We start from the raw sequence: 47,034 nt of genomic DNA, 5'->3' as shown, positions 1-47,034 counted from the left end.
GGAGTAGTTCCCCTAAATAGTGCTCTCATTATTTCATAATTAGTTAACAACCTAAAATCTCCGATGTTTTGTTTATAGTCTTGATTAAGGAGTATTATATACATGTTTTCAAAATGTCTATACTTGTAAATATAATCTATAACCTTTGATTTGAATTTTTTGTCTTTTATTCTCATTTTATATGTTCTTATATTTTTATTTCCGGCTATAGATTTACTCATTTCCTTTTAACTCCCTCTATAATCTTCCTTAACTACTTTTTTGAATTTATAATTGTTTTAAGGTTTTTATAAGTTTTTATAAATATTTTGTAACTGTTAATTAGCCCCTCTTTTGAAACTAGTACTTGGTGCTAGTTTCAAAAATTTAAAATTTAGAATGAAAAATGTAACAAAATCTTCGATTTAAATAAATCAAATCAAGGAAGATTTTGTTGAAATCCACTACGGAAATTATATACAAAATTATCCACAAATCAAAGCTGTTTATAACGACTCTGGCATGCAAACATGCCAGACAAAGTTTCAATAAAATCAACATTAAATTTTAAAAATATAAGATTTTATTATAATTTCCTTTGGATTATAAAATATATTAATTTTTCAATTTTACATTATCATCTAACCACCACTATATATCCGACATTATTGTTTCTCAAGATATATAAACTATCACCTATTTGTATATCATTAATAGTTACGTTGCGTCCTTCTTTTATAATCAATGCTTTACTTACATCTAAATTAAATGTCGCAGGATTAATATTCCAAATATCTTTAAGCTGATTCCAGTCTTTAATATTCTTTAGAGAAATTAGTTTTGAAAGTTTATCCACATTATCCACATCCGCTACTGTGATTATTTTTGGTCTAGTTTTCTTATCCACAATATTCATTGCTATTGCCATAGAATCATATTTAACAACATAAGCATATTTCCCATAATAACTTTTTACTGAATGTTTACCTTTCAAAAATCTACTTTTAATAAAATCAGATACTGGAACCTCTACAGGACTGCTTCCCCTTGTATCTAAAATCCTCGTATCTTCACTAATATCAAAACTTATTTGTCTTGTAGAAAAATCCCAATCATTATCTTCTAAAATATCATAATCATCAAGTTCAAATTTATACTGGTCTATTTCATCAATTCTTCCTCTATATATAACAAGCCCTGAATGCGGTATATTTTCAACTGAAATTAATGCAGCTGTATATTTATCTTTTCCTTGAGATATTACATAAATATTATCTCCTTCATTTAGATTATATGGATGAACTACTCTTCCATCTTTTATGATTATAGTCTCTTTATCGTCATAATAAATCTCATTATAATCCACTTTTATTTTATTTTGTCCATAGGCAATATTCTGGATTGAATTATAATAATCTCTTTCATATCCATTTTTCAATATAATCTTAAACGCTGCTTCTCTGCCGTATTTTTCATCAGTAACTAAATATACTTCTTTCCCTAAATACTGCTTAAGATTTTCCTTGGAAACATTCAATCCATCAGAATAAATTTCTACATCAGAATTTAAAGGTATTTTAATATTTTCATCTTTATAAAGCCACTTTGCATGTTTATAGTAATATACATCATTTAGAATAATCTCATTTCTGCCTAAGTTTACAAAATTTAATTTCCCTTTAAAAATATTTTTAAACTGCCTTCCATCTGTATAGACACTAACTTTTATAGGTACATTCCCTTCATATTGGTCAAACTCAAGTTTTACTATATCACCTTCCTTTATACTATTTAAATTAATACTAACATCTCCTTTTATTACTGGAACATACGGTTTAATAGTAAACTCATATTTACTGTTATCTTTCAATAAAGTCAATTTATTATCTCGACTATCGATATAAAGAACTTTCCCAACAAATATTCTATCTCCTGGATGGATATATCCTTCCTTTTCAATATCTATATATCCATTTATCTTTGTTACCTTTCCGCCACTAATTGTCAATGTTACATCCTGTCCATAGAGTAAGTCATTTAACTCGGCCTTATTATCATTTACTCTTATATCAACTCCAGGAATTATATTAAAACTATGAATACCTTCTGAATAGTCTTTAATCGTAATTTGATTATCTCCAACCTTTTCTACCGTTCCCTCTAGTAGTATAGGTATATCATTTAAAACCTCGACAAAAACGACATTATTTTGAGGATTAATATAATACTTTATATAGTCATATTCACTTAATTCATTATGTTTAGCTATCTTCCCATTTTTATAGACTAAAAATCCTCTGTCATAGATATCTGTTTCAGATTCTTGAGTTATAAAATTTAAAATATTATTTTTATCATCTCTTATCCTAAATATCTTTTTTTCGATAGTAGTATTCTCATCTATTTGATAATTTTTATCTATTCTCTCCACTAACCCAGTTCCTATTTTATATCCCTGTTTAAGTAAAAAATCTTCAAATATATTATCTAATAATTTAGCCATTTCTGCCCTTTTAAGATGACCTTTAGGATTAAAATATCCCCTGTCATCACCTTTCATTATCCCTCTTTGTAATAAAGCCTCTATGATAGGTATATTTTTAGTTTTTATTTTCTTCCAATCTTTTAAATTGTATATTTTCTGCTGCGATTGACCATAAATTGGTTTTAAATTTAAAACTCTAGATACCCATATAGCCACCTGCTCTCTATCTACGGGTTTCTTCCATGTATACTTCTTTTCTATCTTTTCTCGTAATTGGTTTTCTATATTCTTTATCTGATTATCAGTTAGATTTGGATTTGTTTCATATGAAACTATATTTTTTTCAACTTCTAATTCCAAATTATTTTTTTCTTCTTCCGTTAAAGTTAGAATATTATCCACTTCTTCTTGAGTAATTATATTGTTTTGAAGTGCCGCATCGATATATCCTCTCGACCAATAGTCATTTGGAGTAAGAATTTTGTAACCTGCTGTGTCTACATTTTTAATAGAATCTTCACCTAATATTTGAGCTTGAGAACTAAGTCCTAATAGCCTTACTAATAAGGCTATAGCCTGTTCTCTTGTCAATGTACTGTCAGGGTAAAATTTGTTATATCCATCTCCTTTTATTACTGAAAGACTACTCATTCTGTATATAGAGTCCTTTGCCCAATGATTTTTTATATCTGTAAAGTTAATATTGTTATATAGCTCATTATAAGTGGGCAAACCTTCATAAGTATTCGTTTCCTGCCCTGATAGTGCATAAGATATCGAAGCTATTGAAATAGTCATCATTACTATCATTAGCAGAGCTATTGTTTTCTTCATTTATAACACCTCGCTTTGAACTAGGCACTAGACTATAGTTTAAAATTTAAAATGTAAAATTATTTTATAGTCGATAGTCGAAAGTTAATAACTATTAACCATCGACCATCGACTATTATCTATCAACTCCTAATTTTTAATTTTAAATTTTCAATTTTACATTATTATTTATACCTTACTACAAATTTACCTCCTTTATTTATTCTACCCTGAACACAATAAACCCATTTCATACGATCATAGTCAAATACTTGATAGGTTGAAGATTCATACTCATCAATTTTATTTTTTTCAACATTAACTACTCCTAAATGCATTCTTTCTTTTTCTAGATTTTCTTTATCTACAATGAGTGATATGTTCACATAGCTATACATCTCAAATGGTATAACGTCTTTTCCCTCTTGAAGCATAAATTGTATCTTAAATACATCTGTTAAAAGTTTCTCATTTCTTTCAAGCTTTTTAGATAGCATATGCTTTTCCGATTCAGGTATTCTAGTTACTACAACTTTAACATTAGAATCGTTATCTAGACTCCTTATACCTTTATTTATCAAACCAGTTCTAAAACTATAAAACGGCAAATTCAAATATATTTCACTAGACATTAGAGCTACTCTTCCAGAATCACTCATTATTGTTTTCAATGGTATAATTAATTCTATCTGCTTAAAATCTTTATAATTTTTATCGGTTAGGCTTATTGTATACTGACCTATCGTATATTTTTCTGGTAATAATACTGAAATATTACCTGCCGAATTCTTTATTACACTTTTAGTAGTTATCGATTCATCATCGTATTTGCTATCTCCTTTGTCTTCTTTTGAATCTAAAGTGGTAGCATGTGCATACGCATAATCCTCTGATTCTCCATACTTATTTACAGCCCATAACTTAAAATAATATCTAGTATCTTCTTTTAAATCTTTAATATAATATTCAAGTTCAGAAGTTTCTGCTAAAAATTTGTACTCATCTTCCCCTTTTTTCTTACCAAATATTTTATATCTCTCTGCTCCTTCCACTGAATCCCATTTTAAAACTATAGAACGCTCATGTCCAGGATATGCAGAGAAACCTGTAGGCTCTGAAGGTATAGGTAAAATATATTTTAAACCTCCAACTGCTACAAAAGAACCACCATCCGTATTTTCTACCTTAATATCCTTGTATCCTAATTCCCCTTCTGGAGTTACTATTTCTACCGTATTTTCATCTATATACTTTACATCTTTAACTTCTTCTCCATCGATATATACTTTTATACCCTCCATAAACATGCTACCTTTAATTGTAACCTTTTGTCCTCCTGTAAAGTGTACTTCATCAGGTTTTATATATTCTATAGTTGGATTTGAATAATAAGTAAATCCATTATTTAAGACTACTTCACCTAAAGCCGACTCGTTTCTAATGAATATGTCTACAGGCCCTAGAATATCGCTTGGCGGTGTTATTACAACCAATTTTTTGTATGAAGATTCTTCTAAAACCACCGTTGCTTCCCTTGTCCCAATCCTTACTGTAATATTCTCTATTCTAAAGTCATTACCCATAATAGTAATTCTGTCGCCACCGGCTGCACTTCCTCTATTTGGAGTAACTTCCTCTATTACCGGATTACTTTCTTTCGTTCTGTATACATAATATATTGGCAGTCCTTCTTTAAGAGATGAATCAGCAGTTCCACCATCTTCATTGATAACTATAATACGTAGTGGCTTATTTATGTCTATTTCTCTTCCTTTAGGAGACTTTACTACTATTTTATCGTCATCATTACTTCTCGATATTATTTCTGCCTCCTCACTGCCGACCATTACTCTTACACCTTTTCTAAAATCACTACCCTCAATAGTAAATGTTAGCCCTCCATCTATTGTAGATTCTACAACATAATAATCTACTTCTTCAGAATCTGCCTTATAAACAGGTCTTTTTGGCTCTATATTAGTAATTACCGGACGACTGTTAGGACTTCTTACCTCTATTGTGCCTTCTCCTGTACCTCCGTCTATATTTACAACTTTTACTTTCTTTTCTCCTATTGTATCCTGTGGAGGAGTTACAACGATTAATGTATTCTCATCTACATATTTTACTTTTGGAGATAATCTCCTCGTAACTATAAGTTTGTCGTCCTTGAGTTCTATCTTTATACCTTCTAATTTCGTTTCATCTAGTCCAGTTGGTAAGGTTACTATTCTAGTCTGTCCTTCTTTAAGATTAAAAGACATTTTCTCTTCATTATCCAATCTTATAAATACATTATTTTCAGCTTCTACATCTCTATTATCATACTCAACCTGTAAGTTCCCAACCTCTACAATCCCATGACCACCTACAATAGGTGTATAATCATATTCGTCTCCGAATACAACCTCTAAATCTATGTTTTCTGCGCAAAAATAATTACTAGGATTTATTTTACTTCTGTCGATAAAGTTTTTACCCAAAATAGTTAATTCTGTACCGCCTAATTTTGTAACAGTATCGGGTGTTATACTAGTTATTTCTGGTTTAGACCTTTCATAAGTAAATCCGTCTTTAAATACGAATGTACCTGCATCTGGATTAACTAATATAACATCTACTGTACCGGGCTTAAAATATGGCGGAGTTTTAACTATTAATACTTTATAGCTAGAATATTGAACATCTAAAGCCTCTATCCCATTAAAATATACTCTTGGTAGAGGTTCTCCCTCGTCCCATTTACCATTACTGTTTAAATCTGAATATCTAAAGTCATTACCTATAATGGTTATAGTATCATAACCAGCAGTTGAACCTACTTGTGGGTCTATCTTTTCTATATTTGGAAAACTTCCCGGTACTCTAAATGTAAATCCATTGCGTTCTGTAGCAGAACCTCCATCAGAGTTCACAATTGTAACCGGCACAGAAACTCTGTCGGTAATCTTTTCATCTATTTCATAGCTCGGTGTAGTAACAAATATCTTAGTTCCATCTCCATTTACTATTGGATTAATACCTTTCTTTTCTCCAAAATATACTTCAATTCCTTCCATAAAGTCTGTACCTTCTATAGTAACTATAGTTCCGCCATCTTTAGAACCTTCTTTTGGAGATATTGAAGTAATAGTAGGATTACTTTGAGGTTTCAAATAGTTAAAACCATCTTTCACAGTAAACTTGGCTGTATCCGGATTTACTACCGTTACATCTTTAAGTCCCAAAGGCAAATTATCAGGAACTACTACCCTGATTGTTTCTTTATCTATAACGTAAACATCCTCTATTACCACATTATTTTCATCTATTACATTAGTTTGAATTTCATAATCATTAAATAATACTCTAGTGCCACGTTTTTCGTCTTCATCTTGTGAATCTGGACTAGGCAGTACAAAATCGTCCCCTTTAATAATTACTTCTGTCAATGGTCCTCCATGAGATGGTGCTATCGTTTTTATGATAGGATTAGTACAAACTCTAGTATATGTGTAGTATCCTTCAGCAGTACCGCCATCCTGATTTATTACTTGCAAAATCTTTTTACCTTCTGTCCCTCTCGGAGTGATTATAGTTACCTCTATAATATTATTCTCTCCTGATGTACTCCTCTCTACCTTCTCAACCTGTGCTTGTTCGCCATCTATAGTGACTATGACAAGTATTTCTTGAGGATCATAGTCAAAATCTTTACCTGTTATTACTACTCTCTCTCCTCCTGATATATTACCTTTATCTGGCTTAATAGATATTATTTCTGGTCTACTTTCAGGCTTTCTATATTCAAAAGCATCCTCCACTCTATTAATACCACCATCTGGATTTATAATTATGATATCTCTATAACCTCCATTATCTTCATTCACAGAAGGCATCCTAACTACCATTCTGTTTCCTAATCTATCTTTAACCCCATCTAATTTGATGAGCTTATTATCCTTTTCTGTCGTTATTTCTAATACTTCTCCCTTATACTTAAGAATTGTATCTGGACTGCTGTAATGAGCATTTTTTATTTCTTGTGTTGTTATACTTTTAGGAACAACATATACATAAGGTTTTTTAATAGTTGTCTCTCCATTTTGATCAGTTTCCGCTATAGATAAAAACATATCTCCTTTTATAACAACTATAGGATTTTTAAAAATAACTTGCCCATCCTTTGTATAGTTAGTAGAACCATAGCTAGGCACTACTTCATCTATTATAGGTGTAGAAATATATTCAAACTGTCTAACTTCTAATTCTCTATCAGTATAACTTCCCTCTTCTATAAATTCAGCTATTGTCTTTGTTCTTCCGCCATCTGCATTTTTTACTAAAACTGTAACAGCACCTAATTCTTTTATGTCTGGTACAACTACTTCTATTCTATTTATTGTTTTTCCATTTAGAGCCCCTTGTAAAGTATCAACTGCAACTACTTGTCCCTCATTTCTTGGTACTAAATATTCGTCCAGAAGTTTCCCATCTTCTTTAAAGAAATATACCTTTGCATCCGGTCTAAAATCTAGACCATATATATATATCGTACTTCCAGCAGGTCCTTTAGCCATTTGTGAATTATCGTCTATCAAAGGTAATCCATTTACTTTATACAAGTACACACTCTTAAGTTCTGGTGCACTTGGAACAGGTTTATATATAAACTGTCTTGAAGCTATTTCCTTTTCTGTGAACTGGTCTATAATTGTACCATCATTTTTATTCTCATCATACGTAGATGCATCTATAAATCTAGTTGTTATTTCAACAGAAATATCAACAGGAGTATCTACCCTAGGTTTTAATGCAACCTGTGGCGATTTAACTCTTAAAACCTGCTGCCCTGTATCTTTATTTATTATAGTAGGAACAGATTGTCCATTTTCCTGAATTGTTTGTATTTCGGCTAATTCTCCACCAAAATATACTTTAACAGTTCTAACTCTAATTACATCTACTAAATCGCTAGTTCCTGGTTTGGGATAATCCTTAATTACATCACTCACTAATGTCAGTACTTTACTATCTTCAGATAATGTGAATTTCTTTTCATCAGAAACTATATCCCCATTGTCATCTTCTCTTGTTCTTTGAAAATTAATACCTGTTATAGATACTAAATCCCCACCTGTTTCGTATCCTTCAGTTGGATTTATATCTATAACTACTAATGAATTCCCTACTTCTGTATATCTGTATCCCTTTTCCAAAACAAATTCTCCATTGTCGACAGGATTAATTACCTTTACATCAACAGCTCCAATTGTATCAGATGGTGGGGTTACTGCTTTTAAAACTGTTTTACCATCTACACTCATTTCCTTATCGAGTTCAACATTAGTTGCATAATTTTCACCAAACATTATCTTCATATCAGGAGTTAAATTTGTACCAACTATTCTTACTTCTGTTCCCCCCTGTTTTGTACCTGCATTCGGTGTAATAGCATATACGGTAAAAGGGGTCGGAGATGGTAAAACTTCTAATTCATCTACTAGAGTTACCGCTGTTTTTTGAACTTTGTTCACAACTTTTACATTTTGAAATTGATTAGTAGCTACTTGAGGAACTTTAATATTAATCTGATTAATAGTCGCCGCATCTACAACTGCTTCTTTCTCTCCATTTTCATCTCCAATATATACACTTAAATCAGTAGTAGGAAAATTCGTACCATATATAGTTAATGTGCTGCCTATATTAACTTTTAAATTTGAAAGCTGTGTAATATCATGTTCTGCTAATGCAATAATTTGCTTACTAGTAGATGAACCCCCGAATTTATTTTTTATAGTTATACTGTAATTGTCCCCATAAACAAAATTTTCTGGTAGCTTTGCCTTTATATAACCCTCGCTTTGATAAATAACTCTAGCTGCCATCGTACTTTCTTTATTTTCTAATTCAACATAATCTTCAATATTGTCATTATTTCCGGGTAAATTGAAATTGAAACCATAAATCTCTAAATATGTTTCTTTACTTCTTTTTACTGAACCATCAGGATTTTTTATTATATTCCCATCTGTATCTCTTTCAATTTTTATCTCTGTATTTGTAATAACTTTCCCTATACTAGGATCTTTTACATATTCGAAAGGTATGGAAGCTGCTCCCCAACCTGTTCTACTTATAGATAAATAAGCTCCACCTATGTATCCATTTGAATCAGGTATTCTTATCCTAATCTCACTATCATTAATGGATAATATACTGCTACTATCAAGATTAGTAATCTCACTTTTCTTATCATACATTATCTTTATACTTATTTGTTCAGCATCATTACCAAATCCTGTACCAGTAACGGTTACAATTTTACCATTTCCAGCAGAAACTTTATTTGGAGTTATAGAATCTATACTTAAAGTATTCTCTGAATAACCTATCATATCTAAATATGGGACATATGTAATTGTAAGTATCACAACTAAAATTATAGAAAAAATCCTTTTTAATCCGTTCATTACCATACCCATACCTCCGAATCTTTAATGTCATCTTTATATTATATCGGCAAAATACTATAATTTCTTAAATGGTATTATATTACAAGCATTGGGCTGAATTGATAATAGGGCAACGAACTATACCCGTTGCCCTATTTATATCTTAACACAATAACTTTCTTTTCTGCATTAGAAATAACATCTTTATTAATTTCTATTTCTTGAGAATTTACTTTTTCCACATTACTAAAGTACTTTGTAAATTTATCTAAACTTCCCAATTCAAATTTTAAATGTTCTGTTTTATAATGCATAGGAATGACTATTTTAGGATTTATAAGGTCTACAACTTCTTTTGCTTCATCTGCATCTATTGTGTATACTCCTCCAACTGGAATCATTAATACATCTACTTTACCAATAGCTTCTATCTGTTTACTATCTGGTATATGTCCTAAATCTCCTAGATGACATACTCTTAAATCTCCAATTGTAAATATGTATACAACATTACTTCCTCTTTCGCTTCCCTGATGTTTATCGTGATAAGTAGCTATTCCTGTAATTGGCACATCTTTTACGTAAAAATTTCCTACCTTATTTACTACTTCAAAATCCCCAGTAGGTCCTTTAATATAATTATGGTCAAAATGGTCATGGCTTGTAGTTACTATGTCAACTTCATCTCTTGGTATTTCATAGCCTACAGTTTCATCAAATGGATCTGTCATTATCCTTATCCCTTTGTTTGTAGTGATTTTAAAACATGCATGCCCTAAATATTTGACTTTCACACAAACACCTCCTTATCTCAAAAAGTTAACTTACTTTTATTCTATTTCTTTTAAGTAAAATATTACCACTATTTATATTTTATCATATTATTTTTGCAAATCAATGCTATATATCTGCCCCTCATAATGTCTATAATATTGTAACCGTTTTGTTACTATTTTAAATGCAAAATGATTTATAATTGCACGAGACAAAAGTTTACAAATAGGGAGGTTAACAAATGAATTTAAAAAAAGCAGTAATATCTACAGTATTAATTACTAGTATAGCCCTTAGCGGTTGTACAGTAGGTTCTCCAAATAATAAACAACACGAAAATGAAATCAAATCACAAGTTGAAGAAACAGAAAAATTAAACTACAGTATAGATAAAGAATTATTCAAAGATAAATCAAGAAATATAGCAATTTATTACCCTCAAATAAAAAATTATTCTGAAAAGCTCATGAACAACATGAATAAAAGTTTACAAGAAATTGTGAATATATATGGAAATGATAAAACTTATACAGATATATCAATTGATTATAAAATCACAAAGAGCAGTAATGATATTTTGAGTGTGTTATTTAAAGGAAAAGGTAAATTATCAGATATAGGAGAAATAAATATCATGCAAAGTATAAATCTTGATATGGCTTCTTCAAATGAAATGAATTATGAAAATCTTATTAAAGATAAAGAAGCTGTAATGAAAATTTTAAATGAAAAGGCTAAAAAGCAAGGCCTTAAAGATGGAATCGAAGCCGAGGGAATAAGAATATACTTTAAAGATAGTAATGTTGTATTTTATTATATGCCTTTAGATGATAGTGCAAAAGAATTTATAGAAATAACTGTACCTTATGAAGAGATAAAAGAATATATAAATGAAAGCTTTGGAGAAGAATCTGCGAATTAAGAATTAACTGTTTTTTTGGACCTTGATTTAACCGACACTGGTTATTCAAGGTCTATCTTAAAATCTTTAAGTTGGAGCTATTGTATTTAAGATTATTTTTAATATATTTTTAATTTAATTTTACGAGTTTGTCTTTGACTAGACCTAAACCATTCTTCTAAAGTATTAAAATCCCAACTTTCAATATCTGGTATAATCACTTCTAAATCTTTATTATCTATCCATCTATATTCTAATATTGCATATTTAAATGGTTTAATCAATTTATCTATTTTTATTTCTTCTAAAGTTGTAGAATCTACAATTACTAAATTATTCCTTAATACCACAATTCCTTCATTTCGACCAAAAAGAAAAGCTATATATTGCTTATTAGGAGATATTTTAAAATTCTGGTAGAAACTAGCTTCTGAAATCAATTTAGAAGTAACTTTATCAGAACAATCTTTTTTTACTAATAGATTGTTCTGTAATTTTACGCCTCCTCCGTAATGAATTAAGTAGTATTGAGTATCATTAATTTTTTTTAAATAAGTAAATCTCATTCTATTAATCTCAGTTGCTGGATCGAAACTACCTTTTAGATATTTATCTAATTCATTAATATCTTTTCTGTTAAATAAGAGGGTTTCCCCATTAGATTTGATAATAATATAATCTTTCCCATTATTATTTTGAACATAATCAAATATATTATTTTTTACTAAAAGCAACATTATTATAAAAATAATAGCTATTAAACTAACGCTAATAGTTGAAATTATATTTTTTGATGTCTTCATTATTTTAATATCCCCCAATTTTATATTTTAAGATAGAATTCTTCCTATTTTTAAAAACCAATATAAATCTTTTAGTCTTTTCATATCAAATGAATATTTTTCTAATTACTTTTTCAATTTCTTAAAACAATTTAAATCTTTAGTGGCTGAATAATGCCTAAACATGTATAATTACCCTAATATTTTATTAATAATATATCTTCCACCTTTTCAAAAAATAAATCAGACATTTAAATCCTAAAAGTATTAATCATAAACAAACTATAAAATAGGAGATGTCTGGAAATTCGAAATACAACCTCTATATATCCAATATTATTCCAATTAATAACCAGTTTGTCTTCGGTTGAAGTTATAGTACAGTCTTTTTTGGGAACATAAATTGTAAAAGGAAAAATTGATATGTTAACTAATTGAAAAATTTCTGTATTTTGCTCTCCTTCTGTAGTCCAAGTAATTTCTTTTGTCTCTGGACGATTTATAGTATCATTATTAATTTCTGAAACATTCTCAACATCATTATCAATATTTTTATCAATTAAGTCTGCTTCTTTTGAAATATTTTCTTTGTCATTACAACCTGCAACAAGCGTAAAAATAATGAATAAAATTATAATTGTCTTCAGTATTTTCATCGCGTTTCCCTCCCCCTTTAAAAAAACTCACTTTTATTCTATTTCTTTTAAGTAAAATATTACCACTATTTATAGTTTATCATATTATTCTTGTAAATCAATGTTATATATTTAAATTATTTTATAATAATCCTTATTTTACATTTTGTCTCCGATTCATTATGTTAAGTTCAGTTTATTATACTGCATAGAAAACGATTTGAGAGCTTGAACTTTGAAAAATAATATAAATAATTAAAGAGAAATAGCTTGTAAGTAACCTGTGAAAAAAAGCGTGTTAGAGATATTAATCTCTAACACGCTTTCGCTATTATACTAAACCTCTTCTTACCATTTCGGTTACGATAAATGAAGCTACATGATAAGCATAAGTACCTGATCCAAATCCTGCATCATATCCGAGTTCTTTTGCCAACTCATGAGAAATTCTCGGTCCACCACAAACTAACACGACTTTATCCCTTATGCCTTCAGCCTCTAACAATTCAACTAACTGTGTAAGATTAGGAATATGAACATCTTTTTGGGTTACTACTTGAGATACTAATATAGCATCTGCATTTAGTTCTATAGCCTTTGCTACTAATTCTTCATTAGGAACTTGACTTCCTAAGTTATATGCTTCTATACCCTTATACCTCTCGAGCCCATAGTTACCGTTATATCCCTTCATATTCATTATTGCATCAATTCCTACAGTATGAGCATCTGTTCCAGTGCAAGCTCCTACAACTACCACATTTCTCTTAATATTTTCTTTTATATATTCTTCTACTTCATATTTATCCATTATTTCTACATCAACTTTAGGTACTTCTATCTTCGTATAATCCACAGTATGTTGACACTTACCATAAACAATAAAGTAAGTATATCCTACTCCTAAATCACAAGAATAGACTACATTTGGATCTTCCAATCCCATTTTTTTCACAAGCCTTCTAGCAGCTTCATCCGCTTCATCACCATGTGGTACGGGGAGAGTAAAACTAAGTTGCATCATCCCATCATTTAATGTGTCTCCATATGGTTTTACCCTCGTTAAATCTACTTTTTCCATAGCCATTATCTATCACCTCCAAGCATCAACTCGATGAATGGATTGTAGTAATTCTCTGCTTTAGTAGCAACCCCTTCTAGTCCCTTTCCTCCAGTTCTCGATCTTTTTACTCCACCAAACTTACCTTTTTCTATAGTTGAAAATAATCCTTCTCTTCGAATTTCTTTAAGTAATTCTTCTGCCTTTTTCAACACTTCCTGTGCTCTAGTCTGAATTATTCCGCCCTCTTTAAATTCTATCTCGTCTCCCAAATTTCTAGCATTATTAAAAATATATCTAGCATTTTCAATAGAAAGCATTCTGTCATGTAAATGTGGTGTATGAATAGCCTCAGTTAGCATTCCAAGTAATTGTATTCCCTGATGTGTCATTATAGACACTAAGTTAAACATTGCATCTTGTATATGTCCTCTAAAAATATTTCCTGTCATGAATTTTGTAGGCGGCATATATTTAAGTGGTGCCTTAGGGAATATTTCTCTAGCCATTTGAGCCTGCGCTAACTCCCATAAAAATCCATTTTCAATGGCTGGATTCATTTCAAATGCGTGTCCAAGTCCCATTTGCTCCTCTGGTATACCTGCTTTTAATGCAAACTGTTCATTTATAAATTGAGATGCTAATACGGTATGAGCTTCTTCTACAGCATCAGCCGTAGTTAAATAGTTATCTTCTCCAGTGTTTATTATAATACCAGCATATCCGTTAATAATCCTTGAGAAATATTGATCTATAAGAGTTCTCTGCATATTTATATCTCTGAAAAGAATACCATATAATGCATCATTCAACATAACATCTAGCCTTTCAAGTGCTCCCATTGCTGCAATTTCTGGCATACAAAGTCCTGAACAGTAATTACACAACCTAATGTATCTCCCTACTTCTTCTCCTACTTCATCAAGGGCCTTTCTCATAATTTTAAAGTTTTCTTGAGTAGCATAAGTTCCACCGAAACCTTCAGTTGTTGGTCCATATGGAACATAATCAAGTAAACTTTGAGCTGTCGAACGAATTACTGCTATTATATCTGCCCCCTGTTTAGCGGCTGCTTGTGCCTGAATGACATCTTCATATATATTTCCTGTAGCAACTATTACATAGAGATATGGCTTTCTGCCTTCTCCTAATTTTTTTATATATTCATCTCTTTTTTCTCTATTTTTCTTTATTCTCTCTACTACTTCGACCGCTATTGGATATATAACTTCTTCAATCTTATCTATACTTGCAATGGGAAGTCTAGTTAAATCTAACTCTCCTCTGCTTACCTTTTCCGCTATAGTCTGAGGGTCATCTCCGGTCTGAACTATAGCATTACCTATCCAATAAGCCGCTCCTAAAGGAAGTCCTCCTCCTTCAACAATATTATCTACTACAACATTTGGAAGTGGTTTTTCTATTTCATCTACTCCGTCTATACCTAATAATCTAGCAACAGTCCTTTCTATCGAAACTGTAGTATGTCTATCAATAAATTCCTGAACATCTTCGGCTATACATCTCGCAGCTTCTCTAGCACTATTTATTACATTTGGATCCAAATTCAACTTGCTTTTCATAAACAATACCCCCTTTACATTTTCGATTTTTAATTTTTTAGTATCTCTTCTGCTTCTTTAAGTATATCTTCGTTAAGTCCCATTAATCTTGCTATATTTATTGCATCTCTAGGAACTTGACTCTTATCAGTTACTCTTTTCAATCTATAATCCATATATTGACCAATAACTTCAATTCCATCTATTTTATCGTTTAAAAGTTTCTCTCTTAATTCATCATAATTAACATTAGCAAGCCCTATTACTTGGAAATGGACTATATCATCCGAATTCGCTATGTTGTCATAATGTGTAGTTATTACAGTTATGCTTTTGCTATTTTTTAAAAAATTTACTATCGCCTTAGATATCGCATATCCTTCTTCTGGATTCGTTCCCCTTGCCAGTTCATCTAACAGAATAAGTCCCCTGTCATCTTTTTTAGTTAATGCATATTTAAGTTTACTTATCTCTCCCCCAAATGTACTTAAGCCCTTATCAATAGACTGCAAATCGCCTATAGATACATATATAAATCCGTTAAGCCCTGATTCCATTCTTTTGCACGGAACAAATAGCCCATATTGTACCATTGCAGACAATAATGCAATAAGTTTAAGAGTAACAGTCTTACCCCCCATATTGGCTCCAGTAATACATGTAACTCCTTCTGACAAATCGATACTTATTGGAGTAAATGTTTTACCGTTTTCTTTTAGGAAGTCTTCAACTTCAATATGTCTTCCATCTACTATATTTATTGAATATTCGTTTTTAACTTCGGGTTTAACTCCATCAATCTCTATTGCCATGTATGCCTTTGCAATCGTTAAATCTAATTTCCCAATTGCATTCATATTGCTTAACAAATCGCTGCTAAATTTGCTTATTTCCTTTGATAATCCTTTTCTAATGTTATATTCTTCATCTTCTTCCATACGTTCTACTTTCTCTAATTCCTTTTCTAATCTATCGATTACTGGAGTTGATTTAATTACGTATTTAATATTCATATAAGTTTCTGATGAATAGATTAAAAAAGGATATCCCCCAATTTTTTTTATTAATTCAGTATCGTCTTTTGATACAATAATTTCTCCTTTTAAATTTACATTCAGCTTTAAGTCTTTTTTTATTTTTTCTCTTATTTTTTTCTTTTCGCTCTTTATATCTTCTTTAAGTTTCTTTTTATATTCTCTAATTTCTTTAAGTCTGTCTGAATACTCTTCATATATGTAAAATGTCATTATACCTTCATTTCGTGGGTCTAATAGGGCTTCTAGTTCTTCAATTCTATTAATCCTCATATCTAAAGGTATGTCCCAATCGAGCTTTGAAATTTCTTCATGTAGCCGTTTCAAAAGAAAGATAAAATTCTTCATCTCAAACAGTTCTATTAATGTTAAAGTGCTTCCTTTTACCGCATTTTTTACCGAATTACTCAAATCCTTAAAATGTTCAAGTAGTATCTTGATGCGAACAAATTCTTTGTCATTATTTTTAATTAAATTTATTAAAGTTTCTACTCTATCTAACTCATCTTTTAATATATCCTCTTCTCCAGGCATGTATGGCGTTAATTTTTCTTTCAATTGATAGCCAAATGGAGTTATTACCTTTATTTTGTCCATTACATAATTGAAGCCTATTATCTTCTTTGTTGTATCATCAAATAAAAAACTCATTTTATTCATCTCCTAACATAACATCGAAAACGGGTATATCTTTAATAAATATACGCATCTTTTTTAAAAACTCAAAACTATCAAAATAATAGCCCTGTGGAGAATAAGGATTTACTGTTACAGCTAATGTATTAATAGGTTCTAAAACTTTAACCTTGACCCCCATTTTCACGAGCTTCAACCATTCTTTTGGTGAAATGAATATTTTAGTTCCGTCTCTAACTATAAACTCAACCTGCTTAAATAATCTTGTAGTGCTTATAATATCAATTAAAGTTTTTCCAACTAATGCTCCTGGAAATACTACATATTTCGTATATTCTTTAATTTCCGAACCGATCACTTTCCCACTATTTATAGCAGTTTTTATGTCGAGATACTGTATATTCAAAAAAGTATCTACAATACCTATTTTCTCTTTTTCCATTATTTCTTTAACAACAGTCTTATCATTAATATCTATAATACTTTCAAGGCTAAAAAGCCTTACTGTATGAACCGTATCTTCAATTACTCTATTCATATCTCTACTTATAACCGCTCCTGTAGCCAGAATAGTCCCCTCAGAAACAGAGGGCGATGCTGAAGAAAGTCTATCTATAGCCCCATCTATCAAAACAATTTCCGCTCCTAAAGATAACATAAAATCACTTATTTCTTTAATCCCCCTATTAGTTTGAGGCCCTGCTATTTGTAAATATCCACCGCATCTAACCCTACCTACAACCACTTCCCCCATTGGCGTCTTATACTCTGTAACCCTTATAATCTCTAGTTTTGCATCTCCTTCATCTAATTTTTCGGCTAAAGTAGCTACAAAGCTCCCCTCTGGAACATATATCATAGGTTTTTCGGTATTTGTAACTATATCTTTACTTTCCCCATCTCTTCCAATGGAAGTTATGCCCAATATAATGTCTCTATCGTAAGCATCCTCTATTAATTTATTTAATGTAACAGTTTTTCCTGCATTTTTTGCCATGCCTACAATTGAAACTGTTTTATATTTTTTGTATATAATATCTATAAGATTCACCTTCAGCACCTCACATGTCAGTTGGCAGCTGCCAGAGACCAATAGTTAAAAAACCGTTAACTCATTTTACATTTTTAATTTTAAATTTTATTCTTTTCCCTGTTCTTTGCTCTTTCTCTTCTCTCTAACTTAGTTGGTTCAAGCGCTATATCATTACCTTGCAAAAGCCCAGCTACTCCTGTAAGTTCATGTTCTTTTTCTCCTCTGCATACAGGACAATTGCATTCAAATTTATAGTTTTCAGGTTCAGTATAAGTTGTTATAACCCCTTCAAAGTTCCTCAAAATGACTTTATTAGCCGACATAGATACTACATAGTTAGGCATTACAGGTATTTTCCCGCCCCCACCAGGAGCATCTACAACAAATGTAGGTACAGCATAACCTGAAGTATGTCCTCTTAACCCTTCAATAATTTCTATGCCCTTTGAAACAGGAGTTCTAAAATGCTCTATACCCATAGATAAATCGCATTGATATATGTAGTAAGGTCTTACTCTAATTTTAACCAATTCATGAACTAACTTTCTCATTACATGTATACAGTCATTTACACCTCTTAATAATACAGACTGATTGCCTAATGGTATCCCTGCATCAGCTAATTTTTCACAAGCTCTCTTTGACTGTTCTGTAATTTCTTTTGGATGGTTAAAATGTGTATTTAACCAGATTGGATGATATTTTTTTAGCATATTAACTAAGTTATCTGTAATTCTCTGCGGTAATACAACAGGAGTACGTGAACCTATACGTATTATTTCAACATGAGGTATTTCTCTTAACTTTTTGATAATAGTCTCTAATCTCTCATCTGATACCAATAAAGCATCTCCACCTGATAGAAGAACGTCTCTTACTTGAGGTGTCTTTCTAATATATTCGATAGCTGCTTCAATTCTATCCATTGGCATTGCTGCATCTTGATGTCCTGCAAATCTCCTTCTTGTACAATGTCTACAATACATAGAACATTGGTCTGTTATAAGTAAAAGTACTCTATCAGGATATCTGTGAGTCAGTCCCGGAACTGGTGAGTCTGTGTCTTCATGCAATGGGTCTAGCATATCTGCTAAACTCGTATGAGTTTCCATTATTGTAGGTACTGCCTGCATTCTAATAGGGCATCTAGGGTCATCTTTGTCCATAAGAGAAGCATAGTAAGGAGTTATCCCCATTCTAAACTTCTTTAATGTTTCTCTTATATCTCTTTCTTCCTGTTGGGTAAGATTTATAACCTTTTTTAAATCCTCTACATCTGTAATTCTATTTTTTACCTGCCACCTCCAATCATTCCACTCCTCATCTGTTACGTTTTTCCAAAGTTCAATATCTCTAAAATTTCTCACAAAATCTCCCCCTTTTTTATTCAATAAAGATAGTTGATAATACACAGGAAACGAAATGTAAAATTTAAAATTGAAAATTTATGCATATAACTCCTCATAAATCTTTCTTAACTCTTCGCTTTCTCTCATTATTTGTAAAGCTATTTCTGCATGTCCTTTTGTATATCCATTTCCTATAATCATAGTTACATCTTTCCCTACTCCTTCTGCTCCTAATGCTGCTTTAGTAAAGCTAGTAGCCATACTGAAGAAATATATTAATCCATTATCTTTTGTTGCTAATATACTTGCCATTTCAGTGTTGGGAACGTTTACACAGTTTATAGTTATATCCGCCATTTCTCCATTTGTAACTTCTTTAATCTTTTCCATAACTTCTACGGCATTAGTTGCATCTGCCTTAATATAATAATCTGCTAGGTTTGCTTCCTTTACCCTATCTATACTCTCTTGACTATATCCCAAACAAATTACTTTTCCAGTTACTCCGACTCTTTTTTTAGCTTCATACAAACACAACATACCAGACTTACCTGCTCCCCCTATAACTAATACTGTATCGCCCGGCTTTACTAATTTTGCAGTTTGAGCTGGTGCACCAGCAACATCTAGTACAGACAATGCAAGATTTTCTGGTATATCATCTGGCAATACGGCATAAATGCCACTTTCAAATAATATTGCTTTTCCTCTTATATCTACTTGGTCAATATCTTTTCTTACTTCTAGTATTTCATCTATTCTTAAAGGAGTTAATGATAATGATACTAATGTAGCTATCTTATCCCCAACTTTAAGATTTGTCTTTCCTTCTAATGCCGGTCCTATCTTCTCAACTCTACCTATTAACATACCACCAGAACCTGTTACTGGGTTTTGATGCTTACCTCTTGTATTAACTATATCCATCATTATCTCTTTAATTTTTTCTATATCCCCGCCTGCTTCTTCCTTAATTTGTGTAAAACTTGCAGAGTCTATGTTTAATGTCTGTACGTCAATTAGTATTTCGTTATCATAGATTTCCATATTGTTATCGATTTTTAATGCAGGTTGAGGCAACACCCCCTTAGGTTCAATTACTCTATGAGTTCCGTATGGACATCCCTTTTTCATTTTACTTCCCCCTCCTGTTTTAATTCTTTTATCGAACAAATATTAATGCAAAAAATATGCCATTTTTAGACACGAGGTACCAGATAAAAATATAAAATTGAAAATGTAAAATGTAAATTAATTAACAATCAATAATCGATAATCAACAGTTTTTAATTATTAGCTGTTTTTAATTTTAAATTTTACATTATTTTAATTATTCTCTATTAACTAAACAAAAAAACGGCTAAAAGCCGTTCAGACTGTTGACAAACTTATGTTTTTTGTATTTATGAAAATGAAAGCGAATGCTTGAAAGAATTTAGTTAAAAAACTAGGCGAAAATTTTTGAGAAAATCCGTAGGTTTGACAGGAGGTCAAACCAGCATCCTACAAGACAGGAGGTCTTGATTAGGTGCGTTAGGATTTTCTAAAAATTTGAGCCTTAAGTTTTTTCTAAATTCGTCCGCATGAGCATCATTTTCATAAAATATTTTACTTTGTCAACAAGCTCAACGGCTAAAAGCCGTTTTGAAATGCCCATTTTTTTGCACTTGCATTTATCTTTTCAATTTGTATTTTTTCATTTTATACTGTAATGTCTGTCTCGGTATTCTAATTAATTCAGACGTCTTAGTTATATTCCAATCTGTTTTTTTCAAAGCCTCATATATTATATTTCTTTCTGTTTCCTCAACTGCTTCTCTCAAAGGCCTTATAGTAATTGATTCCGTTAAATGCCTCGTAGCAGTTGATTTACTTTTAGTATTTTTAAACTGTATTGGCAAATGTTTAGATTGTATTTCTTCTATGTCATTAAGAGTCATTATACCTTCTATAACATGTTCAAGTTCTCTAACGTTCCCTGGCCAATGATAATTTAAGAATAAATCCATAACATCTTTTGAAACACGTTTAACGCTTCTTCCTAAAACTTTATTATATTTATCTATGAAATATTCTACTAATAAAGGAATGTCCTCTGGCCTCTTTTTTAGTTCAGGAAGGCCCAATGTAATTACATTAAGTCTGTAATATAAATCTCTTCTTATTTGTTTCTTTTCAATGGCCTCATCTGGAGAAACGTTAATAGCAGCGATAATTCTGACATCTACATCAATTGTCTTTACCGCCCCTACTCTTCTTATACTGCCATCTTGAATAACTCTTAAAAGTTTTGCCTGTAAATCTAATGGCATTGAATTAATTTCATCTAGAAAGAGCGTTCCGCCATTTGCAAGTTCAAATAACCCCGGCCTATCCTCTGCTCCAGTAAAGCTGCCCTTAACAGTTCCAAACAGTATACTTTCTAATAAACCTGATGGCAGTGCTGCACAATTTTGAGCAATAAAGGGTTTATTCTTTCTTGGACTCGCATTATGAATTGACTGCACAAAAAGCTCTTTCCCCGTCCCCGTTTTGCCATATATCAAAACTGGAGACGACACCATAGAGGCCTTTAAAGCAAGAGATTTAAGTCTCAACATTTCTTCACTTTGCCCAATTATATCGACAAAAGTATATTTCGCTGTATGTTTACTTTTATTAGGTTTTTTGTTATTATCATTAAAAAGCTCCTTCTGCAAATCTAAAATTTTTTCTGATAATCTTCTAACTTGAGTAATATCTTTAGATATTTCCAATGCTCCAATTATTTTGCCATTCGCCTTTATTGGCAATGATGTATTAAGCGTAGTAATCCTGTCTCCTTTATAATTTACAAAAGTCTGCTCAACATTGAATATAGGCTGCCCTGTCTTAATTACTTTCAAAAGCGTACTAGTCTCATATGTCAACGAAGGGTAAATTTCTAATATGTGTCTTCCAATAGCCTTATCTCCTTCTATCTCATCTAATCTTTGAGCGGCTCTATTGTAATAGACAATATTCCCCCTATCATCTATAATGTGAATGCCCTCATCTAAATAATCTAATATCTCAAAAATATTCTCTCCGAAAAAGAACTTTCTCACCCAATCCCCCCTCTGCCGAATTTTCGGCTCCTAATGCCAAACATTAGGCACCCGATGAGTGCCTTAAACTGCAAACATACTTATTCTTCAAAATATCTATGAAAATATAAGCGAATGCTTGAAAGAATTTAGTAAAAAAACTAGGTGAAAATTTTTTAGAAAATCCGTAGGTTTGACAGGATGTCAAACCAGCATCCTACAAGACAGGACGTCTTGATTAGGTGCGTTAGGATTTTCTAAAAATTTGAGCCTATAGTTTTTTCTAAATTATTTCCGCATGAGCGTTATTTTCATAAATGTTTTAGAATATCTTATCCGCTATCATTCCACCAATTAATACCCCTAACACACCTATAACTCCAGCTAAAACTGATGGTGCTGGAATAGGCAATTTAAATTTCTTAAAAACAGCGCCTAAAACTGCTCCTGCTAATGTAGCTTTTAAAATTAACATTATATCCATACTACCACTTACCTTTCTCTAATTTTTTACTAGAGTTGAACCTAACCATACCCCGAAAACACCCATAAATGCTGGGATATTAGGTGGGGCAGGTAATGGGAATTTTAATGCTTTAAACACAATACCTACTAACATTCCTGTAACTAATGACAATGCCATTTCTTTTATATCAATTTTTGACATAGAAATTTAACCTCCCTATATATCAAATACCTTATCTGTTAGAACATCTAACGTTTTGGAAACAAAAACTTTTATTACATTGAGTATAAACATATTACCCAAAATATCTTTTTCTTCAAACTCTCTAATAAAAAGTTTCCTGTTATATTCATAAAATTGAGCACAAAGATTATAAAGGTAATTGAAAAGTTTGTATGGTTCCTTAAACTTTATAGCTTCATCTATTACCTTTTCAAAGTTTAATATTTCAAATATTATCTTTTTACCCTCAGCCAAATTAAAAGACATATCTTTTAAATTACTGCCTATTTTATATCCTTCTTTTTCTAATATATAATTTATATTGTTAGCTCTTTCATAAACATAACTAACAAAAAAATAGGGATTGTCTGTATTATTAATAAGAGCTGAACCTAGAGGAATACTTATATCTCGCTTGACAGTTTTAGACAGGGCCCAAAAATTAAACCTCTTTTCACCTATCAAATCTTTAATGTTCTCATTAAGCCTTTTTCTGCTATCATCTAATGATATACTGCCAACTTCGACAGTTTCACCTTTAGTATTATAACATAAATTTTTCAAATGTCCATAAGGGAAAATATTTATTATATGCCCAAAATTATCAAGGTTCAGCGATTTTTCTTTCTCAATTGTATCAGCTAAACATACTCTATTTCCTTTTAGTCTTAAAATATTCAAAAGTGCATTTGCATAGGCACTAGCTCTATTAATATCATTTTCATTTAGTGAAGCATTTAATACTAAATGTAATAAATAATTTTCGCTGCTGTCTTTTTTTAATATATCGATACCATTTTTTAATATCATGCTGCCGATTTTAATTATCCAGTTATCGTCTAAATAAAAATTTATAAATCCCGGCCCCGCAATTTCAATTCTATTTACGTATAATGAGCTTTTATCAAGTTTTTTTATGATGATCTCGGCTATCTCTCTAGGAAATTTTTTTAAATATGAACTCAATTTTAATGATACGTTAGTCGATATATCTCCAAAGCTCGAATCTTCAGGAATTGTAACATCAAAATCTATATTAAAATATAAATTTTCATCTTTTAAAGTTTTAATTATATTAATCTTAAACAAATCTATTATATCGTTTATCTGCCTCATAACAATCCCTCTAACTGATGTCTATAGTTAATTGATTGTTACTCTCTACCGCATTCGAAATTACTAATCTATATGATAGTTTAATACTCCCTTTGCCTAAATCTGAAATGTCAACCTCAATTTTATTTGTTGCAACTTCCATATCAAAATCCCCATATTGAGTGTGATAAGACGTTTTATGTCTTTTATTTTTTTCAAATATTAACTTTGAATTACTAGTTCCAAATCTCTTCATTAATATTTTATCATCCTGTATTCTCAAAGTTGTTGTAGAACCTTCCATACCTGAAATTTCCGATTCTTCATATACTAAATAATATGCTCCATTCTTTTTATAGAATTTCCCTTCTGTAATCAGTTCTATCGTGTTATCTTCACCATCTAAATTTTTTTGTATCCCTTTTATTTTTAATACTACATCTTTCATACATTCCAACCTTTCTAAAAGTTTTCTATATTGATTTTTTCTATAGAGCGAATTTCTCTTCTCAAGAAATTACCGCCTATTCTCCTAAATTTCTCTGGATCATCACTGACATAAAATTTGTACTCTGGTTTATCTAAAGAGTCTTTTAACATATCGTTTGAAATAATCATTTCTTTTACTGCTTTAGCAGTTTCAAATGCCGGATTAACTAAAGAAACTTCTTTCCCCATCACTTTGCTCAATGTATATCTCAATATTGGATAATGTGTACAACCTAATACTAATGTATCTATATTATGTTCTTTTAATTCCATTAAATATTTTTCTGCTGCTAACATGGCAACATCTGTATCTTCCCATCCCTCTTCTACTATTTGCACAAATAATGGGCAGGCAACTCCTATTACCTCGGCCGATTTATCCATACTTCTAATTAGTGTCTGATAGGCTTCACTGTTTATAGTACCGGAAGTTCCTATCACCCCTATTTTATTGTTCTTTGTTGTAGATATTGCTGCCTTGGCCCCAGGTTCAATCACTCCAATAATCGGCACATCGAATTTTTCCCTTGCAGGCTCTAATGCTATTGAACTAGCTGTATTACATGCTATTACTATGGCCTTTATATTTTTACTCAAAAGGAAATTTATACACTGAAACGAATATTTTATTACTGTTTCTTTAGATCTAGTTCCATAAGGTATTCTTGCAGTATCTCCAAAATATATTATATCCTCATTAGGAAGTTGTTCCATAATTTCTTTTAAAACTGTAAGTCCTCCTATACCTGAATCGAAAACCCCTATCGGCCTGTTATCCATTTTTTACCTCCCGACTTTATTAATTAAATTTAAAATTAAAAATGTAAAATGTAAAATTTTATATTTTTAATTTTAAATTTTAATCTAGTATCTATTATAAATATTATATGTCAAAAATTATAAATATCAAATAAAATACAGGGAGATTAGACTCCCTGTACCATGTTTCTTTCTGCTATTTCTATGGCTTTCCTTACTATATTCCCACAATCTCTTGATGATACTGCTCCCCATCCTTCTTTTTTTACTATGTCATATAGTCCTAACTGTTTTGAAATTTCCTCTTTTAATCTATTTGACATTAAACCTTTTTTGGCCACAATATTCCTCCCTAGGCTGGAGTCGATGGCATTTTACCATCTACTAATATTTTTTTGTAATAAATCAAATTTTATTATTTTTATTTCTTCCAATATCCTATTTTAAATCATCAAAATTCCATTTTCATCTTTTATTACTTTAAGTATTTTTTCTTCTTTACCTGTTTCTGCATTAATATACACTATAAAATTGGAACCCTTATATTTGCCTTTAAATTCATAGCATAAAATTTCTTTTATTCCGTTCTTTGGTATTAATGCAAGTCTTACATTTTCAATGTCAAAATCTAATTTTACCCTGTCTCTTGCTTCTTCTTCTGTAAGTTTAGGCTTTGGTAAATCTCTATCATAATGGCTTTTTAAATAAGCGGCTGCATCAAATCCTACTATTTCCCCATTATCTAATGCTACCTTCACCTTTATGTTATCTGCATATATAGTAACATTATCGTCTTTATATGCGAAATTAAATAATACGACTCCATCAAATTTTAATAGATAATTAGGCTCCATACCCTTATAGCCTTTTTTTTCTAGGAATCTTTTAGCATATTCTAATGCATCATTAATAGAAAGTTTTTTTCTATCTACGGGTCTAGGATTCATCATCCATATTATTTTACCGCCTTTTTTGCTTACACTTATATAGATAGCTCTTTCTTTGCTCATATTTTCTGGGGATATACTAAATGTATATGCCTCTATATTAGCCGCATTACTTTTTTTCCCTTCTTCAAATTTAGTTATCTTCCGTACTTTTTTAATCCCCACGAATTTTTTCGCTATCTCTTTTGCTTCGTTGACATCTACAATATTTCCTCCTAATCCTCTTGGTTTCACATTAAGAACTTGATCGGAAAAAGGCCCGTCGTATATTAATTCCGGATAATTGTTTGTAATCTTTTCTTCAAATTTAGTTAATCTTGCATTCATGATATTTTCATTTGCCCTATCTAATTCTCTATCTTCACGCCTTCTTACCAAATTAAAATTTAAATTTCCCTTCATAATCTTGTTATGTAAATCTGATAATTCTTTTGATAAATAGCTTGCATTATCTTGAAGTGCAAATAATGCATGCCTTTGTTTACTCGTAATAGGTTTTCCATCTAGATACGCCTGTATTAAAGAGTAACAGTAATCGGCTGCTTGATTGAGAAATTTCTCCGTTTTGCTCAAATCTTTATGGCTTACAGGCATTTGTGAAAGTTTTTCTTGTGCCGTTAATGCATGTTGCCAAATTTGCGATAAGAGTAAAATGTTTAAATCTTTCGATTCTGCCAATAGAACTTTAGATAAGTTTACCTGTACATTTTCAACATTGTCCTTCATATCATAAAAAAGTCGTTGATATTCATTATTCAACATCTTTTTATAGTCATTTTTTGTATCATATTGAACAAATCCCCATACTAAAACCACTATAAAAGCTAACCCCAATATCCCGGGTAAAAACCATCTTTTGTCTTTCAATTAAATTCACCTCCATTTCTATTTACCAAACCAATGTTTACCAATTTTCACTATGACTTTTCTAGACCATATCCATCTACTTGTAGCTGTAGCAGGATTCCAATAATAAAGACTGCCATACGATGGGTCCCAACCATTTATAGCGTCCCTTGCAGCTCGTATAGAATCCTTATCTGGTGTTAAATTTATCTGTCCATCACTAACGGCTGTAAAGGCTCCCGGCTGATATATGACACTCGCTATAGTGTTTGGAAAAGATGGATGTTCGACTCTATTTAATATTACTGCCGCAACTGCTACTTTACCTATATAAGGCTCTCCTCTTGCTTCACCGTGTACTGCTCTCGCTAATAAGTACACATTATCATCCCTCGTTACGCCTCTACTAGCTGCACTTTTAAAGTTAAGTCCGAGTGCAGCGGCAGTTTCAGGCCCTACGACTCCATCTATTTTTAAGCCATTTTTTCTTTGAAATCTGCGAACCGCTCTATATGTTCCGGCACCATATATGCCGTCGACTCTTCCTGTATAATAACCCCATTTAAGTAATCTATATTGAACCTGTTTTACGTCATCTCCTCTAGAACCCCAATATAAGACTCTATTTATTGAATAGTCTTTATAAGCCGCTGTAGTATTCGTATTGATATAAGAGGTATATATAGAAAAAAATATTAATGTAAATACACTCACTAATAGAACTAATTTTTTCAATTAGTATCCTCCTCTCTAGTTTCTTATTTGATTGTTAATATTTTCTGTAGTAATATGAGTAATTATTCAAAAAAAATATGCGACTTATTGTCGCATACAGACTGTTGACAAATTTATATTTATGAAAATGAAAGCGAATGCTTGAAAGAATTTAGTTAAAAAACTAGGCGAAAATTTTTGAGAAAATCCGTAGGTTTGACAGGATGTCAAACCAGCATCCTACAAGACAGGATGTCTTGATTAGGTGCGTTAGGATTTTCTAAAAATTTAAGCCTATAGTTTTTTCTAAATTCGTCCGCATGAGCGTCATTTTCATAAAATATTTTACTTTGTCAACAAGCTCGCAGAATAATTTTACATTTTACATTTTCAATTTTAAATTTTTATCTAGTACCTAATCCAACGAGCATTTTTGCAAATCTCAATTTACTCTTTTCAAGGAGTTCGACTACTTTAAATTTAAGTTTTAAAGGTATCTCTTTATTACCATTGGCATTTACTATCATGTTATATTCTTCTTCTGTTAATACTCCCTTTAATTCTTCTTTTATCTTATCATTTGTAATGCCATGAGTGATGTCGATAAAACATAATGGTGGAAACATAACACACCACCAATTTTTACCTTTGCCATCACCTATTACAACTCTAACAGCTTGATATTTTCCTGCTGGTAAAGTAAAATTCCCATACGATTTTGTAGGAAAATCATATTCTCCAAATTTCACACTTACATCATAATTTTTGCCTAATTCTCTAATCTGCTTTTCTGCTATGTACTCGATTGTATCTAAATTATCTAAAATTATTTTTTTACTCTCATCTAATGAAGACGCTTTTTCAAATTTTGAATTCATCTCTTTAATTATTTTATCTCTAACTTTGAGTTTTAATTGCTGATCTTCTGGGGAATCGCTATTGGCTATTACATGAAAACGTATTAATTTATTTTTATAACTCTCCCTATTTTTATATACATCACTTAAAAAAACTATACCGCTGACAATAAGTAATACAAATACAAGCGCGAAAGATAATATTTTTTTATAACGTATCATTTATAATACCTCCTATGCTAGATAAGTTATCCAACTACTATAAGTATTAACTATTTTTTTCTCTTTTAAACATATTTTAAATCACTATTATTTAGTCATTCCTATTCTTCTTATTTTAGTATTTACATTAACATTTATCTTTACCTCTGGAAATACATCTTCCCAATCGTCTTTAACTTTATCCCAAATATCTGGTTTAAATTTATATAGATATTCTGCAACTCCAATTACATCCACTTCAAACTCTTTCTGTATTTTCTTTATAGTCCCATCGATTTCACTTTTTATCTTCTTTTCGACTAGACTTTCTAATCTCCTCAATAATTTATTGTCTAACACATCATTTTTCGCCTCGAGTTTATATTGCTGCAGTACCCCTTCCATATTCACAGTTATGTCCATTACTATCTGCCCATTTTCCATTCTCCCGTTTTTACTAACCGATGTATCTGAAATAACATATGATACTAAAACATCATCATCCATTACTATTATAGCTTCAGAAGTAACTTTATCGGTTATAAACATTACACTTCTGTTTTCTATTTCTCCAAGCCACCCTATAAGTTTATAATCTTTAATCACAGCGGCTCCTGCAACTTTTATTCCCTTATCAGTAGGTATTATTCTAGGTATTAAAGCACACCTGCAGTCGTGCAGACTCGGCAAAATATCTGCAATAGTTTTTGGAGTAAATCTAGAACTTTTTTCCTTCGCTTTAGAAAGTGCAGACAAATATGTTCCTGTAACCGACTCTAAACTAGGCTCTATCTTTATAACACGTCTGGCCTCTCCTTGTGATATAAAAACTCCAACTTTTCTACCCATTTCATGAGCTCTTTCAACTTCATCAAATATCTGTTTTAATGAATCACTATCCCTAGCAACTTTTTCTCCAATGATTATTGCTTTAGTATGTCCAAAAAACATTGTTTTATTAGAGCGCGTCGTCAATGCATTAGAAACATGAAAAATATTCTGCCCAACACTACTTAAAATAAATCTAGGTTCTTCACCACTACTGCCTTTTCTAATTGCCTTAACATTAGGGAAAACAAAGGTTACAATAAATTTTTTATATCCGGTTTTATTTTTCTCAAGTTCTCCTCCATGCCCTTGAATATCTATTCCTATTGCCGAAATAAAGGCTCTGTCATTTATTTCAACTTTATCCCAACATCCTGAAAGGATTGCCACAGCCATAAAGATAATAATCATTTTACCAAATTTAGACATTATCGGAAGGCTCCTTTCTCTTTTTAATAAGAGCTACAATTAAGTAAACAGTCGGTACAGTTACAACTGTAAAAATCCCAATATAATTAATACTTTTTCCCATAATATCATAAACTGTTGCTATATTATCGAAGGCTAAAGAAAGTGCATAAATAAAAGGCATTATTGGCAGTACAAAATATCTGTGTTCTTTTAATCCGAATAATTTACATAGAATTAGAGCAGAAGAATAATAAAATGGAGATAAGGATGCAAATACAGACAATACCCACAATCCCATTACTATACCTTCTATATTCTCAATAAAAGCTCCCGGTAGATCTATCGTCTTCATAATAGACAATATCGGCCATAATAAATGTTTTACTTCGTTTACACCAAATCTGCATAATGATACTACAAAAAAAACTATATAAACAAATGTTACAAGCAATATTGATAAAACATTGAACTTCATTAGATTTTCAGTATCTTTTACATAAGCCGCCATAAATAATACAAGCTCGTATCCAATAAAACTAAAAAAAGGCACATAGACTGATTTAATAATATCCCACGGATTTGTTCTAAAAAGCGGTAAAAGATTAGTAAAATCTAAATCTGGTATTAATGACAATAATAATAAAAATACGGGTATAATGACTATAGGCAGTATTAACTCTGCCATCCTAGCTAATCCCTCTATTCCTCCCCTTACCAGATATGCACTAACTAATAGTATCGAAATTATAATGACTTCTGTCGGTGTATCGTCCAATAAGAACATCTTGACAACCTCTGCAAGAATTCTTACTTCAAATGCAGAGATTATAATGTAGTATATAAAAAATGTAATCGAAACGATATTAGATATAGGAGTTGTAACTATCTCTCTTCCAAACTCTACTATAGTTTTATTTGTAAATAGTGTAACTAGCTTAACCGATATTACAGTAAAAATACATGCAACAATTCCACCCAATATTATTAAAATAGAACCATCTGTTCCGGCTTTTTCAACTGCCTCTCTTGGAAGTGATAATATTCCCACTCCAATAATTGCCGTAAGCAAAATGAACATAACTTGATTTGACGATATTTTATCATTGCCTTTAAGCATTATTTTGCACCTTCTTACCACTTATTCTTCACTGTCAGAAAATATTCTGTCTTTGTCATAGACATTTGTAAATCTAGGTCTTTTCTTCATAGTTTGAATAGGCATCCTAACTACACTATCTTTCAAATCACTATATGTTTCACTGAAAGATACATAAGGAGACATATAAGGTACTCCAAAACTTTCTAGTCTAACTAAATGAATTCCTATTATTAACAAAGCTAACATTATTCCATATAAACCTAATAATGCCGAAAAAATCATTATACCAAATCTTACAAATCGGAAACCTGTTGCAATATTATAACTAGGTATAGCAAATGACGCTATAGTTGTAAGCGCAACTATAATAACCATCATAGGACTCACAATTCCTGCTTCGACAGCAGCTTGCCCTATTACCAGACCTCCAACTATACCTATAGTAGTACCAATAGGCCCTGATAATCTCATACCTGCTTCCCTAAGGAGTTCTATAGTAACCTCCATAATAAATGCTTCTATAATAGCAGGGAATGGAACTCCTTCTCTCGTTGCTGCCACATATAAAGCCAATTGCGTTGGAAGCATCCCCGGATGATATGCGGTAACTGCTATATAAATAGAAGGTAATAATAAAGCTATGAGAGATGCAATATATCTTAAAACTCTAATCAAAGAAGCAATAATCCATCTTTCGTAATAATCCTCAGAAGACTGTAATAAAGTACTAATGGTTACTGGCACAACAAGTGCAAAAGGTGTATTATCAATAAGTATAGCGACTCTTCCTTCATATAAAGCTGCCGCCACAGCATCCGGTCTTTCTGTATTTTCTACTTGAGGGAAAGGCGACATCCAATTATCTTCTATGAACTGCTCTATAATTCCGCTTTCTAAAACTACATCTACTCTAATAGTTTTAAGCCTTTTTATAACTTCTTCAATAAGTTCTTTATTCGCCACATCTTCTATGTATAGTACAGCTACATCTGTTTTAGACCTTCTGCCAATCTGCATATTTTTTATTTTGAGTTTAGAGTCTCTTATTCTTCTTCTAACTAATGTAGTATTGACTTTAAGCGTTTCTACAAAACCGTCTCTTGCTCCCCTTATTACTGTTTCTGTCTGCGGCTCATTTAATCCCCTTACAGGCCATCCTCGAGACGATATGATTATAATCTTTTGATATCTGTTTACAAGTAGTATTGTCTCTCCCGCTAATACATTGTCTATTGCTTCGTTTAATGTTTCTACTTCTTTTAACTCTGTAATTGCAATATTCCCATTCTTTACCAATTCATACAAATTGTTTTTAACACTATTAGGATTAGGTTCTAACCCTCTAGCCTGATGCATTAGAGATTCTAATACATAATCGCTCACTAGTATCTTATCAGTAAGGCCGTCTACATATACAATTGCAAATTTAAACCGTCTTTCTCCAACGGTAAATTCTCTATATACTATGTCATCACAGTCTTTTAATACTTCTTTTATCTTTTTTAAATTTGTATTTATATCTTTTGATATTGATATGCTATTTTCTCGTTCACGTAGCATTTAGCTCCTCCTCACAAAATTCTAGATAATATATAAAATAATGGTGCTCCAACCATATATAAAATTCCTATTATTTTCGCTAAGTTAGATTCTTTTATATTTCCTTTAACTTTTAAACGTGTTCCATCGACAAAATATGTAAATAATCCTATGAATACTATTAAAAAAACCATATATAGATTACATATCTCTTTCAATTCATTTATAATTGATTTTGCTAAATTCAATATCCCACCTCTTATTTTCACAATTTTGCTAAATATAATATTTGCAATAATTTATAATGTTATACAAAAAAAATCCTCATAAAATGAGGATTATAACCCAAAATACTCTTTAATAGCTTTTCTCGCAACATTAACCATTAGTTCTATTTGCTCGTCATTTATTACATAAGGAGGCATAAAATATATAACATTCCCTAGAGGCCTCAATAAAACTCCATATTTTAAAGCTATTTTATAAATCTTATATCCAACTCTTTCTCTCCAGTCAAAACTCTCTTTTGTATCTTTATCTTTTACAAGTTCTATAGCCCCTATCATTCCTATTTGCCTGAATTCACCTACATATGGGATATCCAATAGAAGCTCTTTAACCTTTTCATTAATAAGTTCTGATTTAATCTCATTTTTCTCTATAATACTTTCTTCTTCAAATATGTTTAAAGTTTCACAAGCTACGGCACAGCTTATCGGATTTCCCGTATAACTATGACTGTGCAAAAATGCCTTTAAAGTAGTATATTCATCATAAAATGCCTCGTATATCTTATCAGTCATAAGTGTAAGCGACAAAGGTAAATATCCAGCTGTTAATCCCTTCGATAAACACATAATATCTGGCGAAATACCTGCATGTTCACAAGCGAACATCTTCCCTGTTCTTCCAAATCCAACGGCTATTTCATCGGCTATAAGATGAATGTCATACTCATCACATATTTCCCTAAGTTTTTTTAAGTAAACGGAAGAATATATTTTCATTCCCGCTGCTCCTTGAACCATAGGTTCGATTACAATACCAGCTATTTCTTCATGATGCTCAATAATAGTTTTTTCCATATGCTCAAAACACTCTGCACTACAAGTTTCTCTAGACAAATTATATTTACATCTATAACAATCTGGCCCTTCAACTTTAAAAGTATTTAATAATAATGGTTTGTAAATCTTACTGTATAAATCTATATTGCCGACTGATAAAGCCCCCAGTGTCTCTCCGTGATAAGCATTAGTTATAGCAGCAAATTTAGTCTTTTTAATCTTCCCTATCTGCTGAAAATACTGGAAACTTAATTTTAATGCCACCTCTATAGCAGACGAACCATTATCGGCAAAAAAGACTTTATTCAAACCTTCCGGGGTTATATTTACTATCCTTTCTGCCAATTCAATTGCAGGTTTGTGCGAGAAATTTGCAAAAATAACATGTTCTAATTTTTCAATTTGATTTTTAATAGCTCTATTTATCCTTTTATTATTATGTCCGAAAAGATTTACCCACCAAGATGATATAGCATCTAAATAGCGTTTTCCTTCAGTATCGTATAAAAATACTCCTTCTCCTCTTTCTATAATTATAGGAGGAAAATCCTCATAATCCTTCATTTGAGAACAAGGATGCCATATGTACCTTAAATCTTTGATTTGCAGTAAGTTCAATTTTAATACCCCTTTTCTTTAAATAAATTTAATATTCTATCCGCATCTATTTTCTTTTCAAATTCAGATTTTAAACTTTTAAAATTATTGCTATTATAATCAAAATCTTCTATTTCATCTATTACTGCCAATATTTCCTTCTTAGTTATATTTTTTATTGTTTCAATATTGTCCTTTTCATGTATTTTACCTGTATATCTGTTTATAATAATTCCTTTAATATCTAAACCTATACTTTCTGCAAATCTTACGGTTAAAACCGTATGATTTATTGTCCCTACATCTGCTCTTGAAACTATTATAATCGGAAGACTTAAATCTTTTATTAAATCATATATAAAATACTTATTTTCTATTATTGGTACAACTATCCCTCCGCTACCTTCAGCAATTATGTATTCATATTTTTGTGATAATTTTCTATAGGTATCTAATATCTTTCTTTTGTTAATCTCTATTCTCTCTATCTTTGCTGCAAGATGAGGAGAAACTGGCATACTTAGACAATAAGGATTCATTAGATGTTCATCTTCTTCTAAATTACATACTTTTTTAACTAACATGGTATCACCTGAAACAAGTCTATTATTTTCAATGATACCTCCGCTTTGCACAGCCTTAAAACTACATGCATTTATTCCATTCTTTCGTAATATATATACTAACCCTGCAGTAACAACAGATTTTCCTACATCGGTATCAGTCCCTATGACAAATAGTCCTCTACTCAATTTTAATACCCCTTTTCTATATCTAGACCTTCTTGTATTATCATCTTTTTATCCTGTTCAATATTACTTCCTATTGTGGTTAAATAATCTCCTACTAATGCAGCATTTACTCCTGCTCTAAAACCCATATTTTGTCTGTTCTTCAGAGCCATTCTGCCGCCAGCATATCTTATATAGCTATCTGGTATTATATATCTATATAAAGCCATCGTCTTTAATATTTCAAAAGGCGACAGTATTTTTCTATTTTCTAAAGGCGTTCCCTTGATTGGATTTAATACATTTATTGGAACCGATTTTATTCCCAAATTCCTAATTTCAAACGCCATTTTTACTCTATCTTCTCTACTCTCTCCCATACCTATTATCCCGCCGCAGCAAATTTTAAGCCCTGCTTTCATCGCATTTTTAATACTCTCTATTCTCTCTTCATATGAATGAGTTGTACAAACTTTTTTATAATATTCTCTGCTCGTTTCTATGTTATGATGATACATTGATACCCCTGCTTCTTTTAACTTTAAAGCCTGTTCATAACTTATAATTCCGAGAGAAGCACACAATTTTAAATTAGTATCTTTACTCAATCTTCTATAAATATCTAATATTTTTTCAAAATCCTTACCCTTAATACCCTTACCGCTAGTTACAAGTGAAAATCTGTGAGCACCAACTTGCTCCATTTCTTTTGCTCTTTTTAAAATAGCATCATAGTCTAATAATCCGTATTCCATAATTCCGGTATTATAGTAAATAGATTGAGCGCAAAATTTACAATTTTCAGAACATCTCCCAGATTTTACGTTCATTATGGTACATAAATCAACTTTTCTACCCGCAAATTTCTCTCTTATCGAATTCGCCCCTTTGAATAATACATCTAATGTTTCAATATCTTTTTCATCAATATTAATAATCTCTACTGCCTCATCATAGTAAATCTGTCCGCCATTTAAAATTCTTTCAGCAATTTTAGATATAATTTCTTTCATAACTTATTTCTCCTTTTTATATCCTAATTTTTTAAGGATAGGTATTACCTTTACTGAAGTAAATGCTACTAAAGCACTAAGCAGTAAATCTGGTATTATATATAGAGCAAAACCTGCATATATAGCATGTCTAAATGTCATAGCCTTTCCTAAATAGTAATTTACAATTAAATATAAATATGGAACTCCAATACCATAAACAATCATAAGTCCAGTAACTACGATTACAAAATATTTTATAAATGTAATCTCCTTAAGATTTTCTGTAAGTTTACCAATTACATATGCGCATAATATAAATCCTATCAAATACCCAAAAGTAGGCTGAAAAATATAAGAAATACCTCCTCCTTTTGTAAATATAGGAACTCCTGCTATTCCTATCCCTACATATAGAAGTTGAGAAATTAACCCTAATCTCGAGCCTAAAAGCGTACCAGCATAGGCACAAAAAAGAAATTGGAGCGTAAAAGGTACTATAGGAGTAGGAATTCTAATAAAAGCACCTATTGCCGTTAATGCTGCAAATAAAGATACTAAAATCATATCACGTACTTTTATTCTCATGACTATTCCTCCCTTTCTTTAATGTATGTAACTGTAAATATAATAATATAAACAGAAACATATTGTCAACCTATTTATTTTTATAGTTGACATTTTGATTTGATATAAATTAAAAAAACTTGATTTTAAAATCTAATAATGATATGCTTTATTTAAACAATTGAATAAAATCTTCGATTTAAATATTTCCTTCAGGGCAGGGTGAAATTCCCGACCGGCGGTATAGCCCGCGAGCCGCAATAGCGGTTGATCTGGTGAAATTCCAGGGCCGACAGTATAGTCTGGATGGGAGAAGGAAATGTTGTAAAGTTCTATATTTTCTGAAATTTTATGCCCTGAAGTTTTAACTTCAGGGCTTTATTTTTTATGTATGGGGGTAATCGTTAATGAATATAAAATACATGAAAAGAGCATTAGAATTAGCAGAAAAAGGAGCTGGCTTTGTAAATCCTAATCCAATGGTAGGCTGCGTCATTGTCAAAAATGGCAGTATTATAGGTGAGGGCTATCATAAATACTTTGGCCAAAATCATGCAGAAGTTGAAGCTTTGAATTCAGTTGTTGAAAATCCAGAAAATTCAACCATGTATGTAACTTTAGAACCATGCTCTCATTTTGGAAAAACTCCTCCCTGTGTCAACAGAATAATAAACAGCGGTATCAAAAAAGTTATTATAGCAACATTAGATCCTAATCCTTTAGTTTCTGGTAAAGGTGTAGAGATACTTAAAAATAATGGAATTGAAGTAGAAATAGGAATGCTGGAAAATGAAGCAAGAAAACTTAACGAAATCTTTATAAAATATATTACAACTAAAGTTCCTTTCTGCCTCATGAAAACTGCAATGACTCTAGATGGAAAGATAGCTACAAAGTTTTCTGATTCTAAATGGATTACTAGTAAAACTTCCAGGCATTACGTTCATAAATTAAGACACAGATACAGTGCAATAATGGTAGGAATAAATACAATCATAGTTGATAATCCTCAACTTACAGTAAGGTTAAAGAATTTTAAAGGGAAAAACCCTGTAAGAGTTATTGTAGACAGCAGGTGCAGAATACCTTTAGACGCAAAAGTAGTTAAAGATGTATCTAATGCAAGAACTATAGTAGCCACCACCGTTTTAGCTGATAAGAGCAAAACAAAAAAACTTAAAGAGCTAGGGGTAGAAGTCCTGACCACACCAACTATAAACGGCAGAGTGGACTTAAATTATCTTATGAAAAAGCTGGGTGAAATGGGTATAGACAGCGTTCTTCTAGAAGGTGGAGGAACTCTTAATTACTCTGCTTTAAAATCTAATATAGTTGATAAAATAAACTTCTTTATAGCACCCAAAATAATCGGAGGGCATCTATCCAAAACTCCTGTTGACGGAGATGGTGTTCCATTTGTAAAAGACTCTTTTTACATAGATAATATTACAATTCATAAGTTAGATGAAGATATTATGATAGAAGGATATATACGAAATAAAGAAGGTGATTAACTTGTTTACTGGTCTTGTTGAAGAGGTAGGTATAGTTAAATCGATTTTAAAAGGAACTAAATCTGTGAAAATAGTTATAAAAGCAAAGAAAGTATTAGAAGATATAAAGATTGGAGATAGTATTAGCACAAACGGAGTATGTTTAACTGTTACAGATTTTACTGATGATACATTCAGCGTAGATGTCATGCCTGAAACTATGAAAAGAAGCAATTTAAAAAATCTAGTACCAGGAAGTAAAGTTAATTTAGAAAGAGCATTAAGATTAGGCGACAGATTAGGAGGACATTTGGTAAGTGGCCATATCGATGGAACAGGTAAAATACTGTCATTCGACAAAGAAGATAATGCAGTATGGGTTACTATAAAACCTCCTGAAGAATTGTTGAAATATATCATCTATAAAGGCTCTATCGCTATTGACGGGATTAGCTTAACAGTAGCTTACATTGATAATAAAGTATTTAAAGTATCTATAATCCCCCATACTAAAAAGGTTACAACGCTTATAGAAAAATCTTTAGGTGATGAAGTCAATCTAGAATGCGATATGATAGGAAAATATGTTGAAAAACTATTAATTCACAATAAAAGGGAAGAAGATGACAAAGATATAGATATAAAGTTCTTAAAAGAACATGGATTTATATAAAGAGGTGATAAATTTGTTTAAATTCAATACTATAGAAGAAGCTATAGTAGATATAAAGCAGGGCAAAATGATTATCGTAGTAGATGATGAAAACAGAGAAAACGAAGGCGATCTCGTAATGGCTGCAGAAAAAGTTACACCAGAAGCAGTTAATTTCATGGCAAAATACGGCAGAGGTCTTATCTGCATGCCTATAATTTCTGAAAGACTCAAAGTACTTGATATACCTCAGATGGTCAGCGAAAATACTGACTCACATTCAACTGCCTTTACGATATCAATAGATGCTAAAGAAACTAAAACTGGTATTTCAGCTTTTGAAAGAGCTCTTACTATAAGAAAAGTTTTAGATAAAAACGCTAAACCTCAAGATTTTAAAAGACCAGGTCATGTGTTCCCTCTCGAAGCAAGACAAGGTGGAGTTTTAAAAAGAGCTGGACATACGGAAGCTGCAGTAGATCTTGCAAGACTTGCTAATTTATATCCAGCAGGTGTAATTTGTGAAATTATGAATGAGGACGGTAGTATGGCAAGACTTCCACAACTTATGGAATTTGCAAAAAAACATAATCTCAAAATAATTACTATAGCAGATTTAATAGCCTATAGAAGAAAAAACGAAATTTTAATAGAAAAAGTTGCAGAAGCTGATATGCCTACAAAATATGGAGAATTCAAAATAATTGGATATCAAAATAAATTAAACAACGAACATCATGTAGCTTTAGTAAAAGGCAATATAGCTGGAGATGAACCTGTACTTGTAAGAGTTCATTCTGAATGCCTTACAGGTGATACTTTTGGTTCAATGAGATGCGACTGTGGAGAACAACTACAAGCTGCATTGAAAAAAATTAATGAAGAAGGCAAAGGTGCTTTAATATACTTACGTCAAGAGGGAAGAGGAATAGGTTTAATAAATAAGTTAAAGGCATATGTCCTCCAAGATAAAGGTATGGATACAGTACAGGCCAATCTCGCTTTAGGTTTTCCCGAAGACTTGAGAGATTATACAGTCGGAGCACAGATACTTGTGGATTTAGGAGTTAAAAATATAAAACTCATGACAAACAATCCAAAAAAACTTTCTGGCTTATCAAGCTATGGACTTAAAATAGTTGAAAGAATACCTCTCGAAGTAAGCTATAATGAAAAAAATAAATATTATTTAAAAACTAAAAAGAAAAAGATGGGGCACATATTAGAATTTTTTAAGGAGGAAGAGTAACATGAAAATCTATGAAGGTAAATTAATTGCCCAAGGTTTAAAGTTTGGAATTATAGTAAGTAGGTTCAACGAATTTATAAGTAGTAAACTTCTTTCTGGCGCTTTAGACGGGCTTAAAAGACATGGAGTAAATGAAGAAGATATTGAAGTAACTTGGGTTCCTGGTTCTTTTGAAATTCCGCTAATAGCTAAAAAAATGGCTAAATCTAAAAAATATAATGCAGTAATCTGTCTAGGAGCAGTAATAAGGGGAGCAACACCGCATTTTGACTATGTATCAAGCGAAGTTTCAAAAGGTATAGCAAAAGTGTCTTTAGATACTGAAGTACCTGTGATATTTGGCGTTTTAACTACAGATACTATTGAACAGGCTATTGAAAGAGCTGGAACAAAAGCTGGTAACAAAGGCTATGAAGCTGCTTTAACTGCTATTGAAATGGCAAACCTTTTAAAGGAATTGTAAAATAAAAATTATAATAACAATAAATCGTAGGCTAACAGCTAATATCTATTAGCTGTTAGCCTGTAATTCAATCTAACTCAAATATTTTTCAGCCATATTTAAGTCTTCTGGTTTATCTACATCATTTCCAATTTCAGGATATGGTGTTATTATTGCCTTTGGCTTCAATCTTAAAATTTTAGATACTCTTTTCTCTGCGCTCTCAATAGTAAGTCTGCCAACAACAAGTTTCAATAAGAAAGTAAATCCTAATACCCTACTCATTTTTACAGGATTTTTTCTATATTCTATCATTTGTTTTGCCTTTGTTATGCATCTATCTAAAACTTTTGGATTTATTAACATCAAATTACCACCAGTAAAATAACCATCTTTAAGTTTAGCATAGGTTCTAATTGCCTCTGGATATTTTTTTAGACAGACACTTTTTTCAATTATTGGATAACAGATATCTGCTTTAGACTCTAATGATTTTTTTACAAAATCATATACGGCTTGGGCCGTTAAAAGTGGAATATCACAGGTAGATATTAATACCATAGAATCATCTCTAAAGTAATCTACCCCTGCAATCACATTATCTATTATTGAGCCTCTGTCCTGAATTATAAATTCCACATCTTCAAGCCCAATTTTATCAAGTTCCTCTTTATCTCCAACTACAACTATTTTATCTATTACTCCAGATTCTTTTAATGCTTTAATTACATAATAAATCATAGGCTTCCCATTAATATTTACGAGTGCTTTCGAAAGCTTACCATCTAACTTTTTTTCTGATCTCCCAGCTAATATTATACTATTAATCATTATCTACTCGACCCCACCTGTCCTCTTGTTCATTTTAGATTTAGTCATCTTAATAATATAATCCTCTGCATTCTCTATATGAATTTCTGCATAATATTTTGCTTTTTTTGAGTCTCTTTTACTTATTGCCTCTATTATTTTACTATGCTCTTCAGATAATTTAGCCGTTCCGTCATATTCTGTAACATATATGATTCTAAATCTCTGAACCTGCTCTCTTAGACTTTCAGCAATTGCTATAAGTTTTTCATTTCCCGTAGCTTTAAAGATGATATCATGGAATTCCACATCTTTTTGTATAATACATTTTATATCTTTGTTTTTTATACATTCATCAAATTCTCTAGCTTTTATTTTTAAAGCTTCAAGTTCATCATCTGTTATCCTTTCCGCTGCTAATTGAGCCGCTAATCCTTCAAGAGAAGCTCTTATCTCTAAAACCTCTAATATGTCCTTTATAGATACATCTGCAACATATGCTCCTTTTCTAGGAATCATAACTACTAATCCTTCAAGCTCTAATTTTCTTATTGCCTCTCTTACAGGTGTCCTGCTTACTCCTAACTTTTCTGCTAACTGCACTTCCATTAACCTCTCGCCGGGTTTTAATTTTCCATCTATTATCGCCTCTCTTAAAGATTCGAATACGATTTCCCTAAGAGGTTTATAATCATGTAGTTTAAGCTTATCTAAATCCTTATTCAAAAAAATATCCCCCCTAGATAGTTTTAACTATGTGTACTCTATCAACCCACGTTTCAAGTTCCTCTTTACATTTTATAATATCATCAGTATTATCAAATATACCAAATACTGTAGGTCCGCTACCGCTCATTAAACTACCTAAAGCATTAAATCTCATCATATGCTCTTTTATTTTCTGTATAATAGGATATTTATTGATAGTTACTGTTTCTAATACATTAATCATATTTTTAGCTACAAAATTTACATTGTCTAGTTCAATATTTTTTATCAAATTATCTATATCAGGGTGCTCTTTTATATCTTCAAGTTTTAAATTCTTATATACATACGCTGTAGAAACCTGTATCGGAGGTTTTGCTATTAGAACAAGTTTGTCTTTAAAACTTTTCAATCTAGTCAATTTTTCTCCTATACCTTCGGCTAATGCTGTCCCTCCCATAATACAGTAAGGGACATCAGCACCTATTTCTAGTCCTATATCCATTAATTCATCTTCTTTAAGGTTTAAATTCCATAATTCGTTTAAACCTTTCAACACAGCCGCAGCATCTGCACTTCCGCCCGCTAATCCAGCCGCTATAGGTATATTTTTTTCTATCTTTATTTTAACTCCTCTACCAATGTTGAATCTTTTAGATAAAATGTCCCAAGCTCTATATGCAAGATTTGTGGAATCGGTAGGAATCTTTTTCTCTTTTGTCTCTATTATTGTATCTTTACCATATTCTTCGATTTGTATAATGTCCTTTAAACTAATCTGCTGCATTATCATTCTAACTTCATGATATCCGTCTTCTCTTTTTCCTATTACATCTAATGAAAGGTTTATTTTAGCATGAGCTTCTACTTCTACTTTTTTCACAATATCAACTCCTTAATCTATATATTATATATTTTATATAAAAATCCTTCTTTAGTCATTAATAAAAGCTCTAAGGCAAAGCCTTAGAGCTTTTTAAAATTCCATAACTTCAATTTGTTTTTGAATAATAATTTTTTCACCTGGCATTATATTTTCAGGATTTATAATATCATTTGTATTTATCAATTCATCAACGGTAGTATTAAATCTCTTAGCTATGTCCCATAATGTATCGCCTTTTTGAACTATATAAATGGTTATACTAGGCCTATTGCTTAAGTCGACTACTTTATCATCTTCCTCAATCTCTGTTATAATATCAATCTTCTTGATTCTGTCAACTTTAACGTCGTTTTTTACAATACCCTCTATTTCAATATCACGTGAATTAACTCTATTAAATTTTAAACTATCCATTACAAGCTCAATATCAATGTCCATATCTTCTTTAATTCCATCTATATCTACATAAGATTTAAATGGTATTTCTTCTTTAAAACCCATTATTTCTCCTGTAGATTCTCCAACATATAATATATCTGCCTCAAGTAAGCCTTCAATTATTAATTTATTTTCCACAACTCTATAATCTGTTAATACGGGCTTTGCCATTAAATCGCATATACTCTCAATGCCTTCATAATTCTGCGGTAAGTTAACTACTCCCTTTACAACTTCTTTGGATATGCTCTCTGCTATATTTTCTAATACATCTACTTCTTTTTTAACTAATTTAAACTTTCTCTTTGTAGAATATGAATCTAAAATTACTTCTTTTTCTCTTTGTTCAAATACTTTAGCACTTATTTTTACAAATGCCTCTATGTCTATTACTCTCTTTTCCCCACTTATATCTTCTCTTATGTCATATTCAACATTAGAAATTTCTATATTCACTCTATTATCCATATCTTTAACTGCACCCGGTAAATCAACAAAATGTGTAAATGGGATTTCATATTTCACATGATTTATTCTGCTCTCCTCATCATCACTATAATATATTATTGCACATTCAACTACTCCTGATACTATTACCTTATCTTCAACTACCCTAACTTCTCTTTCATACCCTTTCACATTTAACTTGAGTATATGTTCTATACTTGGCATATCTTCAGATAATTCAAATGCTTCTTTTACCAAAGTATCCGATGTATTACTTCCTACGATATCGTTATACCTTATGCAATCTTTTAAAGTCTGTATACCTTCTACTCCCTGAATATCTTTTACTATTTCTATAGTACTGCATGATTGAACTTTTGTATTAAAGTGTAATACGGTCTTAATAGACATTTTTCTGCTGTCTATCAAATTACAGTCTATATGTTCTATGTTTGTTTTAATATCAACATTCATTTCTTCTTCTGCACCATTAATTAAAATTTCTTCTTGAAAATTAGTCGAGTCTTCTATTCTCTCAATAGTTAAATTTTCGTCATCTGCAGCATATAGTATATTGTATTTAATTATTCCATTTATTAATATTTTATCTTTAACAGCTCTAGTTTCTAAAGTCTCTATCTCCCCGTCAATATTAAGTATCTTCTTTATATTGGGTTTAACTTCAGATAACGATATTTCGTCCTCAATCAATGCATCAATTTCTTCTTTGCCTATCGTCTCCTCTATTTTGAGTAAATCTTTGATTAGTTCAACTGCCATCTTTATCCCCCTTTCAATTATTTATAATCCATTTGTTCCAATCCCTAATTCAAAGCCTATTATATTATTATTTCTCTATGAAAAATTTTATGTTAAAATGTCCCAAAAAATTACTACAAAAAAATTTAACCCACGAATAAATCGTGGGTTTGGCCTCTATTTAAATACCTTTATTTAATTTACTATTTTTCGCTATTTTATCAATTATTAAAGCTATAGCCCCATCTCCTGTAACATTTGTAGCTGTACCAAAACTATCCTGTGAAAAATGAATAGCTATCATTAATCCCTGTTGAGCAGCCGTAAAACCTAACATATTTTCTAATAAACCTAATGCAGCATATACTCCACCGCCCGGTATTCCAGGTGCAGCTACCATTGTTACACCTAACATTAATATAAATGGGAACATCATTTCAAATGTAGGAATAGTTCCTGATATCATCATAAGCCCCATAGATGCAAGCACTAATGTAATAGTATCTCCAGCTAGATGAATAGTAGCTCCTAAAGGTATTACAAAGTCTATGACATCTTCTGATATTCCATTTTTTCTAGCACATTGAATAGTTACAGGTATAGTAGCAGCCGAAGACTGTGTACCAAGTGCTGTGAAATATGCCGGCAGCATATTTTTAATGGATTTAAATGGCCCTTTACCACTCACTAGCCATGCTACTAAATATTGAATAATTATATAACTTATTTGGAGAATTATTATCAATATGAAGACAGCCGAAAAAGCCTTAATTGTTTTGAACATTTCATTTGTAGCCGCCAATTTCGCAGATATTCCGGAAATATGAATAGGTATAAATGGAATTAATATTCTTCTTACAACACCTTCAATTATATTTTGAAAGTCTTTTAATGTTTCAAATAATGTTTTCCCCCTTATATTTGCCATTCCCAATCCCAATATAAAAGCAAAGATTAGAGCCGTCATTACTCCCATTATAGGCGGCATTTCAATCGTAAAATAAGGTTCTATTTTTACTGCCGATTTTTGAGCCATTTCACCTGCTTTAATTATATTCGGAAGTATGGTAGACCCTAAAAAGAAAGCAGCTGTTCCCGCTATTATCGTAGAAATATATGCTATACCGGCCGTTATTCCTAATAATTTGCCTGCTCCTTTGCCCAAATCTGCTATACCTGGTGCAACAAATCCTATAATTATTAAAGGAATGATAAATTTCAGAAAATTGCCAAAAATACTCGTAAATGTACTTAATACTCTTACTAAAAAGTATACTTGAATAGATCTTGAAATTAATCCTATAATAATTCCTAAAATGATTCCAGCAATCAATCTGGGTAGTAGTCCTACTTTTCTTTTCGCCACACTTATCACCACTCTTTCTGTATTTTTTGTATTTTCAAAATTTTATTTTTAATATTTTATAATAATTATTAACAAAATGCAACAATTTATTGGTGATATCCATAATATGGTGGCGAACAAAAATCTAAACAATATACTTTTCATTTACTTTTAGGCTTTCTAAAGACAAACAAGTATTCATGTGCAATTAGAAGAAAATTATATTCTATACTCCTTTTATACCAAAATCCTGTTGCTTTACAATTATGCTGCTCTTTTATAATAATCTCTTTTAATATAAATCCTGCATCTAGAAATACCTGCATAACCTTAAATCCTAAAGGTATCATATGTTTATTTTTTCTAGTGTCTCCTATTAATATTGCACAATATTTATTTTCTTTTAACACTCTGAATGCTTCTTTTGCTACTTTCTTCATTTCACTAATAAACTCATCTATATTACATAATGATAAATCTCCTTCTATATCATTACTATATTTGATAATATTTGCATATGGAGGATGTGTGCAAATCAAATCGATACTATTATCAGGTATAAAATCTAGATTTCTAGCATCTCCTTTGTAAATTTTAGGCTCATATTCTTTATTTTTATTAAACCTTAAATTTACTCTTGCTACTTTAATAGCATCTAAATTAATATCTACCCCTATTCCGTTGACTTATATCTATAAAAACCTTATAGAAAGCAACGCATACCTATAAATCTCTATAGATTTATAGATCTTATCCGATACTTCTATTATGCAGATTTTATGATTCTGCAAACTTAACGTCGCTTTCTACTTTTATAGGATTGCACAGCTTAA

Annotated in this window: 41 protein-coding genes and 1 riboswitch; of the genes, 5 read left to right on the top strand and 36 right to left on the bottom strand. The window is 31.1% G+C overall.

All coding sequences use genetic code 11. The features are described 5' to 3' along the window. From BUB51_RS03625 to BUB51_RS03610, 4 genes are all read right to left on the bottom strand, one after another. Positions 1-221 (bottom strand): hypothetical protein (locus BUB51_RS03625; RefSeq protein WP_200791882.1); only part of this gene is annotated, 221 nt, incomplete at its 3' end. Positions 222-616: 395 nt separating this feature from the next. Beyond that, on the bottom strand, positions 617-3,298 hold the full coding sequence (locus BUB51_RS03620) for an S-layer homology domain-containing protein (protein ID WP_073195577.1): 2,682 nt from the start codon (positions 3,296-3,298) through the stop codon (positions 617-619). A 164-nt stretch (positions 3,299-3,462) separates the two neighbouring features. Further along, complete coding sequence (locus BUB51_RS03615) at positions 3,463-9,738, bottom strand: IPT/TIG domain-containing protein (protein ID WP_073195575.1); 6,276 nt, start codon at positions 9,736-9,738, stop codon at positions 3,463-3,465. A 128-nt stretch (positions 9,739-9,866) separates the two neighbouring features. Further along, on the bottom strand, positions 9,867-10,508 hold the full coding sequence (locus BUB51_RS03610; RefSeq protein WP_073195573.1) for an MBL fold metallo-hydrolase: 642 nt from the start codon (positions 10,506-10,508) through the stop codon (positions 9,867-9,869). 221 nt (positions 10,509-10,729) lie between these two features. Between BUB51_RS03610 and BUB51_RS03605 the strand changes: the two genes are divergently transcribed. Continuing rightward, positions 10,730-11,410: a hypothetical protein gene (locus BUB51_RS03605; protein ID WP_073195571.1), complete on the top strand. Its 681-nt coding sequence runs from the start codon at positions 10,730-10,732 to the stop codon at positions 11,408-11,410. Positions 11,411-11,508: 98 nt separating this feature from the next. Here BUB51_RS03605 and BUB51_RS03600 read toward each other — a convergent pair whose 3' ends face one another. The 26 genes from BUB51_RS03600 to BUB51_RS03475 form a co-directional block, all read right to left on the bottom strand. Further along, positions 11,509-12,192 (bottom strand): hypothetical protein, encoded by a 684-nt coding sequence (locus BUB51_RS03600; RefSeq protein ID WP_073195569.1) that lies wholly within the window; start codon positions 12,190-12,192, stop codon positions 11,509-11,511. Positions 12,193-12,422: 230 nt separating this feature from the next. Next, positions 12,423-12,827 (bottom strand): hypothetical protein, encoded by a 405-nt coding sequence (locus BUB51_RS03595; RefSeq protein WP_073195567.1) that lies wholly within the window; start codon positions 12,825-12,827, stop codon positions 12,423-12,425. Between the two features lie 310 nt (positions 12,828-13,137). After that, positions 13,138-13,893 (bottom strand): lysine 5,6-aminomutase subunit beta, encoded by a 756-nt coding sequence (gene kamE / locus BUB51_RS03590; protein WP_035163819.1) that lies wholly within the window; start codon positions 13,891-13,893, stop codon positions 13,138-13,140. Then, positions 13,893-15,449, bottom strand: coding sequence for a lysine 5,6-aminomutase subunit alpha (gene kamD, locus BUB51_RS03585; RefSeq protein ID WP_073195566.1), 1,557 nt, complete (start codon positions 15,447-15,449; stop codon positions 13,893-13,895). Before kamD ends, kamE begins: the two co-directional genes overlap by 1 nt. 29 nt (positions 15,450-15,478) lie before the next feature. Next, complete coding sequence (gene kamC / locus BUB51_RS03580; protein ID WP_073195564.1) at positions 15,479-17,113, bottom strand: lysine 5,6-aminomutase reactivase ATPase KamC; 1,635 nt, start codon at positions 17,111-17,113, stop codon at positions 15,479-15,481. Between the two features lies 1 nt (position 17,114). Beyond that, on the bottom strand, positions 17,115-18,149 hold the full coding sequence (gene kamB, locus BUB51_RS03575) for a lysine 5,6-aminomutase reactivase subunit KamB (protein ID WP_242945543.1): 1,035 nt from the start codon (positions 18,147-18,149) through the stop codon (positions 17,115-17,117). Positions 18,150-18,229: 80 nt separating this feature from the next. Next, positions 18,230-19,498: a lysine 2,3-aminomutase gene (gene kamA / locus BUB51_RS03570; protein WP_073195562.1), complete on the bottom strand. Its 1,269-nt coding sequence runs from the start codon at positions 19,496-19,498 to the stop codon at positions 18,230-18,232. A 78-nt stretch (positions 19,499-19,576) separates the two neighbouring features. After that, entirely contained in the window at positions 19,577-20,614 is a 1,038-nt protein-coding gene (kdd, locus tag BUB51_RS03565; RefSeq protein ID WP_073195560.1) for an L-erythro-3,5-diaminohexanoate dehydrogenase, read from the bottom strand. Between the two features lie 539 nt (positions 20,615-21,153). Next, positions 21,154-22,566, bottom strand: a complete 1,413-nt coding sequence (locus tag BUB51_RS03560; RefSeq protein ID WP_073195558.1) for a sigma-54 interaction domain-containing protein — start codon at positions 22,564-22,566, stop codon at positions 21,154-21,156. Positions 22,567-22,867: 301 nt separating this feature from the next. Then, entirely contained in the window at positions 22,868-23,029 is a 162-nt protein-coding gene (locus BUB51_RS03555; RefSeq protein ID WP_073195556.1) for a XapX domain-containing protein, read from the bottom strand. An 18-nt stretch (positions 23,030-23,047) separates the two neighbouring features. After that, entirely contained in the window at positions 23,048-23,212 is a 165-nt protein-coding gene (locus BUB51_RS03550; protein WP_197051404.1) for a XapX domain-containing protein, read from the bottom strand. A 15-nt stretch (positions 23,213-23,227) separates the two neighbouring features. Next, positions 23,228-24,349: a DALR anticodon-binding domain-containing protein gene (locus BUB51_RS03545; protein ID WP_073195553.1), complete on the bottom strand. Its 1,122-nt coding sequence runs from the start codon at positions 24,347-24,349 to the stop codon at positions 23,228-23,230. 10 nt (positions 24,350-24,359) lie between these two features. Continuing rightward, the gene (locus tag BUB51_RS03540; RefSeq protein WP_073195551.1) at positions 24,360-24,776 is read right to left on the bottom strand and encodes a YwiB family protein; all 417 of its coding nucleotides are present in this window, start codon (positions 24,774-24,776) and stop codon (positions 24,360-24,362) included. 14 nt (positions 24,777-24,790) lie between these two features. Next, positions 24,791-25,597 carry a glutamate racemase gene (gene murI / locus BUB51_RS03535; protein ID WP_035163800.1) on the bottom strand — a complete coding sequence of 269 codons (807 nt, stop codon included), beginning with the start codon at positions 25,595-25,597 and terminating at the stop codon, positions 24,791-24,793. 146 nt (positions 25,598-25,743) lie between these two features. Further along, a complete protein-coding gene (locus BUB51_RS03530) occupies positions 25,744-25,917 on the bottom strand; it encodes a small, acid-soluble spore protein, alpha/beta type (RefSeq protein WP_250160113.1) in 174 nt (57 codons plus the stop codon). A gap of 102 nt (positions 25,918-26,019) precedes the next feature. Then, positions 26,020-27,390: a germination protein YpeB gene (gene ypeB / locus BUB51_RS03525; RefSeq protein WP_073195549.1), complete on the bottom strand. Its 1,371-nt coding sequence runs from the start codon at positions 27,388-27,390 to the stop codon at positions 26,020-26,022. 18 nt (positions 27,391-27,408) lie between these two features. Continuing rightward, entirely contained in the window at positions 27,409-28,104 is a 696-nt protein-coding gene (sleB, locus tag BUB51_RS03520; RefSeq protein WP_073195546.1) for a spore cortex-lytic enzyme, read from the bottom strand. Between the two features lie 383 nt (positions 28,105-28,487). Further along, positions 28,488-29,162 carry a stage II sporulation protein R gene (spoIIR, locus tag BUB51_RS03515; protein WP_073195544.1) on the bottom strand — a complete coding sequence of 225 codons (675 nt, stop codon included), beginning with the start codon at positions 29,160-29,162 and terminating at the stop codon, positions 28,488-28,490. An 87-nt stretch (positions 29,163-29,249) separates the two neighbouring features. Next, positions 29,250-30,398 (bottom strand): Ger(x)C family spore germination protein, encoded by a 1,149-nt coding sequence (locus BUB51_RS03510; RefSeq protein ID WP_073195542.1) that lies wholly within the window; start codon positions 30,396-30,398, stop codon positions 29,250-29,252. Continuing rightward, complete coding sequence (locus tag BUB51_RS03505; RefSeq protein ID WP_073195540.1) at positions 30,391-31,497, bottom strand: GerAB/ArcD/ProY family transporter; 1,107 nt, start codon at positions 31,495-31,497, stop codon at positions 30,391-30,393. Before BUB51_RS03505 ends, BUB51_RS03510 begins: the two co-directional genes overlap by 8 nt. A gap of 21 nt (positions 31,498-31,518) precedes the next feature. Then, on the bottom strand, positions 31,519-33,039 hold the full coding sequence (locus BUB51_RS03500) for a spore germination protein (RefSeq protein ID WP_073195538.1): 1,521 nt from the start codon (positions 33,037-33,039) through the stop codon (positions 31,519-31,521). Between the two features lie 11 nt (positions 33,040-33,050). After that, complete coding sequence (locus BUB51_RS03495; RefSeq protein ID WP_073195536.1) at positions 33,051-33,266, bottom strand: CLC_0170 family protein; 216 nt, start codon at positions 33,264-33,266, stop codon at positions 33,051-33,053. A gap of 90 nt (positions 33,267-33,356) precedes the next feature. Beyond that, positions 33,357-34,703, bottom strand: coding sequence for an adenosylmethionine--8-amino-7-oxononanoate transaminase (bioA, locus tag BUB51_RS03490; RefSeq protein ID WP_073195534.1), 1,347 nt, complete (start codon positions 34,701-34,703; stop codon positions 33,357-33,359). Between the two features lie 2 nt (positions 34,704-34,705). Further along, complete coding sequence (gene bioD, locus BUB51_RS03485; protein ID WP_073195532.1) at positions 34,706-35,434, bottom strand: dethiobiotin synthase; 729 nt, start codon at positions 35,432-35,434, stop codon at positions 34,706-34,708. A gap of 2 nt (positions 35,435-35,436) precedes the next feature. Beyond that, positions 35,437-36,426 carry a biotin synthase BioB gene (gene bioB, locus BUB51_RS03480; RefSeq protein ID WP_073195530.1) on the bottom strand — a complete coding sequence of 330 codons (990 nt, stop codon included), beginning with the start codon at positions 36,424-36,426 and terminating at the stop codon, positions 35,437-35,439. Positions 36,427-36,429: 3 nt separating this feature from the next. Continuing rightward, positions 36,430-36,993, bottom strand: a complete 564-nt coding sequence (locus tag BUB51_RS03475; RefSeq protein ID WP_073195529.1) for a biotin transporter BioY — start codon at positions 36,991-36,993, stop codon at positions 36,430-36,432. Positions 36,994-37,176: 183 nt separating this feature from the next. After that, a riboswitch (FMN riboswitch) is annotated at positions 37,177-37,294 on the top strand. A gap of 85 nt (positions 37,295-37,379) precedes the next feature. On the opposite strand from BUB51_RS03475, the gene ribD reads away from it, so the two are divergent. Genes ribD through ribH form a run of 4 tightly spaced genes read left to right on the top strand, consistent with a single transcriptional unit; the run spans position 37,380 to position 40,829 of the window. After that, positions 37,380-38,486 (top strand): bifunctional diaminohydroxyphosphoribosylaminopyrimidine deaminase/5-amino-6-(5-phosphoribosylamino)uracil reductase RibD, encoded by a 1,107-nt coding sequence (gene ribD, locus BUB51_RS03470; protein WP_073195527.1) that lies wholly within the window; start codon positions 37,380-37,382, stop codon positions 38,484-38,486. A 1-nt stretch (position 38,487) separates the two neighbouring features. Next, positions 38,488-39,138, top strand: a complete 651-nt coding sequence (locus BUB51_RS03465) for a riboflavin synthase (protein ID WP_073195526.1) — start codon at positions 38,488-38,490, stop codon at positions 39,136-39,138. Positions 39,139-39,151: 13 nt separating this feature from the next. Beyond that, complete coding sequence (locus tag BUB51_RS03460; RefSeq protein ID WP_143153556.1) at positions 39,152-40,366, top strand: bifunctional 3,4-dihydroxy-2-butanone-4-phosphate synthase/GTP cyclohydrolase II; 1,215 nt, start codon at positions 39,152-39,154, stop codon at positions 40,364-40,366. 1 nt (position 40,367) lies between these two features. Beyond that, positions 40,368-40,829, top strand: coding sequence for a 6,7-dimethyl-8-ribityllumazine synthase (gene ribH / locus BUB51_RS03455; RefSeq protein WP_073195522.1), 462 nt, complete (start codon positions 40,368-40,370; stop codon positions 40,827-40,829). 72 nt (positions 40,830-40,901) lie between these two features. Here ribH and BUB51_RS03450 read toward each other — a convergent pair whose 3' ends face one another. The 6 genes from BUB51_RS03450 to BUB51_RS03425 form a co-directional block, all read right to left on the bottom strand. Beyond that, positions 40,902-41,639, bottom strand: coding sequence for a nucleotidyltransferase family protein (locus BUB51_RS03450; RefSeq protein WP_200791881.1), 738 nt, complete (start codon positions 41,637-41,639; stop codon positions 40,902-40,904). A 3-nt stretch (positions 41,640-41,642) separates the two neighbouring features. Continuing rightward, positions 41,643-42,344: a GntR family transcriptional regulator gene (locus tag BUB51_RS03445; protein ID WP_073195521.1), complete on the bottom strand. Its 702-nt coding sequence runs from the start codon at positions 42,342-42,344 to the stop codon at positions 41,643-41,645. 13 nt (positions 42,345-42,357) lie between these two features. Next, positions 42,358-43,209 (bottom strand): 4-(cytidine 5'-diphospho)-2-C-methyl-D-erythritol kinase, encoded by an 852-nt coding sequence (ispE, locus tag BUB51_RS03440; protein ID WP_073195519.1) that lies wholly within the window; start codon positions 43,207-43,209, stop codon positions 42,358-42,360. 93 nt (positions 43,210-43,302) lie between these two features. Continuing rightward, positions 43,303-44,877, bottom strand: coding sequence for a DUF3794 and LysM peptidoglycan-binding domain-containing protein (locus BUB51_RS03435; protein ID WP_073195517.1), 1,575 nt, complete (start codon positions 44,875-44,877; stop codon positions 43,303-43,305). Between the two features lie 160 nt (positions 44,878-45,037). Further along, a complete protein-coding gene (locus tag BUB51_RS03430) occupies positions 45,038-46,222 on the bottom strand; it encodes a dicarboxylate/amino acid:cation symporter (RefSeq protein ID WP_073195516.1) in 1,185 nt (394 codons plus the stop codon). 140 nt (positions 46,223-46,362) lie between these two features. After that, positions 46,363-46,866: a DNA methyltransferase gene (locus BUB51_RS03425; protein ID WP_200791883.1), complete on the bottom strand. Its 504-nt coding sequence runs from the start codon at positions 46,864-46,866 to the stop codon at positions 46,363-46,365. Positions 46,867-47,034: the final 168 nt, after the last annotated feature.

This window comes from Caloranaerobacter azorensis DSM 13643 (assembly GCF_900129995.1).
Taxonomy (GTDB): domain Bacteria; phylum Bacillota; class Clostridia; order Tissierellales; family Thermohalobacteraceae; genus Caloranaerobacter; species Caloranaerobacter azorensis.
The sequence above is the reverse complement of the archived record's forward strand: the minus strand, read 5'-3'. Positions and strand labels throughout refer to the sequence as shown.

What these genes read in the sequence shown, in the direction of transcription:
- BUB51_RS03620 (WP_073195577.1), bottom strand. Translation starts at nt 3,298, where the DNA reads ATGAAGAAAACAATAGCTCTGCTAATGATAGTAATGATGACTATTTCA.
- BUB51_RS03615 (WP_073195575.1), bottom strand. Translation starts at nt 9,738, where the DNA reads ATGGTAATGAACGGATTAAAAAGGATTTTTTCTATAATTTTAGTTGTG.
- BUB51_RS03605 (WP_073195571.1), top strand. Translation starts at nt 10,730, where the DNA reads ATGAATTTAAAAAAAGCAGTAATATCTACAGTATTAATTACTAGTATA.
- BUB51_RS03600 (WP_073195569.1), bottom strand. Translation starts at nt 12,192, where the DNA reads ATGAAGACATCAAAAAATATAATTTCAACTATTAGCGTTAGTTTAATA.
- BUB51_RS03595 (WP_073195567.1), bottom strand. Translation starts at nt 12,827, where the DNA reads ATGAAAATACTGAAGACAATTATAATTTTATTCATTATTTTTACGCTT.
- kamE (WP_035163819.1), bottom strand. Translation starts at nt 13,893, where the DNA reads ATGGCTATGGAAAAAGTAGATTTAACGAGGGTAAAACCATATGGAGAC.
- kamD (WP_073195566.1), bottom strand. Translation starts at nt 15,449, where the DNA reads ATGAAAAGCAAGTTGAATTTGGATCCAAATGTAATAAATAGTGCTAGA.
- kamC (WP_073195564.1), bottom strand. Translation starts at nt 17,113, where the DNA reads ATGAGTTTTTTATTTGATGATACAACAAAGAAGATAATAGGCTTCAAT.
- kdd (WP_073195560.1), bottom strand. Translation starts at nt 20,614, where the DNA reads ATGAAAAAGGGATGTCCATACGGAACTCATAGAGTAATTGAACCTAAG.
- BUB51_RS03555 (WP_073195556.1), bottom strand. Translation starts at nt 23,029, where the DNA reads ATGGATATAATGTTAATTTTAAAAGCTACATTAGCAGGAGCAGTTTTA.
- BUB51_RS03550 (WP_197051404.1), bottom strand. Translation starts at nt 23,212, where the DNA reads ATGTCAAAAATTGATATAAAAGAAATGGCATTGTCATTAGTTACAGGA.
- BUB51_RS03545 (WP_073195553.1), bottom strand. Translation starts at nt 24,349, where the DNA reads ATGAGGCAGATAAACGATATAATAGATTTGTTTAAGATTAATATAATT.
- BUB51_RS03540 (WP_073195551.1), bottom strand. Translation starts at nt 24,776, where the DNA reads ATGAAAGATGTAGTATTAAAAATAAAAGGGATACAAAAAAATTTAGAT.
- murI (WP_035163800.1), bottom strand. Translation starts at nt 25,597, where the DNA reads ATGGATAACAGGCCGATAGGGGTTTTCGATTCAGGTATAGGAGGACTT.
- spoIIR (WP_073195544.1), bottom strand. Translation starts at nt 29,162, where the DNA reads ATGATACGTTATAAAAAAATATTATCTTTCGCGCTTGTATTTGTATTA.
- BUB51_RS03510 (WP_073195542.1), bottom strand. Translation starts at nt 30,398, where the DNA reads ATGTCTAAATTTGGTAAAATGATTATTATCTTTATGGCTGTGGCAATC.
- BUB51_RS03505 (WP_073195540.1), bottom strand. Translation starts at nt 31,497, where the DNA reads ATGCTTAAAGGCAATGATAAAATATCGTCAAATCAAGTTATGTTCATT.
- BUB51_RS03500 (WP_073195538.1), bottom strand. Translation starts at nt 33,039, where the DNA reads ATGCTACGTGAACGAGAAAATAGCATATCAATATCAAAAGATATAAAT.
- bioB (WP_073195530.1), bottom strand. Translation starts at nt 36,426, where the DNA reads ATGAAAGAAATTATATCTAAAATTGCTGAAAGAATTTTAAATGGCGGA.
- BUB51_RS03475 (WP_073195529.1), bottom strand. Translation starts at nt 36,993, where the DNA reads ATGAGAATAAAAGTACGTGATATGATTTTAGTATCTTTATTTGCAGCA.
- ribD (WP_073195527.1), top strand. Translation starts at nt 37,380, where the DNA reads ATGAATATAAAATACATGAAAAGAGCATTAGAATTAGCAGAAAAAGGA.
- ribH (WP_073195522.1), top strand. Translation starts at nt 40,368, where the DNA reads ATGAAAATCTATGAAGGTAAATTAATTGCCCAAGGTTTAAAGTTTGGA.
- BUB51_RS03450 (WP_200791881.1), bottom strand. Translation starts at nt 41,639, where the DNA reads ATGATTAATAGTATAATATTAGCTGGGAGATCAGAAAAAAAGTTAGAT.
- BUB51_RS03435 (WP_073195517.1), bottom strand. Translation starts at nt 44,877, where the DNA reads ATGGCAGTTGAACTAATCAAAGATTTACTCAAAATAGAGGAGACGATA.